Source organism: Microcoleus sp. LAD1_D5, from assembly GCF_036702115.1.
GTDB lineage: Bacteria > Cyanobacteriota > Cyanobacteriia > Cyanobacteriales > Microcoleaceae > Microcoleus.
This window is the reverse complement of sequence record NZ_JAUBSA010000012.1, coordinates 1-57,671: the sequence shown is the minus strand read 5'-3', so window position 1 is coordinate 57,671 and position 57,671 is coordinate 1. Positions and strand designations below refer to the sequence as shown.

45 protein-coding genes are annotated in these 57,671 nt (G+C 46.0%); 24 read left to right on the top strand and 21 right to left on the bottom strand.

Features of this window, described 5'->3' with window-relative positions:
* The first annotated feature begins 250 nt into the window (after window positions 1-250).
* Window positions 251-673, top strand: coding sequence for an adenosylmethionine decarboxylase (speD, locus tag QUA70_RS08240; protein ID WP_006633984.1), 423 nt, complete (start codon window positions 251-253; stop codon window positions 671-673).
* An 84-nt stretch (window positions 674-757) separates the two neighbouring features.
* Here speD and QUA70_RS08235 read toward each other — a convergent pair whose 3' ends face one another.
* Window positions 758-1,354, bottom strand: coding sequence for a hypothetical protein (locus tag QUA70_RS08235; protein ID WP_333331701.1), 597 nt, complete (start codon window positions 1,352-1,354; stop codon window positions 758-760).
* Window positions 1,355-1,499: 145 nt separating this feature from the next.
* Between QUA70_RS08235 and queF the strand changes: the two genes are divergently transcribed.
* Window positions 1,500-1,919 (top strand): preQ(1) synthase, encoded by a 420-nt coding sequence (queF, locus tag QUA70_RS08230; RefSeq protein WP_333331698.1) that lies wholly within the window; start codon window positions 1,500-1,502, stop codon window positions 1,917-1,919.
* Between the two features lie 116 nt (window positions 1,920-2,035).
* Here queF and QUA70_RS08225 read toward each other — a convergent pair whose 3' ends face one another.
* The 4 genes from QUA70_RS08225 to QUA70_RS08210 form a co-directional block, all read right to left on the bottom strand.
* Window positions 2,036-2,176 (bottom strand): hypothetical protein, encoded by a 141-nt coding sequence (locus QUA70_RS08225; protein WP_333331695.1) that lies wholly within the window; start codon window positions 2,174-2,176, stop codon window positions 2,036-2,038.
* A gap of 313 nt (window positions 2,177-2,489) precedes the next feature.
* Entirely contained in the window at window positions 2,490-3,902 is a 1,413-nt protein-coding gene (locus tag QUA70_RS08220) for a cytochrome c biogenesis protein (RefSeq protein ID WP_333331693.1), read from the bottom strand.
* Window positions 3,903-4,227: 325 nt separating this feature from the next.
* The gene (locus QUA70_RS08215; protein WP_445251649.1) at window positions 4,228-4,959 is read right to left on the bottom strand and encodes a cytochrome c biogenesis protein CcdA; all 732 of its coding nucleotides are present in this window, start codon (window positions 4,957-4,959) and stop codon (window positions 4,228-4,230) included.
* Between the two features lie 545 nt (window positions 4,960-5,504).
* Window positions 5,505-6,221 (bottom strand): pentapeptide repeat-containing protein, encoded by a 717-nt coding sequence (locus QUA70_RS08210; RefSeq protein WP_333331690.1) that lies wholly within the window; start codon window positions 6,219-6,221, stop codon window positions 5,505-5,507.
* 593 nt (window positions 6,222-6,814) lie between these two features.
* Here QUA70_RS08210 and QUA70_RS08205 point away from each other — a divergent pair.
* The gene (locus QUA70_RS08205; protein WP_333331687.1) at window positions 6,815-7,525 is read left to right on the top strand and encodes a tetratricopeptide repeat protein; all 711 of its coding nucleotides are present in this window, start codon (window positions 6,815-6,817) and stop codon (window positions 7,523-7,525) included.
* A gap of 106 nt (window positions 7,526-7,631) precedes the next feature.
* On the opposite strand, the gene QUA70_RS08200 is transcribed toward QUA70_RS08205, so the two are convergent.
* The gene (locus QUA70_RS08200; RefSeq protein WP_333331684.1) at window positions 7,632-8,981 is read right to left on the bottom strand and encodes a peptidylprolyl isomerase; all 1,350 of its coding nucleotides are present in this window, start codon (window positions 8,979-8,981) and stop codon (window positions 7,632-7,634) included.
* Window positions 8,982-9,100: 119 nt separating this feature from the next.
* On the opposite strand from QUA70_RS08200, the gene QUA70_RS08195 reads away from it, so the two are divergent.
* Window positions 9,101-9,652: a peroxiredoxin gene (locus QUA70_RS08195; protein ID WP_333331681.1), complete on the top strand. Its 552-nt coding sequence runs from the start codon at window positions 9,101-9,103 to the stop codon at window positions 9,650-9,652.
* 238 nt (window positions 9,653-9,890) lie between these two features.
* On the top strand, window positions 9,891-10,052 hold the full coding sequence (locus QUA70_RS08190; protein ID WP_333331678.1) for a hypothetical protein: 162 nt from the start codon (window positions 9,891-9,893) through the stop codon (window positions 10,050-10,052).
* Here QUA70_RS08190 and QUA70_RS08185 read toward each other — a convergent pair.
* A complete protein-coding gene (locus QUA70_RS08185; RefSeq protein ID WP_333331675.1) occupies window positions 10,049-10,405 on the bottom strand; it encodes a phosphate-starvation-inducible PsiE family protein in 357 nt (118 codons plus the stop codon). The genes QUA70_RS08190 and QUA70_RS08185 overlap by 4 nt on opposite strands.
* Window positions 10,406-10,937: 532 nt before the next feature.
* On the opposite strand from QUA70_RS08185, the gene QUA70_RS08180 reads away from it, so the two are divergent.
* Window positions 10,938-11,540, top strand: coding sequence for a superoxide dismutase (locus QUA70_RS08180; RefSeq protein ID WP_333063623.1), 603 nt, complete (start codon window positions 10,938-10,940; stop codon window positions 11,538-11,540).
* Window positions 11,541-11,793: 253 nt separating this feature from the next.
* Window positions 11,794-12,087, top strand: a complete 294-nt coding sequence (clpS, locus tag QUA70_RS08175) for an ATP-dependent Clp protease adapter ClpS (RefSeq protein ID WP_172185659.1) — start codon at window positions 11,794-11,796, stop codon at window positions 12,085-12,087.
* Window positions 12,088-12,199: 112 nt separating this feature from the next.
* Here clpS and QUA70_RS08170 read toward each other — a convergent pair whose 3' ends face one another.
* On the bottom strand, window positions 12,200-13,318 hold the full coding sequence (locus QUA70_RS08170) for a tocopherol cyclase family protein (protein ID WP_333348772.1): 1,119 nt from the start codon (window positions 13,316-13,318) through the stop codon (window positions 12,200-12,202).
* Between the two features lie 156 nt (window positions 13,319-13,474).
* Between QUA70_RS08170 and QUA70_RS08165 the strand changes: the two genes are divergently transcribed.
* Entirely contained in the window at window positions 13,475-14,056 is a 582-nt protein-coding gene (locus QUA70_RS08165) for an Npun_F5749 family FMN-dependent PPOX-type flavoprotein (protein WP_333348771.1), read from the top strand.
* A 134-nt stretch (window positions 14,057-14,190) separates the two neighbouring features.
* On the opposite strand, the gene cysE is transcribed toward QUA70_RS08165, so the two are convergent.
* Both cysE and QUA70_RS08155 read right to left on the bottom strand, forming a co-directional pair.
* Complete coding sequence (cysE, locus tag QUA70_RS08160; RefSeq protein WP_333348769.1) at window positions 14,191-14,994, bottom strand: serine O-acetyltransferase; 804 nt, start codon at window positions 14,992-14,994, stop codon at window positions 14,191-14,193.
* A gap of 179 nt (window positions 14,995-15,173) precedes the next feature.
* Window positions 15,174-15,656 carry a hypothetical protein gene (locus tag QUA70_RS08155; protein WP_333348767.1) on the bottom strand — a complete coding sequence of 161 codons (483 nt, stop codon included), beginning with the start codon at window positions 15,654-15,656 and terminating at the stop codon, window positions 15,174-15,176.
* A 126-nt stretch (window positions 15,657-15,782) separates the two neighbouring features.
* On the opposite strand from QUA70_RS08155, the gene QUA70_RS08150 reads away from it, so the two are divergent.
* Both QUA70_RS08150 and mrdA read left to right on the top strand, forming a co-directional pair.
* The gene (locus QUA70_RS08150; RefSeq protein WP_333348765.1) at window positions 15,783-16,043 is read left to right on the top strand and encodes a hypothetical protein; all 261 of its coding nucleotides are present in this window, start codon (window positions 15,783-15,785) and stop codon (window positions 16,041-16,043) included.
* Between the two features lie 158 nt (window positions 16,044-16,201).
* A complete protein-coding gene (gene mrdA / locus QUA70_RS08145) occupies window positions 16,202-18,028 on the top strand; it encodes a penicillin-binding protein 2 (protein ID WP_333348774.1) in 1,827 nt (608 codons plus the stop codon).
* Window positions 18,029-18,158: 130 nt separating this feature from the next.
* Here mrdA and QUA70_RS08140 read toward each other — a convergent pair whose 3' ends face one another.
* The 3 genes from QUA70_RS08140 to QUA70_RS08130 form a co-directional block, all read right to left on the bottom strand.
* Entirely contained in the window at window positions 18,159-19,913 is a 1,755-nt protein-coding gene (locus QUA70_RS08140) for a DUF3352 domain-containing protein (RefSeq protein ID WP_333348764.1), read from the bottom strand.
* 62 nt (window positions 19,914-19,975) lie between these two features.
* Entirely contained in the window at window positions 19,976-21,157 is a 1,182-nt protein-coding gene (locus QUA70_RS08135; protein ID WP_333348762.1) for a flagellar assembly protein H, read from the bottom strand.
* A gap of 49 nt (window positions 21,158-21,206) precedes the next feature.
* A complete protein-coding gene (locus QUA70_RS08130; protein WP_333348760.1) occupies window positions 21,207-21,812 on the bottom strand; it encodes a pentapeptide repeat-containing protein in 606 nt (201 codons plus the stop codon).
* Between the two features lie 135 nt (window positions 21,813-21,947).
* Between QUA70_RS08130 and purL the strand changes: the two genes are divergently transcribed.
* From purL to QUA70_RS08100, 6 genes are all read left to right on the top strand, one after another.
* Window positions 21,948-24,611 carry a phosphoribosylformylglycinamidine synthase subunit PurL gene (gene purL, locus QUA70_RS08125; protein WP_333348758.1) on the top strand — a complete coding sequence of 888 codons (2,664 nt, stop codon included), beginning with the start codon at window positions 21,948-21,950 and terminating at the stop codon, window positions 24,609-24,611.
* 228 nt (window positions 24,612-24,839) lie between these two features.
* Complete coding sequence (locus QUA70_RS08120; protein WP_333348756.1) at window positions 24,840-26,588, top strand: bifunctional serine/threonine-protein kinase/formylglycine-generating enzyme family protein; 1,749 nt, start codon at window positions 24,840-24,842, stop codon at window positions 26,586-26,588.
* A gap of 225 nt (window positions 26,589-26,813) precedes the next feature.
* A complete protein-coding gene (locus tag QUA70_RS08115; protein ID WP_333331638.1) occupies window positions 26,814-27,062 on the top strand; it encodes a type II toxin-antitoxin system ParD family antitoxin in 249 nt (82 codons plus the stop codon).
* The gene (locus tag QUA70_RS08110; protein WP_333331635.1) at window positions 27,059-27,385 is read left to right on the top strand and encodes a type II toxin-antitoxin system RelE/ParE family toxin; all 327 of its coding nucleotides are present in this window, start codon (window positions 27,059-27,061) and stop codon (window positions 27,383-27,385) included. Before QUA70_RS08115 ends, QUA70_RS08110 begins: the two co-directional genes overlap by 4 nt.
* A 523-nt stretch (window positions 27,386-27,908) precedes the next feature.
* On the top strand, window positions 27,909-29,375 hold the full coding sequence (gene purF / locus QUA70_RS08105; protein ID WP_333348754.1) for an amidophosphoribosyltransferase: 1,467 nt from the start codon (window positions 27,909-27,911) through the stop codon (window positions 29,373-29,375).
* A 730-nt stretch (window positions 29,376-30,105) separates the two neighbouring features.
* Window positions 30,106-31,191: a DUF3474 domain-containing protein gene (locus tag QUA70_RS08100; protein ID WP_333331629.1), complete on the top strand. Its 1,086-nt coding sequence runs from the start codon at window positions 30,106-30,108 to the stop codon at window positions 31,189-31,191.
* Between the two features lie 529 nt (window positions 31,192-31,720).
* Here QUA70_RS08100 and QUA70_RS08095 read toward each other — a convergent pair.
* Together QUA70_RS08095 and QUA70_RS08090 are read right to left on the bottom strand one after the other, a co-directional pair.
* Complete coding sequence (locus QUA70_RS08095) at window positions 31,721-32,311, bottom strand: hypothetical protein (protein WP_333348752.1); 591 nt, start codon at window positions 32,309-32,311, stop codon at window positions 31,721-31,723.
* 237 nt (window positions 32,312-32,548) lie between these two features.
* The gene (locus QUA70_RS08090) at window positions 32,549-32,938 is read right to left on the bottom strand and encodes a DUF1830 domain-containing protein (protein ID WP_333331624.1); all 390 of its coding nucleotides are present in this window, start codon (window positions 32,936-32,938) and stop codon (window positions 32,549-32,551) included.
* Window positions 32,939-33,312: 374 nt separating this feature from the next.
* Here QUA70_RS08090 and QUA70_RS08085 point away from each other — a divergent pair, with 374 nt between their 5' ends.
* Together QUA70_RS08085 and QUA70_RS08080 are read left to right on the top strand one after the other, a co-directional pair.
* Window positions 33,313-34,893 (top strand): photosystem II high light acclimation radical SAM protein, encoded by a 1,581-nt coding sequence (locus tag QUA70_RS08085; protein WP_333348750.1) that lies wholly within the window; start codon window positions 33,313-33,315, stop codon window positions 34,891-34,893.
* A gap of 454 nt (window positions 34,894-35,347) precedes the next feature.
* On the top strand, window positions 35,348-35,818 hold the full coding sequence (locus QUA70_RS08080; RefSeq protein WP_333348748.1) for a hypothetical protein: 471 nt from the start codon (window positions 35,348-35,350) through the stop codon (window positions 35,816-35,818).
* Between the two features lie 133 nt (window positions 35,819-35,951).
* On the opposite strand, the gene QUA70_RS08075 is transcribed toward QUA70_RS08080, so the two are convergent.
* The 3 genes from QUA70_RS08075 to ntcA all read right to left on the bottom strand — a co-directional run bounded on the left by QUA70_RS08075 (window position 35,952) and on the right by ntcA (window position 38,812).
* A complete protein-coding gene (locus tag QUA70_RS08075) occupies window positions 35,952-36,347 on the bottom strand; it encodes a pre-16S rRNA-processing nuclease YqgF (protein WP_333331615.1) in 396 nt (131 codons plus the stop codon).
* 36 nt (window positions 36,348-36,383) lie between these two features.
* Window positions 36,384-38,066 carry a DUF3084 domain-containing protein gene (locus QUA70_RS08070; RefSeq protein WP_333348746.1) on the bottom strand — a complete coding sequence of 561 codons (1,683 nt, stop codon included), beginning with the start codon at window positions 38,064-38,066 and terminating at the stop codon, window positions 36,384-36,386.
* A gap of 80 nt (window positions 38,067-38,146) precedes the next feature.
* Window positions 38,147-38,812 (bottom strand): global nitrogen regulator NtcA, encoded by a 666-nt coding sequence (ntcA, locus tag QUA70_RS08065; protein ID WP_006634020.1) that lies wholly within the window; start codon window positions 38,810-38,812, stop codon window positions 38,147-38,149.
* Between the two features lie 329 nt (window positions 38,813-39,141).
* Between ntcA and fabI the strand changes: the two genes are divergently transcribed.
* Together fabI and hisB are read left to right on the top strand one after the other, a co-directional pair.
* A complete protein-coding gene (fabI, locus tag QUA70_RS08060) occupies window positions 39,142-39,918 on the top strand; it encodes an enoyl-ACP reductase FabI (protein ID WP_006634022.1) in 777 nt (258 codons plus the stop codon).
* A gap of 207 nt (window positions 39,919-40,125) precedes the next feature.
* Window positions 40,126-40,767, top strand: a complete 642-nt coding sequence (gene hisB / locus QUA70_RS08055) for an imidazoleglycerol-phosphate dehydratase HisB (RefSeq protein WP_445251650.1) — start codon at window positions 40,126-40,128, stop codon at window positions 40,765-40,767.
* 289 nt (window positions 40,768-41,056) lie between these two features.
* Here the strand turns inward: hisB and QUA70_RS08050 are convergent, their stop codons facing one another.
* Complete coding sequence (locus QUA70_RS08050) at window positions 41,057-44,266, bottom strand: glycoside hydrolase family 15 protein (RefSeq protein ID WP_333348742.1); 3,210 nt, start codon at window positions 44,264-44,266, stop codon at window positions 41,057-41,059.
* 111 nt (window positions 44,267-44,377) lie between these two features.
* Here QUA70_RS08050 and QUA70_RS08045 point away from each other — a divergent pair, with 111 nt between their 5' ends.
* From QUA70_RS08045 to QUA70_RS08030, 4 genes are all read left to right on the top strand, one after another.
* Window positions 44,378-44,515: a hypothetical protein gene (locus tag QUA70_RS08045; protein WP_333242846.1), complete on the top strand. Its 138-nt coding sequence runs from the start codon at window positions 44,378-44,380 to the stop codon at window positions 44,513-44,515.
* A 202-nt stretch (window positions 44,516-44,717) separates the two neighbouring features.
* Entirely contained in the window at window positions 44,718-45,449 is a 732-nt protein-coding gene (locus QUA70_RS08040) for a WecB/TagA/CpsF family glycosyltransferase (protein ID WP_333348740.1), read from the top strand.
* A gap of 292 nt (window positions 45,450-45,741) precedes the next feature.
* Window positions 45,742-47,466, top strand: coding sequence for an AAA-like domain-containing protein (locus tag QUA70_RS08035; RefSeq protein WP_333348738.1), 1,725 nt, complete (start codon window positions 45,742-45,744; stop codon window positions 47,464-47,466).
* A complete protein-coding gene (locus QUA70_RS08030; protein WP_333410369.1) occupies window positions 47,466-51,014 on the top strand; it encodes a WD40 domain-containing protein in 3,549 nt (1,182 codons plus the stop codon). Before QUA70_RS08035 ends, QUA70_RS08030 begins: the two co-directional genes overlap by 1 nt.
* Window positions 51,015-51,056: 42 nt before the next feature.
* Here QUA70_RS08030 and QUA70_RS08025 read toward each other — a convergent pair whose 3' ends face one another.
* Both QUA70_RS08025 and QUA70_RS08020 read right to left on the bottom strand, forming a co-directional pair.
* Window positions 51,057-53,099: a caspase family protein gene (locus tag QUA70_RS08025; protein ID WP_333348732.1), complete on the bottom strand. Its 2,043-nt coding sequence runs from the start codon at window positions 53,097-53,099 to the stop codon at window positions 51,057-51,059.
* A gap of 89 nt (window positions 53,100-53,188) precedes the next feature.
* The gene (locus QUA70_RS08020) at window positions 53,189-57,277 is read right to left on the bottom strand and encodes an nSTAND1 domain-containing NTPase (RefSeq protein WP_333410367.1); all 4,089 of its coding nucleotides are present in this window, start codon (window positions 57,275-57,277) and stop codon (window positions 53,189-53,191) included.
* Window positions 57,278-57,671 lie beyond the last annotated feature (394 nt).

Sequence of the window (57,671 nt, the reverse complement as noted above, 5' to 3'; positions counted from 1 at the left end):
CCCCATCGGCAACTTCTTCAACCGGATTCGCGGTATCAACCCTACTCTCAACCGCAATTCTGTCGCCGTGCAGTTCCACAAGTTGACGCGCGCGCGCCAGCCCCAATCCCAAACTCCCAAATCTACGACTTAGGGCTCCATCCTCCTAATCTTCATCTTTCTTTGTGAAAGATACTTGCAAAATTTTTGACACCGTGCTATGGTTAAAAGGTTTGAGACTTAGAAATCAATAGAGGTAAAACCCCGCAGAATGAAACAATTGGGAACCCATCTGGTCGCTGATGCTTGGCAGTCTCCTGGAGACCTGCTCAACGATCCTGAACGTATCCGCCGCGCTATTCTCGATGCGATCGAAGCCGGAGGAGCTACTCTCATCGATTTGTGCGTACACCAGTTTAGTCCTCACGGAGTGACAGCTACTGCTACTTTGGCAGAGTCTCATATAGCAATCCATACTTGGCCTGAACACGGTTATTTTGCTGCAGACTTATTTTTCTGCGGAGCCGGCGACCCTCACCGAGCCATGAAGGTGCTACAGACAGCTTTGGAAGCTAAACAGGTAAAACTCACTGAGTTCACGCGCGGTTTCGAGCCAGGGGTGGGAATTGTAGGCTCTGCTTGTGAAGAGCAGTATGCCCCTCGTTCAGTAGAAACGAGTGCCGCCAGAGGATGATGGCCAATTAGCGTAACTTTGAACAATTTATGCTAGGTTTTGTTTAAAATCCCACGGATCGAACCGTGGGATTCTTGTTGGAATTTACTTTTTCATTAATAAAGGGCGGACAACTAAATAACCTGCACCGAAAGCTGCAATCACAATCAGAAAAATTGCGATCGCCAACCACAATCCGCTTAAGTCTGAGGTTTTTTTGAGTTGAGATCGCACACGGTAAGGAGTTTCCGGCACCTCTGTAAATAATTTTTCGGGAAGTGGCTGCGGCATTGAGGTGGCTGTTGGCTGCGTTTCCGGTAGTGGGAAGGGGAAAGCCACTGTCTGAGGTGGTTGAGGTATGGCAGAGTTAGTCTGGGAGGTTACAGGTGGTGGGGGCGGAGGTTGAACGCTGAAATTAAATTTGACTGACGGCATTTGAGGCATCCCTGTCTGGGTGACACTCTGAGCCGAGTTGACTACTTGCTGTAACTGTTGGGATACTTGAACTACTGTTTCTACTTCTCGCCGCAGTTGTTGATTTTGTTGGACTAATTGCTGATTGTGGGTTTTGAGGGAATCGAGCATCGCTTGGGCTGCTTGCAGCTCTGCCGTGACTTCTCGATAGAGGGAAATCGGTACCGATGGAGAGTAACTATTGGAGTTTTCAGGGGAAGTATTGTCAGATAAGGTAGTATTTTGCATAATTGTAGATGGCGAGGGTGAACTTGTTTTAGTTTAGCCTGAGAGTATTTGCAATTAGATCGATCGCAACACAATTCGTCAAGATATTTGTTACAGATATTGAACGTAAATTAAATTTAATGTTACAAGTTATTAGTCAATCGCTATGAACAACTACGCAGCCGAACAAAGTATGTCGCAAAAGTCAAGCACCGAGGAAATGAAATACGGCGAACGCCAGATTTTGGAAGGGGAGTTAATTACTTTCCCCAATCCGCGAGTCGGGCGGCGCTACTCAATTAACATTACGTTGCCGGAGTTTACTTGCAAGTGCCCATTTTCTGGCTATCCCGATTTTGCGACAATTCACGTTACTTACGTGCCAGACGAGCGGGTGGTAGAGTTAAAGGCGCTGAAACTCTACGTTAACAGTTATCGCGATCGCTACATTTCTCACGAAGAATCGATCAATCAAATTTTAGACGATTTTGTGGCGGCTTGCGCGCCGCTGGAAGCGACGATTAAGGGCGATTTTTCGCCGCGCGGGAACGTCCACACCGTGATTGAGGTGCGGCACGAGAAGTAGGTGAAGTCCCTGTGAGTTGTCCGCCCGCTTCAAGTGTTTTAGCGGGCAGGTATCTCATCGGAGAGAGATTCCAATGACATAAATTGTTTGACATCTAATATTTCAATCAACACCAGTTATCCGCTGCTAGAATAGTGCAGAATCATGTTTCCTTCATCTTCGGCATAGGCGATCGGGCGATGGCGTTCCGCCCCGCAAGCTACGGAAATTTCGATCAGCATCGCATCTACATCAGGGCTATATCTAATCTTTTTCATATCTTGACCTCTTACCAGGATAAGCAGTAATTACTAAAATTTTCTCATGATATTCTTGGTAAACTACTCTTAGGACAAGCCCATTCAATCTCTGTTGACAAATAAACTTTCATTCACCACTTGCTTCTAACTTAGTAGGGCTTCTAATAGTTTCACAAATCAAATCTGTTGATATTGTAAGCCCGCGACTTTCTAAAACCTCTATTTTTAGTAATGCGTGTTGACTGAATTCAATCCTTTTTGTCACATTTATTTCCTCTTTAATTATCCTTTTTATCCATCGGTGTAAGGTGGGGCAATGCCCACCCTACAATTAATTTTGACTGGCTAGAGAAGTCTCGGCGATCGCACTTTTTTCCTCGGCTGTTTTCGATTCGGCCAACTTGTCCAAAATCTCCACAACTTCTCTTTCAAAAGTCACCTGAGCGCGATTTGTGCGCCCGCCGACGTATAGTTTGCCGTCCTTTTCCAAAGCCCAAATCTGCGAGTGAGACAGATAGCTCATCAGCACGCTGAGCATTAGCAACCCGAAGCCAGTATAAACGATCGGAATGCCCGGATCAGCTTTAATTTGCAATCCCGTACTGCCTACAACTTCGTCAATTGCCAGCATCACTCCGTTAACTTCCACCGCTGTGCCGGCGCGAACTGTAGTTAACAATTTGCCATCCGTACCGTACACTAACATCGTTCCTTGCAAGTCTTTTGCTAGCAGAGAAACTCCCGCACTCAAATCGGGTTTTGTGGGAATCCAAGCACCCCAAATTCGACCTTTACCTTGGGTGTCTAGCTGAGCCATTGGCAATTGTAAAACCGGGCTTTTGTTGAGGCGAACTCGCACGGCGGCTATTGCCCAATCTGCTTGATAAAATGTGACTCCCCGGTATCTGAGGGGCTCGTTAACGTGAATGGTTTTGCGATCGACTTCTTGGCCTGTTTTGTCCAAAACTGACAAGTCAGAGTAAAATTGGTCGATCGCACCGCTCGGACTATAATCGATCCAGAACCGATTAACTCGCATCGACCAATCCTTCGGTATTTGCGGCCCCGCCCAAGGCCCCGCATCCAGGATATTCTTCACCTGAAATGTTTCGCCGCTGGGAACCATTTCTTGACCGAGAAATCCCGTCATCGCGCCCCACATCGACCCAGCTAAAATAATTAGCATACTGGCGTGAACAATAATCGGGCCGATTTTACCAATTATTCCCTTGCGAGCATAAACTTTTTCGCCTTCTCGAAAGATGCGGTAGTTTTTTTGCTGCAAAAGGTATTCTAGCGAAGTTAAAGCAACTGTTTCTAATTCCGCACTGAGAGCTAATTTTTCAAACTGCTTTGGTTCTTCATAAAATTTCCAGCGGCGCGCGGCTTTTAATGCGGGAAATTGTCGGGTAAATGTACAAGCTGTTAAGCTGCTGCCGAACAAAATTAGGATGGACAAAAACCACCAAGTGCGGTATACGTGGTCTAGTCCTGCAATTAGCACAACTTTCCAAGTTAGGAAGCCGAACAAAGCCGGGTGTTCTGGATAGTTAGATTGGTAAAACGGTACTGATTGACCTTGTTCGATGACAGTGCCGGAAATGCTGAAAAATGCGATCGCCAGCAGTAAGATAATTGCCAGCCGCAAATCTGCTAGCACCGGCAAGATTTCTCGCTTGAAAAACCTTTGAGGGGCAGTCGCCCAGTTTGATAGTTTAGAGAGAAATACTTCTTTTGATGTCATTGGTAATTATGAAGGAAGTTCGGCAACGGATTTTGTAACGGATGTAACGGATGTCAGGAAGTTCGGCAACGGATTTTGTAACGGATGTAACGGATGTAACGGATGGAAGAAGGGAGAAGGAAGAAAAAGGAGCTAAAAACAAAAAATGAATAAAATATTATTATTTTTATCGAGGAAGTCTCAATCAATTTTGAATTCTTTCTCTTTTCTTTCTTTCTTCCTTCGTGTTCTTCGCGTCTTCGCGGTTCGTTAAAAAAACTTAATTCACGCATTCCGTAGTGACTGCTATATCTTTAAATAAGGACTGAAGTCCTTACTACTAAACTTAAGCGGGAAGGATGCGGGAAAGCAGAGAGAAAACGCCAAATCCTACTAGCAAAACGCCACTAACAGGCGTAATCCAACTCGACCACCGACGTAATTCTAACAACTTTTTAATGCTGGCCGTGAAAGTACCTGCTATAATCAGCGGAGCGACGTAGCCAGCAGCGTAAAACAGCAGCAACACACCACCTAAAACTGTATCTCCCGTTTTGGAAACCCAAGCTAAGAGTGTAGCTAAAACCGGCGTGCTGCAGGGAGACGCTACTAAACCAAAAGTTAAGCCCAATAAGTACGATCGCACCCCCGCCGGCAAATCTTTTGGAACCCACCCCACAGCGTCGAAAGACGGCATTTGTAAGGGTAAAGCTTCGAGTAAATTCAGCCCCATTAGAATAGCAATAATGCTGACAAGAATCGGCAAACCCAGGCCAATTTTGCCGTAAACTTGTCCCGCGAGTGATGCTACAATACCTAAACCCGCAAGGGTGGTGGCCAATCCCAGGGAAAACCATGCAGACTGGGCTGCAGCTTGCAGGCGACTTTTTGCTTCGTATCCGCCGATGTAGCCGATCGTGATTGGCAACATAGAAAGCATACAGGGCGTTAAGCTCGTTAGCAACCCTGCCAGAAAGATGACTCCGATGCTGACTAAACTGAGGTTTGTCAGTTGAGTATTTACTAAATTATTAGCAAATTGTGCGAGTTCGTAAAGTTGAGTTTGCAGGGTTTCCATCAGTCGATTTTAGATTTTAGATTTTAGATATTAGATTGACTCCACAGCCGATCGATTTTAGATTTTAGATATTAGATTGACTCCACAGCCGATCGATTTTAGATTTTAGAGATGCTCTACAGATGAATCTGGGAGTTTAAACTAAATATCTAATATTTTTGCTCTTCACGACTCCTGTCGGGGGCTTGTATCCCTAGGCAGGTGACTTCCGGTTCGGGGCTGTTCTGGCTTTGTTGAAAATTGTAACAGATGCGCGCTGGTTCGGTTTGAGATTTAAGATTTTAGCGATATTTACTGGTTGGGAGTTAAAAGGTCGATCGCACCCTGGTTTAAATTAATATCTTGACAGCATCCTCAACAAGCTGTTGGCAACGGGCGCAGCTTGGGAGTTAAAAGGTCGATCGCACCCTGGTTTAAATTGATATCGTGACAGCATCCTCAACAAGCTGTTGGCAACGGGCGCAGGTACAGCAGATAATTCATTGACTGCGAAATCGGCCCGAAAGCCTGTTGTTGAAATTCTCCAAGCAGACTTTAATTTAACTCTACTTTAAATTAAAGCCACTTTCTTCATTAATAGAGCCGTCTGGCATTATTGCCCCTGCCAGCACCGCACCTCTGAGATTTGCTCCCGTTAAAATAGCGCCTTCTAAATTAGCATTGCTCAAATTTGTGACTTGTTTGGAACCTCGGAAAAAGAAGCTGTGCAAGTCAGCACCTGTTAAATTAGTGTCTGCCAAATTAGCATATTGCAAGTCAGCACCGTGCAGCGTCGCATCCGTTAAATTAGCTTGGGTAAGATTGCTTCCCCAAAGTCGAGAATCTAAGACATTAGCATCCTGTAAATTGGCGTGGCTCAGATTTGCCAAAGTCAGATTCGCATCCCACAACTTCGTGCAGTTGAAATTAGCTTCGGTTAAATTGGCTCGACTGAGGTCCGTGCCTAAAATATCAGCATTTGCTAAATTAGCGCTGCTGAGGTCTGCGTCAGAAAGATCCGCATTTTTTAAGTTAGCACCGGACAAATTAGCACCGGACAAATTAGCCCCGGACAAATTAGCTTCTTGGAGATTAGCTCCCCGCAAATCGACAGCGCTCAAATCGCACTGTTTCCACAGAAAGCTGACGCACCAATTATCTTTTAATAGCTGACTCAAATCCTCCGAATTCGCGGCCATCACAGGAGGAGTTAAGTAGAGAGTGAACAGGACAATCGCCAACACCGCAGCGAAGAAAGTTTTCAACCTCATAACTCTTTTCATTGACACTAATTTGGGTCATAAATTATTGATGTCTAATCAAAGCATAGCAAATAATCTGCAACTTTCCTCAGCAAGATTACTCAAAAATATTAGTGTAATGAAAGGTTAATCAGGGTTGGCGCAGGCACAAACTTAACTCAGCCAGTCTTAGACGCGCTTTGAGCTAGAAACCCGGTTGCTTCACAGATGCCTCGCTGCCAAACTAATATTTTTCCTAAAAACCTGGTATAAGATAACCGCAAGTTCGATCAAGATTTGCCAGTGCAATATCGCTACAAAGTAATACTTGCAGCAGGCAGTTGCGATCGCTTCCCCAGGGGCATACCTGCAAACAATCCTGGTATAAACTGCTCAATATGGGAATCAAGAAACCGCTTCTCTAGCCTACAAGCCTTATATTTAAAGGGTTCTAGACGCAATTTTTGTTAATTGCGATCGGCATCACTAACTAAGCCCAACTTTCATCACACAACTCAAGCCCCAGTATCACCCAATCGCATCAAACTTATCACGTTCATGAGAGTATGGATATCACTGCCAATAGCTCAAGTATGGAGGAAAATAAGAGCATACAGTTGAAAAACACTTCTCCCATGCCTACTATTCCCCTTCTCCCAACCCAATTAGTTGTTACAACTATTGTCAATTCGATCGAATCTTTGGGATTTACTAATATTGCAGGCGTATTTTCGGGGGAGCAAGCTGAATCCCGACAAGAGGCCAATATAAAAGTTAGTACCAAAAAGTTTTACACTCAGGGTTTAAAAAATCTCAAAAAACAAGACTTTCACGGTGCGATTAAAAATTTTACTGCCACAATTAACATTAATCCGCAATTCGCGTCAGCTTACAACGATCGCGGTGTGGCCCGCTACAAATTAGGCTACAAGCAATCGGCGATCGAAGATTTAACTACAGCCATCGAACTCAATCCTTACCGAGCTAAGTATTACAGCAATCGGGGGTTTATTCTGACTCGTTTAAAAGATTATACTGCTGCGATCGCAGATTACAACTCGGCACTGCTGCTCAACCCCAATTTCACCCAAGCTTACTTTAACCGAGGTGCAATCCGCCTGCAAATGGAGAATTCCCTGGCAGCACTAGCTGATTTTGAGTCAGCAATTCACCTTGATCGCGATTTTGCTAAAGCTTACTTCAACCGAGGAGTGACTAGATATAAATTGAGAGAGGTTCAGGGAGCATTTGAGGATTTCCAGAAAGCAGCAGGGCTTTTTAAGCTGCAGGGGAGAATGGATTATTATCAAGAGGCAGTTTCTCAAATTACAAAGCTATGGTGTTAGTTGAATTTGGCAATTGGGAATAGGGAATAGGGAATTGGGGAATTGGGAATGGAGAATTGGGGACTTTGTAAGGTGCCGCATAAGCACCCTACACCTATAGTTAAAGTTAGCCAATTCTCAAGGCTGCATCGCCAGTTGGTAGATCGTTAGGACGAGCAATCGTAGATAAAGGAATTGCAAAGGCTGCATTTTGAACAGAGGCGACAGTAGAATTTTGTACCACCGTAGAAGCCCCTGCCAAGTTAATGACAGTATTGCTTCCAGATTGAGTGAATGTAGTATCGGATAATTTTCCTGTCAAAGCAATACGATCGCCTTCCTGTGGTCTAAAATCAACTATTGTATGACTTGTCGGGGGTAGGGTAATAAAAGGAAGAGAAGCAGGATCTACTCCGAGCAAAACAAAAGTATCTGCACCACTACCTCCTGTGAGAGTATTGTTGCCGGTATCTCCAATCAAAATATCATTGCCATCACCACCAATTAAGATATCATTCCCTTGACCGCCTCGCAAAAAGTCGTTACCAGCATCACCATTGAGAGTATCGTCAGCGAAATTGCCAATCAGAATATCGTTGCCAACACCGCCGCTAATCGAGTCGTTGCCTTTGCCACCTCGCAAAAAGTCGTCACCCGCTTCGCCCGTGAGGGTATCGTTGCCTTGGCTGCCATTAATTGCATCATCAGTGGGTGAACCGAGGATGCGATCGTTTGCGCTACCTCCCAGTACACCGCTGGGATTTTGCTGAGAGTCTTGGGAAGTGACTTGATAGTTGTTGGGGGTATTTGGCAGTCTGAGCGCTCCCAAAGATAGATTTACGAAATTGGTACTATTAATTAAATCGTTGAGCACATTAACATCGCTAATTATGCTAGAAACCCGACTGGGAACGATTCCTTGAACGACTTTTGCAGTTGAAATGCGATCGCCCTGCTGCACCGCATTCACCGTTTCAAAACCTTGAATAACGTTGCCAAAAACAGCATAATTACCATCCAAAAATGGCAAATCATCCAAAGCAAAATAAAACTGCGAAGAAGCCGAATCCAAAGCATTAGAACGAGCCATTGCCACGGCCCCGCGAGTGTGCTGCAACTGCGGCGTCTGGGTTACAACTTGGTTGTAAACAGGTTGCGCGGCCCCTTGCGGCTTAATTTCCAAAGGAATAAAACGCGCCTGATTGGTATCCGGGTCAATAAAACTACCCGTTCCCAATTGACTGGCTGGAATTGTAGGATCTTTGCTGCGCGGATCGCCTCCTTGCACCACAAAAGGATCTGGCTGGCGCACAACGCGGTGAAACATCACCCCGTCGTAAATGTCGCGTTCAACTAAGTCAACAAAATTCCCCCCAGTAATCGGGGCATTAGTGCCGTCTACTTCGATCGTAACGGGTTGACCGTTAATTACCTGGACTACTATAACTTTGCCTGTTAACGGGAGTGCAGCGCTCATGGGTAAATTGCTATTTGAGTGAGTGATATTGGGGTTTTAGAAGCAATCCGCGAATTGCCCCTACCCATTTAATCAGAAAACTGTAAACTTGTGTTAAGTACAGTTCTACTTCTAAATTTATGATGTCTCGCCGCAACTTTTTTAGCACTTTATTGGCAATTTGTCTAGTTTTTCTAAGTTTCAATTTTGCCACACCTGCATTTGCCCTCGGCGGCAAGCTTCCTCCGGTAAATCAACCAGCGCCGGAGTTTTCTTTGCCAACCAACAGTGGCGACGGACAAGTCTCCCTCTCCGATTATCGCGGTAAGTGGCTGGTAGTCTATTTCTATCCGAAAGACTTTACTTCGGGTTGTACGATCGAAGCACGGAGATTTCAGGAAGACTTGCCGAAATACTTGGCAAAGAATACTCAAATTATCGGCATTAGCGCTGATGATGTCAACTCTCACGCGGAATTTTGCGATTCCGAAGGTTTGAAATTTCCGCTGTTAGCGGATACCGACGGTAAAGTGAGTAAAGCTTACGGTTCTTGGATGAGTTTTATCTCCGCGCGACACAGTTTTATTATTGACCCTGAAGGCATTTTGCGGGAAACTTTTGTGAAGATTAATCCGGCGATTCATTCTAAAGAAGTCTTGGCTCGTTTGGGGGAATTACAGGCAAACGGGTAATACCATTTTAGATTTTAGATTTTAGATTTTAATAATTAGGAATGGCCGATGAAGCTTGTATTTGTAGTGAGGACTAACGTCCTCTGTATTTTCAGAGGATTTTAGTCTTAAGTAAAAACGTTATCAGGTTGATTTTACGGGAAATGATGGCTGGTAACGTGACAAGCAATATCAGAGTAAATCTAAAATCTAAAATCGCCTGTGCCGCCCTACTCAATGAGAATTAAACTGGCGATTGATGGCAACAGAATCGGAAGAAGATTCCGGCTCGGAAATTTTTCTATTTCTGTTAGCAAGGCGGCGTTCCGGGTCAATTCCCTCGAAGGTTGGTGGCAACCAAACTCGGACTACCAACAACACTCCCAAAACTAGCAAAAAAGCGCCTGTTGATAATATTTAACCCCAGGGAGTTTCCAGCACTCCCCGCACGATAACTTCTCGTAAAACAGATACTATACAAACTTCCACAGCCACCCCTATCGAAACGCGCTTCTCTTGCAAGTAAATAATTAGCAGCCGAAATAATTCCACCAAAACTAATAAAAATAGAATGTCTGCCGTCACTTGCTGAAAATTCAAAGGAGGCAGCAGCGAGAAAAACATTTCTCGCAGTTCGATTACCATGAAACAGAACAAACCAATACACAAAGAAATTACAATTAAATCTTGAACTGTTTCGAGAGCGCTGACTATTAATTTTAGATTCAACCATTGCGGGGGGTGATTAATCTGGTTATTTGAACGGTTTTGCATAGACGGCTCCTCCAATCTGTTTGACTTGTTTACAGCTTAAGTTAAAGTGAGCTTATCTTTGACAAAAAATCCTTTTAATTTATTTATAACCATTATAAAAATTCCCTCTGTTGACAATTTCCCACAAACTTTTATTTACCGCGCAGGCGGGTTGACATTTTGCAAAATTTTGTGCTATTCACGACCTGCTATTAGTAGATTTGACTGGTGGAAAGCAGAAGCCAATCGATTTTAGATTTTAGATTTTAGATTGAAGAATGGGATTTTTGAAAAAAGCGACCTCACGGATGAATCCGGGGGCTAGTTATCGGATACTATATTTTTTATTTCTGCACGGATGAATCCGGGGGCTTGTACCCTGGCTGATGAAGGTCAAAATCCTAAAATGCTGCAACTGCTATAAAATAGGAAAATTGTAAAGAATTATTTACCACAGCTTGATAAACTCAAGCTAGTGACTCTCGGCTTTAATCATACAAAAGCCACCAAGTCAACCGAAAAACCAAAAGTAATCCAGAGAGGATTGAACACAATGGCATTTGAACTCGCACCATTACCTTTCGCCGCTGACGCGCTAGAACCAGCTCATATGTCGGCCAACACGTTTTCGTTCCACCACGACAAGCACCACGCTGCTTACGTCACCAATCTGAATAAACTGATTGAAGGGACTGAAATGGCGAGCAAATCCCTTGAAGAAATTGTCAAGGAATCTGCTAAAGACCCATCCAAAGCAGGCATTTTCAACAATGCAGGTCAAGTTTGGAACCACAATTTTTTCTGGAATTCGCTCAAACCGGGCGGCGGCGGTACTCCCACAGGAGCTTTAGCTGACAAAATCAACGCCGACTTCGGCAGCTTCGACAAATTCAAAGAAGAATTCAAGACTGCTGCGACAACTCAGTTCGGTAGCGGCTGGGCTTGGCTGGTTGTGGACAACGGTACTTTGAAAGTTACCAAAACTGCTAACGCTGACACCCCGGTAGCACACGGGCAAACTCCGTTGCTGACTTTGGATGTGTGGGAACACGCTTATTATTTGGATTTCCAAAACCGCCGTCCCGACTACATTACTAATTTCTTGGATAATTTGGCTAACTGGGATTTCGCAGCAGCAAATTTGGCTGCGGCTTAGTAGCATCTGAGTTTGAGGACTAAAGTCCTTACTACACAACTTGATAGGTTGGTAGTGAGGACTTTAGTCTTTGTTGAGATGAGTATTAATTAACTTGAGTTTGACGGGCGGGGTGCAACCCAGGGTGCAGCGGTGAAAATAAACCTCGAAGCCGCTCGAACTGCCAAATAGCGGTTAAAAATTTCATAAATTGGGTTATACTGTAATCGGTAACTCTTTTACGAATTTTGTAGTTTCAGTGGCTGTTCGCGCGATGACCTCTTCACCAACCATAGCACCCGTTCGATCGAGTCAAGTTACCCGCAAACCTTATCCCAACTATCGGGTAATAGTCCTCAACGACGATTTCAACACATTTCAGCACGTTGTGGAATGTTTGACCAAATACATTCCAGGGATGACGAGCGATCGAGCTTGGAAACTCGCCAACCAAATCCACCACGAAGGCCAGGCCACCGTCTGGGTTGGCCCGCAAGAGCAAGCAGAACTTTATCATATGCAATTGAGCCGTGCGGGACTGACAATGGCTCCGCTAGAGTCTACTTGAAAAGTGTGTAGAAGGCCCGAAAGTTCCATTGTTTGTCCGTACTTAATCTCCAAGTGTTCTGACTCAACTTAACAGTTAACTGTTAACTGTTAACTGACTAATGACTAATGACTTAATTCGATCGCCAAACTTCATCCCAAGGCCCGCCCCCAACTTCCAAACCCGATAAAGAACTTTGAGCCTCTAAGATAATTCTAGAACGCTGCTTGCCATTTTTTTCGACATTTCCCCCCAACAACTCTCGCAGTTGCAAGCGCAATTCGCCGTGCGTCGTATCCCGGCAGCAAAAAGCCATGCCTTTTTCAGTAGGAGTTCGCACATAAGTGCCAGAACTGTTTGTAGTGCCAATCAACTCAACTTCAAATTGGCTGTTTCTAGCCTGCATTTTCCAGCTTCCCCAAGGTTCAATATCCCAACTAACTTGCGAATTCCAAGGCACAAATTCGTAAAATTTGCCTCGGTAATGCAGACAAATCATTGCTACCGATTCCATCCACCACAGCACGCCCCGCTTGCCGCCGCCAGCAGTTAAAGCTAAATCGCTTTCTCCTTGAAAACAATTGCAATTAATCCAAAACCACTTTTGCGGAAAAGCACCGCCCCAGTTTTTTTCGTTGTAAGCGGGAGCATCTTTAAATTCATAGCGTTCGCCATTCCAATCAATCCAGCCTGTGGCTAAACCGTGAGCCATTAAAATTTGCCATCCCGGTTCAAATACGGGCAAAAAAGATAGCATTCCCGCCGTGGATTTCTGGAGATCATCAGAGTTTCCCCAGCCGTAAATAGGTTTAATTTCGTACTGCCAAAAACAGTGACTGCTGCTTCCCGGATCGTGCAGATAACCTTGATTCAAAGTAGCAGTAGCTTGATAGCCTTCTTCGACGCGGCTGTCGAATACTTGCGGCTCTAAATATTCCGGTTTAATTTGTAAATCTGTTTTGCCCCAATGTCCGAAACCCAAGCTGTCTCGGTGGGCCCAAAACTTATTTACATCGGGGAATGTACGGCACAAATAGCTATCTTTCGGGCCTAGAATTTGAGCTGCACCGCCACTATAAGGTTGACCGCCTCTGGGGTCTTCGATGGAATACATGAAGGCAAAGGATTGTCCGTGAATGGGTAATGTTATTCTATAGTACCAGCCTTCAAAAAAGCGGCGGGAACTGCCGTCCCAGTGGTAGCCGCTGTGGGGAGTTTCAATAGTTTTGAGTTTTGAGAGTGAATTTGACATAAAATTACCAATAGCAGAAAGAAGAGTCAGTAGTCAGTAGTCAGTAGTCAGTAGTCATTAGTTAACGGTTAACAGTCAACAGTCAACAGTCAACGGTTAACAATGCCCAATGCCCAATGCCCAATTCCTAATGACTAATATGATAGGTTATTAATTATGTCTTTAGCACTTTGGCGATCGCCCTTAGCTCGCGCGCTCCACCGCAACCGCAGTCTTGCTTTTGCTCGCTACTTGCAACTAGCAACTGTTCGCGCCACCGGGCGTCCGGCCAACCGCACTGTGGTGTTTCGAGGCTTTTTAGGAGATACTAATCAGTTAAAGTTTATTACAGATATTCGCAGTCAAAAGGCAGAGGAAATTAACCTCTATCCTTGGGGGGAAATTTGCTGGTATTTCCCTAAAACTCGCGAACAATTTCGGATGGCTGGAAAGCTAGTTTTGGTAGGGGCAGATGATCAAGAGGCAGAGTTGTGCTTATCGCGCCACACAACTTGGCAGGAGCTTTCTGAGGCGGCTAGAGCACAGTTTGCTTGGCCGCAGCCGGGGGATGACAAAGCCGAGGCTAGTGCTTTTGATTCTGCTTCCCCAAATGCGATCGAGCCGCTGCCTAATTTTTGCTTGCTGTTGTTGGAACCGGAAACGGTGGATTTTTTGGAGTTGCGGGGGGAACCGCAAAACCGATCGCTTTATTGGCGCGACGGGGAGGGAAATTGGTCTGTGCGATCGGTCAATCCTTGAAAAAGAAGTCAGTAGTCCGTAGTCCGTAGTCATTAGTCATTAGTTATTAGTTATTGGTTATTGGTTGTCAGTTCCAATGCCCAATTCCCAATTCCCAATGCCCAATTCCCAATGCCCAATTCCCAATTCAAATTTTAGATGCCGGTGCCGTCAAAAAACTCTTGAATTGCTTTATCTTTTAACTGACAAGTGGTGGCAACAGCTAATTGGGTTTTTTCAGCTACAGCTACAGCTACATTGCTGGTTTGATTTAAAGTTGGGAATGCTGAAGGCGAATTGGGAACAGAATTTAAGGAGACAGATGCTTGAGGAAGCAAACTTTTTACTTGCTTTTCGAGGGATTCGATACGATCGAGCAAAGAGCGAATTACCACAGCTTCCGAATCCGGCAAACTGCCGTGTTCTAGGGGATTGACGCGCACTCCCGATCGATAGACGATGCGGCCGGGAATCCCTACAACCGTACAGTCAGATGGTACGTCGCGGAGCACGACGGAACCGGCGCCGATGCGAACGTTGTTGCCAATTTGCAGATTGCCGAGTACCTTGGCGCCGGCACCTACAACTACGTTTTCGCCGACGGTAGGGTGACGCTTGCCGCTTTGTTTGCCAGTACCGCCAAGGGTGACACCTTGGTAAATGAGGGCAAAATCGCCGATAATCGCTGTTTCGCCGATCACAACCCCCATACCGTGGTCGATGAATACGCTTTTGCCGATGGTTGCCCCTGGGTGGATTTCAATTCCGGTCAAAAAGCGAGCAATGTGGGAAATCAAGCGGGGGATGAAGGGAAGTCCCAACACATAAAGCCAGTGTGCGAGGCGGTGCAGCACTAGGGCTTGAAGACCGGGGTAGCAAAACAAAACTTCCAGCCAGTTGCGAGCGGCAGGGTCGCGATCGAAAATTATACTGAAGTCAGCTCTAAGAGTCTTTAGCACTTTCGGAGTTACCTATTTTGGTTAAACACGCCACTTTCGATTTTACATTTTACTGGATGGGGAAGTGAGCGGTCGATCGGGAGATTGGGAGAGGGGGAGAGTGGGGGAGTGGGAGAGTGGGAGATTGGGGGAGAATTTGATGATATTTTATTGTCTCCATCCAACAGCGCCGCTGCGTTTTATTCCTGTACTGAGATTGTATAGTTAGATTTGACTCCGGGTTCGACACTACCTACCCAAATCCTGTAAGAGCCTGCTTGCCAGTCTGAATCAAGTATGCCAGCATCTTTATTCTGACCTATATCGTCTCCGCAGCGCACCGCATTACCGGGGCCTTGTACGAGTAAGGTTGTGTCCTTGCCTCCGCTGTTGACTTGGAGTGTGAGTTTTGAAAAGTTTTCCTGCAAGACTATGATGTGGTCGGGAGTTGGGGTCGCAAAACCCAAACATTTGTTTTTGTGGCGATCGGCGTTTGCTACGGCAGATAGAGAGTACGATCCGCCTGTGGAACCTCTCAAAACTGCTGTTGGGGCTGCAAAACCTCGCGATAAAGTTAAAGTGCCGAAATTGGCTGTTTCTGCTAAAACTGGTAGGGCGACGATCCCGGCGATCGCAGCCAAGAGCGCACCGTTTTTGAAATTGGCTCGCTGATTAAACAACATGGCAATACTCCTCGGTCACAACTTAAAATCACAACTCTGAATTTACCCATCGCAGCCCCTATCATCCTAACTCTGGAGGAAGAATAATTTTTAAATTAGTTCAAAACTTCCTGGCTTCTCTTCCTTATGTCTATCAGGACAATCCCTGTACGATCGCGCTCGCTTGTGCCACTCGGATTTCTGCCACAGGCGATCGACTCATATCCGAAATTGTACGGTGTCAAGATGATAAATTTGATACTCCTAGCCTTGCTGTTGGCGATCGGTTCCCTATTGACACAGGCCTTGGTATTGTTACCTATAGGCCTATCTGGCTGGCTCCACCTCCCTAATTGGCTGAGCCTGACCGTGATTTTTCTGGCTATTTCTTGGTGTTTGGGGGATTAGTCAGCAGTCATGAGTTATTAATGATTAGTCAAAAGTTAACGATCAATCCTTCCGCTTCCCCCAAGAGTCAATGCCCGATCGTCCCCGGTTTGATGATGTATACTTCACAATTGACAATTCAAGAATCTAAAATCTAGGATTTGACATCTACCTATAGAATGATGCAACGACAAGTTTATTCGATCTCAGCATTTCACTCTTCTGACAAAACCCTGGCGGAAACTCCTAAGAAACAGGAGCGTCCGATACACCGGGCGATCGTGTTAATGCTGGTGGCAACAGGTTTGCTAGGCCTGCACGCTAGTCGGCTGGTGGAATTGCAACTGATACAAGGGAAGCAAAACCGGGAAAGAGCCGAAAACAATCGCGTTCGCCTAGTGCCAATGCCGGCGAATCGCGGACACATTATCGATCGCAAAGGCAAGTTGCTAGCGGCAAACAATTTAGCTCGATCGGTATATTTGTGGCCGAAAGAACAAACGCCGGAAGAGTGGAAAGCGACAGCAGAAAAGTTGAGTCCGCTGGTTAAAATCCCGGTCAAAGAAATTTTACAAAAATTAAAAGAGGTCGATCCTCTATCCTACAGACCCGTGAGGCTCAAGCAAGCAATGCCGCCAGAGGTATTTGTGCCACTAGCAGAACAGGTGGGACAAATACGGGGAGTGGAAGTGCGGCCAGAAGCGAACCGCTACTACCCCGAAGGCAGTTTGGCGGCTCACGTTATCGGATATATTGGCGAAGCTACCGCAGCCGACTTGGAAGCTCATCCGGAATATCCGATGGGGATGATTGTCGGTCAAATGGGTATAGAAGCGAGTTCTAACCAGAAGATTGCGGGAGTTTGGGGCGATCGGCTGATCGAGGTAAATGCCCAAAATCAAGAATTGCGACTGATGGGACAGACACCGCCCAAACCCGGTGAGGCGGTGCAGCTAACCATAGACTTGTCCATGCAAAAAGCAGCCGAAAAAGCCCTGGGGCAACGCCGGGGAGCAGTAGTGGCGCTGGATGTCAAAACCGGGGCGGTATTAGTTATGGCCAGCCACCCGACTTTTGATCCCAATCTGTTTACGCGAAAAATCACTAAGGATGAGTGGAAAACTCTTCAAGACCCGGAAAATCCATTTTTGAATCGGGCCATGCAAGGCTATCCCCCCGGCAGCACCTTTAAAATTGTGACTTCCGTCGCGGGCCTGGAGTCGGGCAAATTTTCGCCGGACTCAATTCTGGGTACTTCGTCTTACATTACTGTGGGGGGAATTGATTTTAACGAACACAGCGGCGGTTACGGCGACATCGGCTTTCGGGATGCTTTGGCTTTCAGTAGCAATACATTTTTTTATCAAGTGGGGATTAGTACCGGGCCGGAGCAAATTTCTAAGTGGGGACACCGCCTGGGAATTGGCAAGGATACGGATTTGAATCTTTTGGGGCTAGGCGGTGGCGCTTACGGTCAAATCCCGACGCCAGAGGAGAAGGAGAAACTTTATAAAGAACCTTGGTATGCAGGTGATACGGTAACGATGTCGATCGGTCAGGGGTTGGTGTTGGTGACTCCTTTGGAGGCGGCGGTGATGGTGAGTTCGATCGCGAATGGGGGCTATCGGGTGAAGCCTCATCTTTTGACTTCTATGACCGGCACACCGGAGACTCAACGGGTACAGACGGGGATGAAACCTTCAACTATTCAGGTAGTTAAGGAAGGACTGATCGCGGTAGTTGCCGAGGGTACGGGACAGGGGATGAATGACGGTACGATTCCGCTGACGGCGGGCAAAACAGGGACTTCGGAGGTGATCGGACAGAACGATCACTCACTGTATGTGGCGTTCGGGCCCGCTGAGAAGCCGGAAATTGCGATCGCCGTGGTTGTTGAAAATGGCGGTTATGGTTCTGTTGCCGCGGCCCCGATCGCCAAAGAGGTGTTTCAAGCTTATTTTGGGCAACAGAAAAAGGTGAAGCAGTCAGTAGTTATTCGTCCTTAGTCATTAGTCATTAGTCCTTAGTTCTTGGGAATGGGGAATGGGGAATGGGGAATTGGGAATTGGGCATAGTTTCTTGTTTTTCTTCTTCCTTCTTCCTTCTGACTACTGACCAATGACTAATGACTAATGACTAATTCAGCCGCATAAATATAGTAGCTTTGCGAATTCCTGTTATTTCTCCCGTACTGGTGACAGTGAGCGATCGCAAGTGGTCGAACAATGGTCTTGCGGAAAGTTCAATTAACCTCAACAGCGGGATTTGTTTTTCCCAAATTGCCCTGCTGGAGGGCCAGTCTAAATAAAAATAGCCGTCGTTAGATGGCGGTAGCGGTTCAATGCTGGTTTGAAAATCTTGATTGGCAACTAAAGAGCCTGTTTCTGCTGCTTCTAGTGCTGCGTCCATTGCTTCTACTGAAGTGGTGAAAATTTCGTATTTGCCGACGGTGGCTCGAACTCCTTTTGCCTCGGTTTCGATCGCACTCTTTCTATTATTTTCTCTACCATAATTCTGGCTCGTTGTCAACTGCGTCCAAGCGGTAATTTTCTGGTTTCTGAGAGTGAAGCTGCCGATGCTGTATTCTTTGCTGCGGGCAATTTCATCTAGTTTGTCGATCGCCTTTTGGGAATCAGCAGATTGTTCGGCTGCAAAAATCCAATCGGCACTATTTGACGAATTCGGAAGCACTGCTAAAGCGTATTCTCCTTGTACCCAGTCAAATATATCCTGCTGCAGGTTGACGCCCCAAACTTGTTGAATATCTGCGAGAGTGCGATCGACTAAATTTGAGACTTCTGGATTAGTGGAAACCGCCGATGACAAATCAGCCCAAAAATTCCTTAAATCAGTGCTGGCGACCGCGAAAGGACTTGCTGAGGGAATGTATTGCAAGGCTTGCACCGGTTCAGAGAGTGTTGGAGAAGCTGTGTTTTCTCGCGATGTCACTAAAGCGGTTTGAGCCAGCAATCCCCGTCGGTTGACTCCGACAGCAACTGCGAGAGAATTAAGAGAAACTTGGGGATTTTGCTCGGTTGCTGACTGCGGGAGATTGACAAATGCTAAAGCGATTCTGCCTTGAGTTAGCTGCTGCAAAGCTTTTTGATATTCCGGGGTATTGTTGAGATTTAGGTTGGCTGATTCAACGTTATTAATTGCATCTCGAATCACAATCGGGCTATTGGAAAATAAAACAAAATTTTGGTTCTCCCCAGAATTAAAATTACCGCCGATGGCTGCTGTTGCGAAGCTGGATGGCAACTTGGAAGTCGGCAGAGAAAACGGGTTAAAAGGCGAAAGCGAAGCAGATTTTTTCTGGGATATTGGTGCTTGTTTATAATTAATTTTCACGCCTTTATATATTTCCGACTGCACTGTTTTATCGCCACGAGATTGTTGGCGCCAGTAGGAGTCGAGAAATTGTTGGCTGCGATCGACCTTTTGGGAGGAAACCGCCAGCAAAAACCCGGCTTGTTGGCCGTTGCTGCTGTCGCCATCGAAATCTGGGTTTGTGACGGCGAGGGTAATTTCGTCACCTATCCAAGGTTGGATATCTCTACTGTAATCGAGGCCTGTATTGCCGAGGAGACTTTTTTTGATTTGCTCAAATTCTGCGTGCGATCGACTTCTTTCTTCGGGAGTGGCAAAAACTTGCCGCAATGCTTCGAGGCGATCGGGATTTACCAGCATTGATGCTAACAAAGGTGCTTGTTTCGAGACAAACACAGCCGCAGCCGGAGTAGTTGTCGGCCCGCCAGCGAGCAAATTCAGGGGAGTTTGAGTTGTCAGCCAGTAAAAACCACCGGCACTCAAGCCTAAGAGTGCCAAGACGCCAGCAATGAGGAAAGAAAAGAACGATCGCAATTTCATCGGCAAATGACAAATTACCACAGTCTCTGATTATACACCCAGAACCCGGACTTGTTTAAGAAGTCGGGGTTCTCGCCACATTGTTAGTTTTCAAGTGTATCGGGTAATCTAGCTATCAGATTTTCCAGCGATAATTGAGGCAATTCTGACAGCAGTAATGATAAATTTTCTGGGGATAAGCCGAGCAAATGGGGGATGAGATTAACGGGGCGTTCTTCTTGTCCTAATTGGCTGAAGCGGTTGTTCAAAACACTTTCCGCTAGCAAATTTTGGACTTGTTGGCGATCGATTTGTGCGATCGGCAGCATAGACAATTGCACTAACAACATCGTAAAATCGGCAGTAGGTAGAGCCGATACCGGGCGCAAAAAGGTGACAGTTAGCGGGTCTAACTCCCCAAATCTGACCTGCAAGAAACTCTCTAAAATCAACCGCTGTCCTTGTTCTCTTCCTTGCTCAAGACCTTGTTCTCTTCCTTGTTCAATTCCTTGTTCTCTTCCTTGCTCAAGACCTTGTACAATACCTTGTACAAGACCTTGTTCTCGTGCTTCTTGTAACTTTTGTTGAAAAAGGGGTACGATCGCCATAACTAACTCCTGATCTTCATCATCCATTGTGGGATTAGTTGGTGTATTCGCTTGCAAATTTTCCTGCAAGATGTAAAGTAATTGTAGCGCATTAGCTCGAATTGAAGCATCAATGGGAAATGCAGTTAATTCCGCGATCGCCCCTTGCTGCACCCGGCCCCTACCCAACATCCGCAACCACATAGTCTCTGGAGTCTTCGGTAGCTGGTGAATGGCGATTAACCCAACTCTCCAAACCTCCGATAAAAAATAAACTCCTCTCCCCCAGCCCTCAGACTCTTCAGGAGTCCGAAAACCAAAACTATTTAATAAAACTTCCGAAGCAGTAGGAGTGAGAATCCACAACATCGGTAATTGTCTTTCCTCAAAACGTTGATTTTCTCGATTAGCCCGCCGCCCCAGTTCTGCCCTACTATTTAATAACTTAACAACACAGCTAAAAATTCCCTCAGCAGTCACAGGATTGCGAAACGGTTCAATTATCGCCGCCGTTGCAGCCATTTTACCTAACAAACCCAAACTTTGGACATATTCGCCCTCAAAAGAAGTTGGTTGAAACCAAACATCAATTTCTCTAACTTCAGCAGTGACATTTTTGCTCGTTTCTACTTCTCCCAGAGGCGACAATAACTCTTGCAGGTATTCTTTGGCAAACTGATCGTGGGGAAACTTAGTCATCGGATTTTAGATTTTAGATTTTAGATTTTAGATTTTAGAAGCAGGTTGTCTACCACGGCACTCCTCGCGCATCGGAAAAATCGGCATCTAGAACCGCCCCCGCATCGAATACAGCATCAGTTAAATCAGCTTTTCTAAACGACGTTATCGACAATTTTTCTATTTGTTCAACAGCGATAAAAAATCCGATCGCAGTTAACCCAAGAATTACCCCAGAAACCAAAAATAAGACAATTCCCCTGATAGTATCTCCGCCCAAAAATGTCACAATACCGCTAGCGCCGATCGCAGCAGCAGCCCCAGCCACAGCCCCCGCCACAATCCCAGCCTCGCACCGAGTCGCAGCAATCGCCGTCGCAGCGGTTCCAGCCACAGCCACAGCCCCCGCATCCGCCCCGGCTATCAGTCCAGTCAAAGCCCCAGCCGTCGTCACTGTCACCGCTGTCACCCCAGCCCTAGCAATCAAATTTCTCACCCGCCTGCGGCTTTGTCCGGTTCTGACACCCTGAAAATTTGCCCCCCTCAAAATCGCCCCGGTGAAATTGCAGCCTCGAATGTCGGAACCGCTGAAATTCGCCCCTGACAAGTCAAGCCCTTTAAAAGAACGGTTCCGCAAGTTTTGGTTAGCAAAATTGAGATTTCGAGGTAAAGTCATTCGATTTTAGATTTTAGATTTTAGATTTTAGATTAACCAACCAAAGGCCTGGGATTGTAGATTTTAGATTATAGATTGTAGATTAACCAAGCACAGGGCATTTAGAATAAAGCCTGTGGTTTATAACGAGTTTCCATGTCTCCCATCTCCGAATCCCCATTTTCCCCCGAACAAATTGCTGCTGAAAGACTCAAACCAGAAGAATATGAAGAAATCGTTCAGCGTCTTGGCCGCCATCCTAATAAAGCTGAATTGGGAATGTTCGGCGTTATGTGGAGCGAACACTGCTGTTACAAAAATTCGCGGCCACTATTAAAACAGTTTCCCACAGAGGGCGATCGAATTCTCGTCGGACCCGGAGAAAATGCCGGCGTCGTAGACTTGGGATACGGCTTGCAACTCGCCTTCAAAATTGAATCGCACAACCACCCGTCAGCAGTCGAACCTTTCCAAGGTGCAGCAACCGGTGTCGGGGGGATTCTCCGCGATATCTTCACAATGGGGGCTCGCCCGATCGCACTTTTAAATTCCCTGCGTTTCGGCAACTTAGACGATGCTAAAACTCAGAGATTGTTCAAAGGCGTAGTATCGGGAATTTCCCATTATGGAAATTGCATCGGCGTGCCCACAGTTGGCGGCGAAGTTTACTTCGATCCTGCTTATTCCGATAACCCATTAGTTAACGTTATGGCTTTGGGTTTAATGGAAACTCAAGAAATCGTTAAATCTGGGGCATCCGGCCTCGGAAATCCAGTGCTTTACGTGGGTTCAACTACCGGGCGAGATGGCATGGGAGGAGCAAGTTTTGCCAGTGCAGAATTGACAGACAAATCAATGGACGATCGCCCCGCCGTCCAAGTAGGAGATCCATTTTTAGAAAAATCCTTAATTGAAGCTTGTTTAGAAGCCTTCAAAACCGGTGCAGTCGTCGCCGCCCAAGATATGGGTGCGGCGGGAATCACCTGTTCGACATCAGAAATGGCAGCCAAAGGCGGCGTCGGCATTGAATTCGATTTAGACAAAGTTCCCGTTCGAGAAAGCGGCATGATTCCCTACGAATACCTGCTTTCGGAATCCCAAGAACGGATGTTGTTTGTTGCCCAAAAAGGACGCGAACAGGAATTAATCGATATTTTCCACCGCTGGGGATTGCACGCGGTAGTAGCGGGGACAGTCATCGAAGAGCCGATCGTCCGAATTCTATTTAAAGGCGAAATCGCTGCCGAAATTACCGCGACTGCTTTGGCAGATAACACGCCAATTTATCACCGAGAACTGTTGACAGAGCCGCCCGAATATGCTAAAAAAGCATGGGAATGGACGGCGGATTCGCTGCCACAATCCACAGTTAAAGGTATCGAAATTAACGGCAATTTCCAAACGTGGACTCAGATTTTGCTGACGCTTTTAGATACTCCCACCATCGCTTCTAAACGCTGGGTTTATCGCCAATACGACCATCAAGTGCAAAACAATACTGTTGTTTTACCGGGAGGCGCCGATGCTGCGGTTGTCAGATTGCGTCCGCTAGAACCTTGCCAATCTTCCCTTGCTGAAGGGATAGAAGTACACCCCCTTGCTAAGGGGGATCTACAGAGAGAAAATGCTGTTTCTCTAGCTTCCGAAAGCAAACAGGAAGAAGAGGTAATTCCTCTATTTACAAAGGCACAAGGTAGGGAAACTCCCAAACTTTCTCCCCCCCTTAGCAAGAAGGAAGCGCCCCTGGGGGTTATTCCCGGAGTTGCTGCAACGGTTGATTGCAATTCTCGTTATGTTTATCTCGATCCTTATGAGGGTGCAAAAGCAGTCGTAGCGGAAGCAGCGAGAAACTTAAGCTGTGTGGGTGCTGAACCTCTCGCAGTTACTGATAATTTGAATTTTGGCAGTCCTGAAAAGCCTATCGGATATTGGCAGTTAGCGTCAGCTTGTCGCGGCATTGCTGATGCTTGTCGGGAGTTGGGAACGCCTGTTACTGGGGGGAATGTTTCTCTTTACAATGAAACTGTTGATGCTGAGGGGAATCCTCAACCCATTTATCCGACTCCGGTAATCGGAATGGTGGGGTTAATTCCCGATTTGAGCAAGCTTGCTGGTCAAGCTTGGCTAAAGAAAGGTGATTTAATTTATGTGCTGGGAATGGGGCGGCACGAGACGGATGATGACACGGATACACGGATGGATTTGGGTGAATCTTCGCTATCTGAAAATTCCCAAGTGCACGACACGGATGATGACTCTGATACACGGATTAATTTGGGGGAATCTTTGTTATCTGAAAGCTCAAAAATCGAAACTTCTCCTACTTTGGGAGGTTCGGAATATTTAGCAGCAATTCACGGGATTGTCGCTGGGAAACCGCCAAGGATAGATTTTGAGTTAGAAAGAAAAGTGCAATCAGTTTGTCGCGATGGAATTCGGCAAGGTTGGGTATGTTCTGCCCATGATTGTGCGGAAGGTGGAATTGCGATCGCCCTCGCGGAATCCTGTATTTCTGCTAAAATGGGTGCGGAAATTCATCTCAGTTTCAATGCGGCAAATGTCCGCCGCTGGGATGAAATTTTGTTTGGTGAAATGGGCAATTGCATTGTTGTTTCAGTCGCACCGAAAAATCAAGGAATTTGGGAAGCTTACCTGCAAGAACATTTGACCAAAATGTGGCACAAAATTGGTTTAGTTTGCTGTGCTGAATCACCTTTGCGGGTTGTGAGTGCTGACAATCAAGTGTTAATTGAGGTGGCGATGGGTGAGATGGGCGATCGATTCTATAATGCGATCGAGCGTCGGATTGCATCTGTCTGATAATGTGAAGTTTCGATCCCCCTAAATCCCCCTTAAAAAGGGGAGTAGGGGTTGACTTTGAATACTCTTGTCCCCCCCTTCTTAAGGGGGGCTAGGGGGGATCTCCGGGTTTAAAACACACCCTAGATCCCCGACTTCTTACAAAATTCACGATTCTTGCAAAAACATATTACATAAATCGGGGTTCTTAGACACTATACAATATAAACAATATCATTCCTAAAATAAATGATTTGCTGTATCAATCCCGACTGCCCCAATCCTGAAAATTCTGATGGGCAAACATATTGCATCAGTTGTGGTCTTGAACTCATACCCATCCTGCGAAATCGTTTCCGCATGATCAAATTCCTCGGTAAAGGTGGCTTCGGCAGAACTTATTTAGCAGAAGATATTGATAAACTAAATCAACGCTGTGTCGTTAAACAATTAGCACCAAATGTCCAGGGGACTTGGGCGATTAGCAAAGCGGGAGAATTATTTCAGCAAGAAGCCAGACAACTGCAACAGCTAGGACAACATCCCCAAATTCCCTCCCTTGATGCCTACTTTGAAGACAACAAATATTTGTATCTCGTACAGCAGTTTGTCGATGGTGATAATTTGTTAAACCTTTTGCAAAAGCAGGGACTTTGGCAAGAAAGCCAAGTTAAGCAACTATTACTCGAACTTCTACCTGTTCTCAAGTTTATTCACGAACAAAAAATTATTCACCGAGATATCAAGCCTGAGAATATTATGCGCCGTCGCTGCGACGGTTTGTTAATGTTGATTGATTTCGGAGTTTCCAAACAGTTGTCGGGAACAGTGATGTCGAGACTGGGAACGCGAATTGGTTCGGATGGTTATGTACCCATTGAACAAATGAAAGGGGGTGAAGCTTATCCAGCCAGCGATTTGTTTAGCTTGGGGGCGACTGCTTTTCATCTACTGACAGGGCTATATCCTTTTGATTTGTGGGTGGATCAAGGTTATAGTTGGACAGCCAATTGGCAGCAACATTTGAAAAGCCCCATAGAAAAGGGATTGGAAGTGATTTTATCTAAGTTGTTGGCAAAAGATATTCAGCAGCGCTATCAATCAGCCGAGGAAGTTTTAAGAGATTTTCAACGTCAGTCAAGACAAACTCCCGCACCGACACCAACTCCGGCGCCGACTTTACAAAGGTTTGACTTTGAAGTGGTGACAGTTGATGTGCGGGGTAATATAACTAGCCGTCCACGCCGTCAAGCACAATTTATTAGTGAAAATTTAGGTAGCGGTGCAATCTTAGACATGGTAGCAATTCCTGGCGGCCGTTTCGTGATGGGTTCCCCCAGTACAGAAGCAGGGCGAAGTAACAATGAAGGGCCGCAGCGTACTGTTAATATCTCTCCTTTTTTTATGGGTAAATATCCCATTACTCAAGAACAGTGGGAAGTAGTGATGGGGAATAACCCTTCTGATATCAAAGGTTTGAAACGTCCTGTAGAACAAGTAAGCTGGAATAATGCTCTGGAATTCTGCCAGAAAATTTCTCAAAAAACCGGCAAGATTTATCGCTTACCTTCGGAAGCCGAATGGGAATATGCTTCTCGCGCCGGAACTACAACGCCTTTCTATTTTGGTGACACGATTACCCCGGATTTAGTTAATTATGATGGCAATTATCCCTACGGTGCTGCGCCGAAGGGATTTTACCGCAAACAAACAACGGATGTGGGGAGTTTTCCGCCGAATCCGTTTGGTTTGTATGATATGCACGGGAATGTTTGGGAATGGTGCAGCGATAAATGGCATGGTAATTATAACGGCGCACCGACTGATGGAAGTTCTTGGGAAACTGGAACAGATAATAACCGAGTGCTGCGTGCTGGTGCCTGGAACTGCAATACGGTCTATTGCCGTAGTGCCTATCGTGGCAGGAATTGGGCGGTCCATCGCAGCAGGCACCTCGGTTTTCGCGTTGCGGTAGCTTCGGTTTCTTCCTCGTCCTAGTTTCCGCGTAGTAGTGGTAGGGTGCGTCGCCTTGAACAATCTACAAATCAAATCGACAATCTCGCAGCGACGCACCGCGAGAGTCAGTCAGGTGCGTCGCCATCTCAAATCTGCAAATTTCATCAAAAATCTCACAGCGACGCACCCTACAAAAACGGAAATTGATCGAACCTGATTTATAATAATTTAAATATCCAAGGTCACACATCAGGAAGGATAAAAAATATGGCCCTCAATCTTCCTCTTCCCGATTCAATTCAAAATTTTATTAACGAACAAGTGGCAATCGGAGGCTACAGTAATGCAGCGGAATACATCTTGCACCTAATTCGCCAAGAACAAGCAAGAGCCGCGCGGGTTGAGTCGTTATTGTTGGCTGGTTTGGATAGTGGCAATTCTATAGAGATTACCGAGGATTGGTGGGAGCAAAAACGCGCTCATTTGGTACAGGAACTTGACCGACAGCAGCAATGACTAAACGGATTGTCATTACACCAAGAGCAAGTCAAGATTTAGACGAAAATTTTGCTTATATTGCTCAAAATAATCTTGATGCTGCATTGCGTTTTTTTGATGCAGCACGTCAGACATTTGCGAAATTGGCTCAAATGTCGGGAATGGGTCGCCTGTATCCGGTTCAAAATCCACGGTTGGAGGGTTTGCGAAGATTGTCAGTTAGGGGTTTTGAGAATTATCTGATTTTCTATCTGTCTTTTGATAACTATATGGAGGTAGTGAGAATTCTGCACGCAGCGAGAGATTTAGAGGAAGTTTGGTCAGGAGATGAAGCTGATTGACTTTGTAGAGTAGGAAAATTTTTCAGGCTGCGAAATCTCCATCCCACGGTTCACTCCTGTGGACATTACTTAATACTCGATCGCGCCCAAAATGACTTTATATGGCGGCACAGATTCCCATGATGATATACTAGGTCAATTCCCTGAAAAAGTCAAGATCGATCGCCCTTAAATCCTCATATTTGAAAAAGCCCCTCAAGCAAGTTTCTAATTTGTTTTCCATTGCACAATCGCCGATCTCTTCAGTCTCGCGTTGCGCCGACTTCGTTTGACAATCGCCGAATCCCTCGACAAATCCCTCGCCCGCCCTTAATCAACGTTAATATATGATCTGGGGGCGATCGATACTACAATGCCATTAAACGCCGCATCGCTTCTGTCTGAAATGCTACACGACTTGGAAATAATGACAGATCCGTGGCAAGATTAAGGGAATGTTAAGTTATGCGACGCTTTCGCAAACCAGATTTCCCGCTGAAATTGTCCCCCTAACCCACCTTCCCCATTAGGAACCCATCCATCTATGATTCCCAACCATTCCTTCGCGGCTGACGAGCATTCTAGCAAACCCGACAAGCCCGAGGAAGCTTGTGGCGTTTTCGGTATCTACGCACCGGGTGAAGATGTCGCCAAGTTGACCTACTTCGGTTTGTATGCTTTGCAGCACCGCGGTCAGGAATCAGCAGGAATTGCCACTTTTGAAGGTGAAAAAGTCCACCTGCACAAAGATATGGGACTGGTTTCCCAAGTCTTTAACGAATCGAGTTTAGGTCACTTGCCCGGTAACTTAGCCGTAGGCCACACTCGCTACTCTACTACCGGCTCGTCGCGGGTTGTCAACGCTCAACCTGTTGTCGTCCAAACCCGTTTGGGAAGTCTCGCGTTAGCACATAACGGGAATCTTGTCAATACAAAAGAATTGCGGGAAGAGTTGATGTCTCGCAACTGCGACTTTGTGAGCACGACGGATTCAGAGGCGATCGCGGTGGCGATCGGCTCCGAGGTAGACAAGGGCAAAGACTGGCTGGAAGCAGCGATCAGTGCCTTTGCTATGTGCCAAGGAGCCTTTAGTTTGACGATCGCCACCCCCCAAGGCGTGATGGGAGTCCGGGACCCGCAGGGCGTCCGACCATTGGTAATTGGCACTCTCCCCACAACTCCGGTACGATACGTTTTAGCATCGGAAACTTGCGGCTTGGATATAATCGGTGCTGAATTTTTGCGGGACGTAGAACCCGGGGAATTAGTTTGGATTACAGAAGAAGGTATGGCTTCCTTCCACTGGAGCCAGCAGCAGAAACGCAAACTTTGCATCTTTGAAATGATCTATTTTGCTCGCCCGGACAGCCAAATGGAAGGTGAAAGTTTGTACAGTTACCGCCTGCGGATCGGGCGTTTGTTGGCAGCAGAATCTCCGGCTGATGCTGATATAGTCATCGGCGTTCCCGATTCTGGAATCCCCGCCGCGATCGGCTTTTCTCAAGCTTCCGGCATTCCTTACGCCGAAGGATTGATTAAAAACCGCTACGTCGGGCGCACTTTTATTCAACCGACTCAGACAATGCGCGAGTCAGGAATCCGCATGAAACTCAACCCTCTCAAAGATGTGTTGGAAGGAAAGCGGGTAATTATTATCGACGATTCGATCGTGCGCGGCACTACCAGTCGCAAAATCGTCAAAGCCTTGCGCGATGCGGGCGCAACCGCAGTTCACATGAGAATTTCCTCACCGCCGGTGACTCATCCTTGTTTCTACGGGATCGACACCGACAATCAAGATCAGTTGATTGCTGCTACTAAGTCAGTCGCAGAAATCGGCGCCCAAATAGGGGTTGATTCTTTGGCTTTCTTGAGTTGGGATGGAATGCTGAGGGCGACTAACGAAGACCCGATGAGTTTTTGTTCGGCGTGTTTCACCGGTGATTATCCGATCGACGTTCCAGAAGTGGTAAAACGGTCTAAGCTCATATTAGAAAAAGCTGCAACCTAGAAAATCACAAAGCGAGAAAGCGATCGCCCGTAACTTTCCGCAATTTATGGATTTTCAAGTTTTTCTGGTAAGTCATTGCCAGAATGTGTGTAGAAATGTTACATTAGCTTAGCTTTAGCAATTCTTGCAGAATTTGTGAACTGTAGTGAACAGTCGCTTGGGTAGAACTTGTGTGAAACCCAACCCTCGGCTTGGAGATTGGAGATTTGAGATTTGAGATTTGTGCTTGAATCTAAAATCGCCAATCTAAAATGGATGGTTTTTCCCTACACTCTCGTTCACAATTCCTGCTCGAAACGCTGTATGCTACCTGCAGACTGGAGGTACTTCCTCCAGATGTCCACTCTCAGATTGAAATCGCATTTCGCACCAACAACGGGCACATGAGATTTTTTCAGATAACAGGGTCGATCGCACTAATTTTTCCCAGACAAGTATTCCACAAGCCAACTTGCTTGAGAATCGCGGACGGGCTGTTCATGCGAACTAAAGAACTTTAGAAACCCTTGCAGACTAAAAAATATGGCTCCTTGCAGGTTGACAGTGACCTCACCTGCATAGGGATACAACTCCCCGACTCATGTTGGGGAGAGCCAAAAAATTTAGATCTTAGTTAAGCCCCCAGATTCATCTGTGGAGTGAATCTAAAATCTAAAATCTAAAATCTAAAATCGATTGACTGTTACAAGGCGGAATGCGGTTTCTCAAGTCAGCTTAAATCGGAAACTTCGTGCAATCAAATACTGTTCTCAATCCCCCGAGCAATCAAGACTCGTCCTCTCGTACAACAGAGTTACCTTTTACTCTTCAAGATATCAAGGCAGCCATTCCAGCCCACTGTTTTGAACCCTCGGCATGGAAATCTCTGGCTTATTTCTTTTTAGATATTGGCATCATCGCAGGTTTGTATGCGATCGCCTACACCGTCGATTCCTGGCTCTTTTACCCAATCTTTTGGTTGATGCAGGGAACCATGTTTTGGGCATTGTTTGTAGTCGGCCACGACTGCGGACACGGTTCATTTTCTAAGAGCAAATGGCTCAACAACCTGATAGGACACCTCTCCCACGCTCCAATTCTGGTGCCCTTCCACGGTTGGCGGATCAGCCACAGAACCCACCACGCAAATACAGGCAGCTTAGATAACGATGAAAGCTGGTATCCGGTGTCAGAGAGCAAATATAATCAAATGCCTTGGTACGAAAAGCTGGGACGCTTTTATTTGATGTTATTTGCCTACCCAATTTATCTATTTCGCCGATCGCCCGATCGGGCAGGTTCTCACTTCATGCCCGGTAGCCCGATTTTCCGTCCCTCCGAAAAATGGGATGTGTTGACGAGTTCCGCATCCTTGGTACTGATGGTAGGCTTTTTAGGAGCGCTAACCTATCAGTTTGGTTGGCTGTTTTTACTCAAGTTCTACTTGGTTCCCTATGTAGTGTTCGTGATGTGGCTGGATTTGGTAACATTCCTGCACCACACAGAAGCCGACATTCCTTGGTATCGCGGTAAAGATTGGTCTTTCTTGAAAGGTGCATTGTCTACGATCGATCGCGACTACGGAATCATTAATTCCATCCATCACGATATCGGCACCCACGTAGCGCACCACATTTTCTCGACTATGCCGCACTATCACTTGAAGGAAGCAACGGAAGCCATCAAGCCAGTGTTGGGCGATTATTATCGCAAGTCAACCGAGCCAATTTGGAAGAGTTTTATTCGCTCTTACTGGGATTGTCATTTTGTCTCGGATACAGGTTCTGGAGTTTACTACGAATCACCTAACAGTCGGCGATCGGCTGGAGTTAAGTAGCTTAAATAAACAATAGAATACGCAAAAACCCGGCTTCTTAAAGAAACCGGGTTTTTCTTTTTTGCGCGTGTTGGATAATAAGATGTTCCACATTTAACCTGCATATTTGGGGCGGGCAAGATGCCCAACCCCTACTCCCCACAAAAATTTTAAGAGTTTTAAAAATGCAAACTAGCTAAATGTTTTTTAGCTAATCTTAGCCACATAAACTATCACAATCAAAGAGGTTTGTAAGTAATCGCGCGTTTAATCTATATACTTATTTTGATGGACAATCTTGTGGGCAGTTGCTTCTAAGCTGTTCTGCCTTTAAATTGTACGTCAAAAAACAATCAAACTTTTGTGGGGAGTAGGGGTTGGGCGTCCCGCCCGCCTCTAACGTGCAATTTAAATGCGCGACAGCTTAGCCCGCCCCAAAGATAAAAACTAAATGCAGTACCGCTTATTCAGGACTTCAGTCCGAGCAAGTTTTATGAGGACTAAATTCCTCAGTACCAACTTTATAACAGTTATTGTACCGGACATAATATTACAGATTACCTTTAAGCCCGATCGCCGTGACAATCGTCCACGCATCCACCAACAGCAGCAGCAGCGTACAGAAGAGCAAAATAAGATACATCCAAGGCTGCGACAAAGGGCGGACATCTCTAGTATCAATACCTGTTTTTGCTTCCACCAAACCGACTAATTTACCAAACCCAGCCACTCGCATTGGCAGCAAATAACCTTCACCCGAATGACTCAAAAAATAGTAAACTAAACCTCCTTGACCTGTCGATCGAGGTTTGAGAGCTTTCACCTCACTCCAAGGTAGCGACCAACCCTTGCGAAAAAAACGCGGAAACCAGTTGGGATATGTGACTTCAATCCCTTCCTCGCTCAAAATTACCCTTTCACTGAGCACGCCGTACAGGCCCACAGCCCCGACAACTATTGCCGCCCAGAGTGCGGCCGGGGGCACCGGTGCTTTCGTTACTTCCGACAAAAACGGCAATGGAATTGTCAGGGCTGCGTACAAGCTCAACAACGTGATTCTAATCAGGGGAGAAAGCCGGAATACCGCCGGCTTAAATACTGGGGCCGAAGATGGGGGAAATGCGATCGGTTGTGCTGACATGGCTGAAATTCGACAAGCTGTTTAAGGATATTTTTGCACAGTTGTCGATCCCGCCAACAAAACTCAGGGAAATACGAAAAACCGGACAATATTTGCAGTTGTGAGTTTTGATATAAAATTCATTTCAGAAACTTTGATTCTTAAGTGCTGAGTTTTTACCACTTTGCAGAAGTTGGAATTTTGAGCGCAGAGTTATCAATTAACTGACAATGTATAACTCAAAACTCACAACTTCGATTAATCGACGGCGGTTAGTGCCGGTACAGTCAAAGGTTCTGAGAGTTCTCGGGATTTGGGGCGGCCGGCCATTACTGCTCGATCGCTCTGAACTGCCTCTGGGGATCTGCTAGGATTGACGTTTGAATAGGGGCCTTCGTTAATCTGCAAGCGATCGCAAGGAATTTTATCCGACAAAATTGCACTAGCCATCATCCCGGTGTGAATTTCCAATGCTGCGGCCCGTATTGCTTCAAACACTAAGCGCTGTCCGGGAAACACTACTCGTTCAAAGTACCAGTTAGGAATGTTGGCGATGCGAGCAATCTGAATTTGACTGGTGGCGTTGACGTAGCAGCACAGAATCTTGCTGTCAATGTCTGAGGGTACGGGGTCAAGAATTTGAGCCATAACTGCTGAGGGAGCCTTGCCTAAAAGTTTTAGTTATCTTCTCAGGCTAACACTAGGCGATCCCGGCTACTGTAAAGCCGACTACCAACTCCCCAATACATGAGAGACCGATCGTACCTAAATTTAAATTTAACCGGATAAATATCTGGTTTTTAACTCCCCGCTGGGATTTTCTGTCAAAATACGCTGTATTTACTTAAAAATTAGCTTTTTTCTGCTGCTCTCGCCGATCGACACCAACAAGCTCGGCCTTAAGCCCAATAGAAAAATTTAAGAATATTTAATGTCAAATTGCGAAAATTAGATAGATTGTAAAGTTATATTAAAAGAATATTAACATAGCTGAAAAAGTTCCACTTTAGGATATGGCAATCATGGAAAGCCGAGAAAACCGAGTCCTGTACGTTCGCCTCCCTTGCAATCCTATTTTCCCGATCGGAGTTGTGTATCTTTCGGATCACGTACACAAGCTGTTTCCCGATGTCGAACAGCGCATTTTCGATTTAGGTGCGGTGCCACCCCTGGATTTCGCTAAAGCTTTGGATGCCAGCATAGACGAGTTTAAGCCGACTCTGCTGGTTTTCTCTTGGCGGGACATTCAAATTTACGCGCCCGTGGGCGGTAGAGGCGGCAATCCGCTGCAAAATGCCTTCGAGTTTTACTACGCCAAAAATCTGCTAATCAAGTTCCGGGGAGCACTCGGAGGACTGCGTTTAGCCGCGTCTTACTACACCGAACTCTGGCGCAATTTGGGACTGATTAAGCGCGGATTGAAGCGGGCCCGGAAATACCGCCCCGAAGCTCGTGCAGTGGTCGGTGGCGGTGCTGTGAGCGTGTTTTACGAGCAGTTGGGACGCAGTTTGCCGGCGGGAACTGTGGTTTCGGTGGGGGAAGGCGAAGCTTTGCTGGAGAAGTTGATTAAGGGCGAAGATTTGGCCGAGGAAAGGTGTTATGTGGTGGGAGAAACCGTGCCGCGGGCGAGGCTAATTCACGAAAAGCCAGCCAACATCGAGAAAACTGCTTGCGATTATAACTACATCGAAACCATTTGGCCGGAATTTTCCTATTATCTACAGGATATGGACTTCTACGTCGGAGTCCAAACCAAGCGCGGCTGTCCTCATAATTGCTGTTACTGCATTTATACGGTGATTGAAGGGAAACAAGTGCGGATCAATCCAGCGGATGAGGTGGTAGCGGAGATTCGGCAATTGTACGATCGAGGTATCCGCAATTTCTGGTTTACCGACGCTCAATTTATCCCGGCACGCAAATTCATCGACGATGCAGTTGAATTATTGCAAAAAATCATCGCCGCCGGCATGACTGACATCCACTGGGCTGCTTACATCCGTGCGGATAATCTCACACCAGAGTTGTGTGATTTGATGGTAAAAACGGGGATGAATTACTTTGAGATCGGCATCACCAGCGGTTCCCAGGAACTGGTTAGGAAAATGCGGATGGGCTACAACTTGCGAGTAGTTTTGGAAAATTGTCGCGATTTAAAAGCAGCAGGTTACAATGATCTGGTTTCCGTTAATTACTCGTTTAACGTCATTGACGAAACCTTTGAAACTATCCGGCAAACTATTGCTTATCACCGAGAATTAGAGCGAATTTTCGGAGCCGATAAAGTGGAACCCGCGATTTTCTTTATCGGGTTGCAGCCGCACACAATTTTGGAAGAATACGCCTTTAAACAGGAGATTCTGCAACCGGGTTACGATCCGATGAGTTTGATGCCTTGGACAGCGCGCAAATTGCTGTGGAATCCCGAGCCTTTGGGTTCGTTTTTCGGACAAATTTGTTTAGAAGCTTGGCAGCGGAATTCCAATGATTTCGGCCGCGAAGTGATGGCTATTTTGGAGGAAAAACTCGGCTGTGCGGATTTGGAAGAGGCATTAACGGCGCCTGTGGAAATCAAAGGCAAACAATTGGCAGCAGTTAATTAATTACAAGGTTCGCAGTCAGGAATTGTGCCTTAAAAAAGGGGGGATGGGAAGGAAAATGTATCTTTTCTTTCCCTTTTTATTATTTAATAAATGGGTAAGCGCAAATAAACATTACCGTGTAACTGAGTCAGTTCGAGATGGGGGGCTAGAAAGCCGGTTTCTACGAAAATAACAGCTTGAGTAATGAGAAATGCCTGAAGGAACAGGGTTTCTTAGATCAGCCTGCACAAGTCATACGATCGTACAATTGTCATCAATGCAAGAGATTGCTTTCCTTCGAGCGCATTGACATACTTATGTATTTTCACTGGTGTAGGGCGCGCAGTTCGCACCTTACTTAAACCGAGGGTTTAGGTTGTTGGTGCACCCACCTCACCTCTGATATTAAATATTATTAATATCCAGCAAAGATCGCTTAAGATGTAATTATATAGTTAAAACCAGGAGTGACAAGATGTTTTATAAAGATAGAGTTAAGGGCATTAAAGGAGTAGTTCTAGTTATGGTGGGGATTAGTGCGATTCCCTTCGGGATAGCTTCGCTTCACGGCTTTTTGACAGCCTCAGCAAAAGCAACAGCACTAAATCAACCGATTGCCAAAGTCCCGGCGATCGCACCCAACACTTTGGGCAATAATCAACCGCTGCAAATTGCTCAAGTTGAGGGATGTCCGAGGGCCGAAATGGTGCAATTTTTCGCAACGCCCAACTTTTCTATATACATTTGCAAAACCCAGGAAGGCGATATTTTTTACCGCGGCCTCAGCAAAATAAATGGCACCCAAATCAATGTCATGCAAGTAACGACAGGTGACGACGGAACTTATGAAGCGACTAACGGCAATATTATCTATTCGATTAACCCGGAACGCCTACAAGTCCGCCAGAATGGTAAGGTAATTTTGACGGAAGCTGTCATCAAGTAACACTAACTGTTATTTAATGATAAATTCACTAAATTCAGGGTGTATTTTATTTAAGTGAAAAATTCAAGAGCCGCCCAAACATATTGATTCCTTAATTATCAAAGCTCATCAGTGGTAACGCTTATAAAATTGACTAACTTTTGTTTAAATACCTCTGAATTAGGACGATCGCCACAATATCGTCCACTGGTCTCGGTGGCGTTCGCATCCCCTTCGGAATTAAGCGCTGAACTCCTGTCGGAGGGTACATTTGCCAGTAGCGTTCCCTCGCTTCTAAACTGCTGTATCTCTCATCAACCTGAACAATTTTGAGCGCAGGCGACAAACTTTGCGTCAGTTTGTGTTTCCAACTCTTAGAAGTTGTTTGATCTCCCATCACCAATAACTCAATAGAAAACTGTTCGCACAGAGATTGAATAGTAGATATCGCTGCTTCCGACAGCACAACTTGATGGTAGCAGACGTTCTTATCTATACCCATTACAGCGATGCCGCACTTGTCTTTACCCGGATCGAAACCTAAAATCATAGTCAGTTACCAAATACCCATTACCCATGACCAAATTTAATTTTTAATCTTCAAATCTCCTGGGCCTTGTTTTTGTTGTCCCGTGCGGAAAACAACGACTCCCTTTTCAAGAGCAACTAAATCTATTTTAAGCGGGCCGGCGATGTAAGTGACATCTGCGGCGATCGCCTGAACGTCCAGCGGTTTCTCGTACTGCTGCAATCGCTCGATAAAACCAGCTAAAGTTTCAATCTGACTGTCGGCCACTTGAACTCTACCGCCGACAACACCGATCAGGCGAGCGCGAAATTGACAAGCTTCTATCAATTGCAGCAACTGCTGTCGCACCTGTTCGTCGGTCAAAGTCACCGGATCGACAGCAACCCCTGCAATCACATCTCCAGCGCGGAACACAACTCGATTGATTTCTGCTTCTGCAAATACCTTAATTACCTTTTCTTCCCGCAGGTAATTAGCGCCGGCGACAATTCGCACCACGTAGTCTTGACCGTCTTTAATCTGACTAATTAGTTGATCGATTTCTGCTTTAGTAATTTGAATAATCTGGTCTCTAACCTTCTTATTTTCCGGCTGCATCAGTCCGACGGTGGTTTTATTTGCTTCTTGCAAGAGTCGATCGATCGCGCGACTTGCCATACCGGGTTCGACAATGCGAACGACGCCAGCAGCTAAAATTTGACCGCGCCTGATGGCAACTGTACCCTCGCGGATTGCCTGAAAATCGCGTTCCAAAACTTGCACTTGCTGCTGCAATAAAGTTTGTTGCTGTTCGAGTTGAGATTGTTGCTGTGCCAAGGTTTCTAGGAGTGCTTCCCTCTCGGCAATTACTTTGTCGCGCTCGACAATAGTTCGATCGCGATCGGCGAGATTTTGCACCCGCTGAGCAATTTCCTTGTCTCGCTGGGCAATTAGTTCGTTGCGAGCGACAATTTCCTTGTCCCGCTGGGCAATTTCTGCCTCTCGCTTGGCAATTTCTGCGTCTCGCTGGGCAATTTGAGTTTTTACCTGCTCGATTAACTGTTGGCGTTCCTCTTGCAGTTGGGCGATTTCCGATCCTAAAGTCGTTTTTTGAGCGGAAACCGTTTTCAATTGGTTCTCGGTGCGATCGAGCTGAGCTTTTGTAGTCGATCGGGCCGTTTCAACCAGTTTCAATTGTTCTTCGGTGCGGGATTTAGCTGCTTCCACGCTGCTGAGCTGTTCTTCTGTCTTAGATTTAGCCGCTTCTACCTGACTTAACTGCTGTTCAGTTTTAGACTTGGCTGCTTGCACGCTGTTGAGCTGGGCCCGCAGCGAGTTTAATTTTGTTTGCGTCCGAGCTTGCTCGGCATTAGCGGTTTGGAGGGATTGATTAATTTGCTCTAAATTGGCTCTAGCTTGCGCTTGAGCGGCTCTGGCTTGACTTAATTCAGTTTCAACTCGATTTTTTTCTTGAGTGGCCTGGTTGATTTCTCGGCGGGCGTTGTTGAGCCTTTTTTGAATTTCGTCTATTCTAAAAACTCCCGTTCGCAGTGGCTTGCTAGTCGCAAACAAAATGCCCAGAGTCAGTGCGGACAAGATGCTGCCAGCCATAACTGTCACAACAACAGCAGTATCGCGGGGGCGAAGTTTGAACAAGCTCAATCTTGCCTTGCCGACTTTCGTCCCAAGGCGATCGCTGACAGTGGCGATCACACCCCCCAACACTAAAATTACAAATACCAGGATGTATCCAGCAGTCATTCCGATTTTAAATTTTGGATTTTGGATTTTGGATTGAATCTAAAATCCAAAATCCAAAATCCTATACTTTCTTCTCGGCATCAAGTGAATTGCTGGCTTAAAGCCACCGGGTTGTGGACTGTGATCTTTTTCTTGTGGATCGAGATCATTGTTTCTTGTCTGAGATCCCCCAGCAAACGAGTTACAGTTACCCGCGTCGAGCCGATCGCTTCGGCGATCGCCTGGTGGGACAGCTTCAAATCTATCGTAATTCCCTCTGTACCGGGTACGCCAAAATCCCGGCACAGAATCAGCAAAAAGCTGACGAGTCTCGAACCCATATCTCGGTGCGCCAGCGTTTCGATCATCATCTCGGTTTGCAAAATCCGAGACGACAGCCCCCGCAGCATCACCATCGACAGTTCCGGGTCTTCCTTGAGCGCTTTCTCGACTTGTTCGATCGGCAGCGAGATCAACTCTACCGGCGTAAAGGCTACCGCGTGGTAAAACCTGTCCGATCGGTGTCCCGTAATCAGAGACAGCACCCCAAATACGCTATTTTCGCGCAGGAGGGCGACTGTAATTTCTTCCCCTGCTTCGTACACCCTGGAGAGCTTCACAGCACCTCTAATGAGAACGTAGACGCGCTCAGCCGGGTCTCCAGGGAAAAAAATTGTCTTGCCCCGTTCAAAGGTTTCCACAATGGGTGGAAACGCCCCGCCGCTGATTTGGCGGAACACGGCTGCTAGCGGTCTATCATGCGTCACGACTAGATCCTTTGTACTAATCAATACTTTATAACTTGTCAATTAACCTTATTGAGTAAATATACTGCCCAACCTCCAATATCCAAGGATTCTGTTACTTCCATCTAATGTTAAGGTAAACACGCACTGTATGATTAAATCTAGCCCTTCTCTTAACTTTTTCAATTCCGCCCCCATGTAGCTCCACAGCAAAATTAATATCAATTGTGTCTCAATTGTGTCTCAATTGTGTCTGAATCAGTTAAAGCTGAATCAGTTGTGTCTAAACTGGCGGGGTTGTCAGATATAGCCAATGAGAACGGTGCAAGTTGCTTTTAGATAAACTACAGATGATAGATTTGACCGGAAAAAATGCTCTTGTTACGGGCATTGCCAACAATCGCTCGATCGCCTGGGGCATCGCTCAGCAGCTCCACAAAGCTGGGGCCAACCTCGGCATAACTTATTTGAAGGACGAGAAAGGCAAGCACGAGCGCAAAGTCGCTGAACTGGTGGAACCGCTCAATCCCAGTCTGTATTTGCCATGCAATGTCCAAGACGAGAGCGAAATTGAGTCTACTTTTCAAACCATCGCCGACAAGTGGGGCAAGTTAGATGTCCTGATCCACTGTCTGGCTTTTGCCGGCAAGGACGAACTTTCGGGAGATTTCACCAACACCTCGCGCCAAGGTTTCTCCAATGCTTTGGATATTAGCGCTTACTCGCTGGTGCGGCTTTGTGCTGCTGCTAAACCCCTGATGGCCGAGGGCGGCAGTATTGTGACCCTGACTTATTTGGGCGGCGTCCGGGTAGTTCCTAATTATAATGTGATGGGAATTGCTAAGGCGGCTTTGGAAATGAATGTTCGCTATCTAGCTGCTGAACTGGGCCCGTTAAATATTCGGGTAAATGCGATTTCTTCTGGCCCGATTCGGACTCTGGCTTCGTCAGCAGTTGGCGGTATTCTGGACATGATCCACCACGTTGAGGAAGTGGCGCCGCTGCGGCGGACGGTGACTCAGCAGGAAGTGGGAAATGCTGCGGCTTTTCTGTGCAGCAATCTCGCTAGCGGGATTACGGGTCAAGTTTTGTATGTCGATGCCGGTTACGAAATCATGGGAATGTAACCGTAGTCGATAATTGTGAGTTATGTAGGGGTGGGTTTAGACAATAAACTTTAACTTTAACAAGTAAGTTTTATGCAAAAGCCTCCCCTTTCGAGAGTTTTGAGTTTTGCATAATTCTCTTAACTAAAAACTTGAGACTCAACACTTATCAACCTGTAAGGTTCAATTACTAATTATCAATAACTAATGAATGACCCATTGCGAATTATGGAGATAATCGATCGCCCTTCTCTTCCTCCTCCGAGTTCAGTTAACGCGATCGCCCGGGCAGCCTTGGTGAAACGCACGACACTAGAAACGGATGTTACTGTCAGCCTGAATCTCGACGGTGTGGGAACTTGCAAGGCGTCTACGGGCATTCCGTTTTTAGACCATATGTTGCACCAGATTGCTTCTCACGGATTGATCGATTTGGACGTGCAGGCGATCGGGGATTTGGAGATTGACGACCACCACACGAACGAAGATGTGGGAATTACCTTAGGCCAAGCCCTGGCAAAAGCTGTCGGGGATCGATCGGGCATTTCTCGCTTCGGGCATTTCATCGCACCTTTGGATGAAGCTTTAATTGAAGTAGTGCTAGATTTTTCGGGACGGCCTCACTTAAGTTACAGCTTGGAAATTCCCAACCAGCGGATCGGCACTTACGATACTGAATTAGTGAGAGAGTTTTTTTCGGCGGTGGTGAACCACACTCAAATGACGCTGCATATTCGACAGTTGCAGGGGGGAAATTCTCATCACATTGTGGAAGCGGCATTTAAAGCATTTGCGCGGGCAATGCGGATGGCGGTGGAAATCGACCCGCGGCGCGCTACTCGGATTCCGAGTTCTAAAGGAGTTTTGTAGTTTGGGGTTTGCAGTTGCGTTTGGGCGCTGCTGCAAACCTGTCATACCATGTCCAGTTAAATAGTTATAATACTTTGCTGATGAGTTGGCAAAGAAAAAACTGAAGTCTGTACTACACAAAGGTTGATCCACACTTTTACTAACCAGCCGCACTCAATCTATCACGACTTACGCAACTGGCACAGTTAGTAAGGTGCGTCAGACCTGAAAACCTCGATAATTGTTAGAAAAATTCATCTGACGCACCCTACAATTCGATTTGATTGTGACACGCTTGCTTGATTTCTGTCTATCCAAACTTCGTCAAGAATCGGAAAGCATCGAGTACATGACTCGCGCAAACGTAAGGCGAAGTGTTGTAAAAAGCTTGCCAAGCCGCCGCTTTATCTTCGTCGTATTTATCGGATCTTTCCGGGTATTTTCCTTGCCAATTCAGACGCACTGCGTGACCCACTAATACATCTAAAACGATATATTCTTCTACTTGCAATTCGGGGTTGCGCTGGGCGATCGCCGCCAACTCCATCAACGCCTCAATATTGACTTGTCGGTATTCCGGGGCGACAATTTTATTCAGTAAATGCTCGATTTGTAGCGCAAAATTCTTTTCGCCTGGGGTCATTTCCGATAAAATGATATGGCTATCTAAGCGATTGCGCCGTTCTAATTTGTCGCCAATTATCAAGCCTTTGCAGTGCCGCAGGAGTCCCCAAACACTCGGATAAAAATCCTTGGGTACGCGATTGACAGTACCTTCCATCTGCCGCTTCCGCCGCCATCCTCCCGCAGGCATTTGGGGTTCTTCGGAAACAGGCGCTACTACCCATTCAATATCTTTTTCCGCCTGTTTGACGCGCAGGGATTCTTGCTGTTTAAGGATTTGATTCATTTCCTCGTATTCTGTCAACACTTGGCGCAGGCGATTTTTGATTTCAAAGGGACTTAGCTGCATTAAATGTTCGTAAGCTTCATTTTGCGTAACTCCCAATTCGCGCGCCAACTCGCTTGTTAACAGCAGAATAAAGTAGCTAACTCTCAGTGTCAGCAAACCTTTAAATAAATGCGGTTCGGCTTTAATTAACAGGCCGAGGTAGATGAGAACTTCTTGAGTTAGAACTCGATCGCGAATATCTTCTCCGCAGAATTGGCGAATTTTGTCCATCACTTCGGTGTAGGAACCGGGGCGCGAAATCACTGAATCTTCGCTGTAGGCTTTACCCACAGCAATCTGCTTTTGTCGCACCAAAATGTCTGTCACCGCATCAGACAAGCTGATATCAACTTTGTCCAGCAAACCTGCGGCATGGCGGATGACGGCCCATTGAATTTTTGATTGCGAACTTTCTCCAGCTTTTGTATAAACTTCGTTGAGCAAATCCACAACTTGTACAGTGGCTTCCGCACCTCCAAATCCTGTATCAAAATTTAATCCTTTGAGTCTAACTAAGGTGTGCAACAACTCAATTTGTTCGTACAAATTTTCTGAATCTCGTAGGCTAGTTAGCAAGAATTGAGTATTAGTTTCGCACTCTAATTTAAATTCTTGCGTGTGACCCAAAGGCCAAGTTTTTTCAGGATTGTAAGTTAGATATAAGCGCGTTTCTACTGCACCTGTCACCGGAGATTCGGTAAATTCAAAGTCGTGCATGAAATCAATTCTTTCGGTGCCAGCAGTCAGCATTAACTGCTTAAGATTTCCGAGTTTAACTGGCGTGTTATTACAGTGTCCATCCCGGAATTCCTTCATTAATTCTAACAACGCCTCCCGGCCAGTTTCCAGCATAGTGTGAGTCAGCATCAGCGTTACCGTAGGGCGTCCCAACTGATACCAGTGGCGGTGAATGTGAGCTATTTCGCTCTTGATTTGAGCTACTAAAAAATGGTAATCTAAAGTTAAGTAAAACTCTTGTCTGTTCAAAAATGAGGGGAGAAATACGATCGCCTCTTCGCGAATTTTGAACACCCGAGAAGTTGTTAAACTCCGCAGACGCCGCACGGGGCGGCCAGTTAAGCCTAATGGGTCGTTACGTCCAATTTGCGTGTAAATAGCTGATAATTCTTTAGTCTGGCGGACTTGAATAGGCTCGACCTGTTTTGGGGTTTGCGCCGCAATGCCGTTAGCAGCTAATTCTGCTTGCAAATCTTCGTCTTCAGCTAACAGTGCAATTTGCACTAAAGGTTCTCTGTGCTGGCCGACTGAAAGGTGCCTTCCCAGCGGGTCGATGTCGCCAACTGCGATTAATCCTTCGTTCAGCAATTGACCGAGAAAATACAAACTTTGCGCCCAAACTAGGGGAATATTTTCATTCGGTAAGCGCTGCTGGCTGCTGGGATTTAGCTTTTCTGCTTCTATATTTTCGGCGGGCACGTAATACAATTCGGGTAGCAGCGGCAAACCCGATCGATCGACTGCTAGAGATTCCAAACGCTGTTGGTACTCTTGCACTTGGGCTTGATTTCCCTGAAATATGCCGTCCAAGAGCAAATAAGTGAAAAATAGCGGCCACTCGCATTCAATGTGCTCGAACTGCCTTAATTCTGTGGGTTCGTAGTGCAGGCGATCGGCATCTTCCAAAACTGTTTGGTGTCCGTCCCGCAGAAACCGCTTGCAGCCGTAATTTCCTTGCAATTTGTCAATAATCTTATTTCGAGTCCGTTCTATTAATTCTCGGTCTTCCACAGCAAAAGCCGGAAAACTAATCACGCTCAATAAAGCCGCATCTACTTCTTTTGAACTAGATTCGCGAGGCAAAAGCGATTCCAAAGTTATACGACTTCGGGCAATTTCGTCTGGCAAAACGTGAATAACAGATGCTTGAGAGCCTTTAATTCCAAACAAATCCAACCCATTTATTGCTTCCAGCGCTGCTTTTGCCATGCCAACTGAACTGGCGTTCAATTCTGCATTGCCGCGATTGATTTTATGGCCTCTTTCCCAAATTCCGTAATCGGGCGTGCGGTACGCTCTACCGATGTAGTAAACTAAATTTTGCACGAAATTGACTTCATCAATTGTAAAAATTACGTGCAGCCCGGAAGCCGTCATTTGAGCAAGAATTAATAAAAATATAGATGTAGCGTCTAACTGTAAATGGCCCCACTCGTCATCACCGACAACAATACTTCCAGTTTGAGTATTGTATTTAGCGTGCAGGGCATCTAGGGGCGACTGAGTATTTTTAAAATGTTCTACTTTGCTCGATTGCTGCATCATCGCAAACAGCAATCCGCGCATCAGTTTGACTGTGCTGTGTTCGAGTTCAAATGTCCGGCCCTGATCGCCATCAACTTTGCGGTAAGCTAAACCCAAACCCCAAACTGCGAGAATGCTGTACACGTTGTCGCGCACCCAGGCATCAGTGTAGTCGCCGTGGGCGTTAACGGCGGTACTCGCCGGCAGCAAACCGGTAATTGGGTTCTGGCGCTTGAGGATGACGGTTTTGATTTGCTGGTAGTAATAATCTAACCTGGTTTGCCGCTGAGTTGTTGCGATCGCCATTTCGTTTTCCTTGTTGTTCCTGATGCGAGCCGAATTGCGGTGAATAGACTTTTAAATATATCAGAGTTTAGATTATTTCTCAAGTTTTGCAAATACAACAAGGTAATTGCCATGTCTAGCCGCAACAACAATAACAACAGCGTTCCTTTCGTAAAAATTGTCTACTCTACAGTCAAAATTAATGGTAAAATTGAGCTAGTACCGATGGAATGGTACGCAGACGGCTCTGTCAAAAAAATCGAACACTAATGCTCGATCGCACTTTGCAGCCTAACTCTAATGAACTGGCGCGCCGCGTACAAAAAACCCGGTTTCTGGGCCACGGAATGATGACTTAACAGAATCTTTGTGGCACAAACCGGGTTTTTTGCGTCCAAAAGTGGTCTAGCATCGATCGCCAATCTCAGCTAATTTAAATAACTAGGTGTGTAGGAATCTCAAAGAAAAAAATATGGATCGATCGCAGCCGCAATTTTCAGTGCTGGGACTACCAGTTCACATATTAGATGATTATGCAGGTTGGCTGATGCAGCGCCTGCATCAAGGGTTAGGAAGTCACGTCGTGACGCTGAATGCTGAAATGGCGATGCAAGCCGAGCAAAATCAGGCTTTAGCAGATGTAATCCGCAAAGCGGAACTGGTGATTCCCGACGGTTCGGGAGTGGTGCTGTACTTGCGGCTGCGTGGCAAACCGGCACAGCGCTATCCGGGGATTGAATTAGCAGAATCGCTGCTGCAACAAGCCGGAAAATTGCCTGATTCGGAACCACTATTTTTCTTTGGAGGTTCCCCCGGAGTAGCGGCTGCTGCGGCCCAAACTTGGCAGCAAAAGGTTAACGGATTGTCGATTGCTTCTCAACACGGTTATCTTTCCGCAGATGAAGAGAAAGACTTCCGTGAAAGCCTCAAAAAAATGCAGCCCAAACTGATTTTTGTCGGCTTGGGAGTGCCGCGCCAAGAGTTTTGGATTGCCGAACACCGACACCTTTGTCCTCAGTCAATTTGGGTGGGAGTTGGCGGCAGTTTCGATATTTGGGCGGGAACAAAAACCCGCGCGCCGGCTTGGTTTTGCGACAATCATTTAGAATGGCTGTATCGGCTTTATCAAGAACCTTGGCGGTGGCGCAGGATGTTGGCTTTGCCACAATTTGCATTGAAGGCTTTGGGAGATTTTCGAGGGTAAAAGTTCCCACTAGAATCGGGTTTACGGGAGTTATGGCTGATATTGCCGATCGCGCGTGAACCCGCCGCTACAATAATTGTGGTTAATTTACGTGACATGATACAGTATATTCCCGTAGAGCTGCTAAACTTAATCTAGTAAGTAGATCGGCATGAAAAAACAATAATATCTTGTACGGGCGATCGCGAGCCAATATCTATAAAAGCCCGCAGCAAAGCCTTGTCCTCTTCACTAGATATTCTTGGGGCCCAAAGGGAGTAATAGCGAATCACCTTTAGTCAAAGTCCCATTTATGAGTAGTTCCCCAAGAAAGAAAAAAACTATCTTGTTTTTGGCAGCTAACCCCAAAAACTCCACGCCCCTGCGCTTAGGTAAAGAGGTTCAAGAAATTGCCGATGGGTTGCAACGTTCTAAAAAGCGTGACAAATTTCAACTGGAGCAACAGTGGGCGGTGACACCCAGAGAAATGCAACGAGCAGTCTTAGATTTTAATCCAGAAATTGTCCATTTTTCCGGACATGGGGCAGGAGAAGGCGGGTTAGCCCTTGAAGATGACACAGGACAAATTAAGCTGGTGAATGCAAAAGCATTAGCCGGCCTCTTTAAACTGTTTCAGGATCAAGTAGAGTGTGTGGTACTAAACGCTTGTTATTCAGAAGTGCAAGCCAAAGCCATCGCTGCCCATATTCCTTATGTGATTGGCATGAACCAAGCCGTCGGTGATAATGCTGCCAGAGAATTCGCAGTAGGATTTTATGACGCATTGGGTGCCGGTAGAACTGTCGAATTCGCCTATGAATGGGGTTGTACCAGTATTAGTATGGCCGGCATTCCTGAAGAACTGACGCCGGTATTGAGGACAAAGCCTGAGTCTCCTGTAGAGACAACAGTGGAAGGGAGAGAGGCTTTAGATGCAGCAGTGAGCGAGAATGTGGAAGATCCACCTGTTGCGGTTGAAAATACCCGATCCATCACCTCACCGGCCATTTCAATTTCCAACTTAGATAACCCAGAAGGTTCTGTTAGCTTAGATTGTCAGCTATATATCGATCGTCCTCCCATCGAATCCGACTGCTACCAAACCATTCTCAAACCAGGAGCTTTGATCCGAGTAAAAGCACCTCGTCAAATGGGAAAAACCTCTTTATTACAGCGCATTCTGCACCAGGCAAGAGAACAAGGACATAACACTGCGTATTTAAACTTTCAATCTGCTGATGCAAGTTTTCTTACCAATCTTGATGAGCTGTTGCAGTGGTTCTGTGGCGACATCACCAATGAATTGAACTTAGAATATCGAGTAGCAGACTACTGGAAACAAGGCATGGGGAGCAAGCAAAAATGCGGCAACTATTTTCAGCGCTATCTGTTGGCTACCATTACTTCCCCCTTAACTTTGGGATTGGATGAAGTCGATCAAGTTTTTCAGTATCCCGAAATTGCCCAAGAATTCTTTGGTTTGCTGCGGGCGTGGCATGAAAAAGGGAAGAATGAACAAGCTTGGAAAAAACTACGTTTAGTTATTTCCCATTCCAAAGAAGTTTATATTCCCCTCAATATTAACCAGTCGCCGTTTAACGTGGGTTTACCGATTGAGTTGCCAGAATTTAATCATACACAAATTTTTGAATTAGTACAAAACCACAAACTAAATTGGTCAAGTTCTGACATAGAAAAGCTGATAGGAATGGTAGATGGGCATCCTTACCTTTTAAGAAAAGGTCTCTATGAAATTGCTCGCGGTTCCTTAGATTTAGAACAGTTTTTACAGATTGCACCGACTGAAGAAGGCATTTTCGGGGATCACTTACGCCGGCATCTACTTAACCTTACCGCTGATGCAAATTTAGAAGCAGCGATGAAACAAGTGATCGCAAGTTCCAATCCGGTACGATTAGAACCCAATCAAGCCTTTAAACTTCGCAGTATGGGTTTAGTGAAACTGCGGGGAAATGATGTCATTCCTCTGTGCAATCTCTACCGGCTTTATTTTAAAGATCGCTTGGGAGTTCGTTAATGAATGATAAACCCGATCTAGATTATGAATATCAAGTGGGTGGAAGTCTGCCGGTTGATGCACCCACCTATGTCAAAAGAAAAGCGGATCGAGATTTTTATCAAGGATTAAAAGCCGGAGAATTTTGTTACGTCCTTAACTCGCGGCAGATGGGAAAATCGAGCTTGCGGGTGCAGACAATGGCAAAATTGCAGCAAGAAGGATTTGCCTGTGCTGCGGTTGATATTACGTCAATTGGCACGTCAGATATTACGGCAGAAGAGTGGTATTTTGGCATCATTGACTCGCTGGTGAATAGCTTTGAGCTTTACAATCATTTTGATTCTTACGATTGGTGGACAAATCACGATTTAGTCTCTCCTGTTCAACGGTTCAGCAAGTTTATCGGAGAAGTCTTGCTGAAATTTATTGATGAATCTATTGTAATATTTGTTGATGAAATTGATAGTGTATTGGCTTTGCCATTTAATATAGACGACTTTTTTGCGCTAATTCGAGACTGTTTCAACCAACGCGCAGATAAACCAGACTATAAGCGGTTAATCTTTGCTTTGATTGGGGTCGCAGCGCCTTCTGATTTGATCAGTAATCACATTCGCACTCCGTTTAATATCGGGCGGGCGATTGAGTTAACCGGCTTTCAATTAACAGAAGCGCAACCTTTGGCAGTGGGGCTAGAAACTCAAGCAGAAAATTCGCGAGCATTGTTAGAAGCAGTTTTATATTGGACGGGTGGGCAGCCATTCTTAACGCAAAAAGTTTGTAAAATACTGCTCAATCAGGCCAAATCTGCCTCAATTCAAAATCCTGAGGAGTGGGTTAAAAACTTAGTTCAAGAAAAGGTAATTAAGAATTGGGAAGGACAGGATGAACCAGAGCATTTAAAGACCATTCGAGATCGGATTTTACGCAGCGAACAACGGGCAAGTCGGCTGTTGGGGCTATATCAGCAAATTTTACAGCACAATGAGATAGAGGCTGATGATACGGCTGAACAAATGGAACTGCGTCTCACAGGTTTAGTCGTTAAGCAAGCAGCTAAAATTAAAGTTTACAACCCTATTTATCAAGCAGTTTTTAACCGGGATTGGGTAGAAAAACAATTAGCAAATCTCAGACCCTATAGCGAAAGCTTTAAAGTTTGGATTGAGTCTGAGTGCCAAGATGAATCGCGGCTGTTGCGGGGTCAGGCATTGCAAGAGGCTCAAACCTGGGCAGCCGGCAAAAGTTTGAGTGATTTAGATTATCAGTTTTTAAATGCCGGCAGGGAACTCCAACGACAGGAAGTTGAACGAGATCTAGAAGCACAGAGACAAGCCAATCAACTTTTGACTAAGGCGAATCAGACACTCACTCAAGCCCAGCAAAAAGCACGAAAAATTACAGTTGTGACTTCTGGTTTTGCTGGGGTTGCTGTGTTAGTGGCAGTAGTAGCTTTTATGTTTGCTAGGAACAAAGTCGGACAAATTGAAAAGGTAGCAGATGTAATACTAACAAGTGCCTCTTCAAAAGACTATTTAGCTTCTGGACAAACTTTTCAAGCCCTGTTGGAAGCAGTGCAGGCGGGGCAAGCATTTAAACAACTCGATGCTTCAGTCGAAACTACAAGAAATATTAATAGACAAGTGATGGCTGCACTGCAACCAGCAGTTTACCAAGTCAAAGAGCGCAATAGTTTGGAAGAACATCGCAGTTTTGTCTATAGCGTCGCCTTTAGTCCCGATCGCAAAACCTTAGCTTCTGCAAGCTGGGACAACACCATCAAACTGTGGAATCTGCAAAGCCAAAAACCCATCGCCACCCTCACCGGCCATAGCGATTCGGTCAGGAGTGTCGCCTTTAGCCCAGATGGCAAAACCTTGGCGACCGCAAGCGATGACAAGACGATTAAACTGTGGGATCTGCAAAGCCAAAAAGAACTCGCCACCCTCAAGGGCCATAGCGATTCGGTCAATAGTGTTGCCTTTAGCCCAGATGGCAAAACCTTGGCGACCGCAAGCGATGACAAGACGATTAAACTGTGGGATCTGCAAAACCAAAAAGAACTCGCCACCCTCACCGGCCATAGCAATTCGGTCAATAGTGTCGCCTTTAGCCCAGATGGCAAAACCTTGGCGACCGCCAGCGATGACAAGACGATTAAACTGTGGAACCGGCAAAGCCAAAAACCCATTGCCACCCTGGCCGGCTATCAGGATTCGGTCAATAGTGTCGCCTTTAGCCCAGATGGCAAAACCTTAGCTTCCGCTAGCAGTGACAAGACTCTCAAACTGTGGAGCCTGCAAACCCAAAAACTCATCGCCACGCTCATCGGCCATAGCAATTGGGTCAATAGTGTCGTCTTTAGCCCAGATGGCAAAACCTTGGCTTCTGCTGGCCGTGACAAGACGATTAAACTGTGGAACCGGCAAAGCGCAGAACTCACCGCCACCCTCACCGGCCATAGCAATTGGGTCAATAGTGTCGCCTTTAGCCCAGATGGCAAAACCTTGGCTTCTGCCAGCAGTGACAACACCATCAAACTGTGGAACCGGCAAAGCCCAGAACCCATCCCCACCCTCACCGGCCATCGCAATGAGGTCTGGAGTGTCGCCTTTAGTCCAGATGGCAAAACCTTGGCGACCGCAAGCCGTGACAACACCATCAAACTGTGGGATTTGCAAACCCAAAAACCGATTGCCACCCTCACCGGCCATAGCGATTGGGTCAGTAGCGTCGCCATCAGTCCGGATGGCAAAACTTTGGCGTCTGCAAGCAGAGACAAGACCATCAAACTGTGGGATCTGCAAAGCCAAAAAGAACTCGCCACCCTCAAGGGCCATAGCGATTGGGTCTATAGTGTCGCCTTTAGCTCAGATAGCAAAACCTTGGCAACTGCTAGCGGTGACAAGACGCTCAAACTGTGGAACAGGCAAAGCCAAAAACTCATCGCCACTTTCATCGGCCCTCGCCAAGAGGTCATGAGTGTCGCCTTTAGTCCAGATGGTAAAACCTTAGCTTCTGCTAGCAGAGACGACACCATCAAACTGTGGAACCTGCAAAGCCAAAAATCCATCGCCACTCTTTTCGGCCATAGCAATTCAGTCTATAGTGTCGCCTTTAGCCCAGATGGCAAAACCTTGGCAACTGCTAGCGGTGACAACACCATCAAACTGTGGGATCTGCAAGCCCAAAAAGAGATGGCCAGCCTCACTGGCCATAGCAATTTGGTCTATAGTGTCGCCTTTAGCCCAGATGGCAAAACCTTGGCAACTGCTAGCGGTGACAACACCATCAAACTGTGGGATCTGCAAAGCCAAAAGGAGATCGCCACGCTCACCGGCCATCGCAAATCGGTCATTAGGGTCGCCTTTAGCCCAGATGGCAAAACCTTGGCTTCTGCAAGCGCCGACAGCACCATCAGACTATGGACTTGGGATTTTGATCAACTGATGGCATTAGGCTGCGAGTCAATAAGTGATTATCTCAAAAACAACCCGAAAGTGACAGCAGAGGATAAACAGATGTGTTCTGATTACCTCAACCAAAAGTCAATCAAAAAGGACTAGGCAAGAACAGCCCGCCAGCAAAATGCGCGCACGACTTTTTTGTCACCTCAGCACATATTCCACCTTTTCCGTCGTCCATTCATTACTCGCTTTAGTTACAACCTCCCCCTTTCGCCTTTGTAACTCTTGGTCTAAAGCTGGCAATTCCCACAAGTGATAATTCGTTGCATTCACAGTCGCAAATACCTTTATTACATTTACTGCCTCCCCATAATTTTCTTGCAATGACAGTTTGAGTGTTTCTGTTATTCTTTGTCCGGGTTTTACAACTTCATAATCCGCACCTTTGGGATAGATTTGTGAAATACTAAAATCTTCATTAAAGATCAAGGCAGTGATATTTAATGTTCGATTGGTAGATTCATTGTGAATTAGTAATGTGACATCTTCTGCACCATTTTCTAATACAGGAACGTTACCATCAGCATTCAAAACCACAATTTGCCGTTTGACTGATTTAACCAATTCAACCTTAAGTTTGCCATTTAAGGGAGAAAAAGCATCTTCATTATCCAACTCCAAACAATTTTGGTATATGGTAATATGGATTAAGCGATTAATTAGCTTTTTAGCTGCTTCAGGTGCATCAACTTTGATCGGAAAAAGAACATTTTTGATATGTTCTTTATTCGCGTCTAAAATTAAATATTCTCCTTGAGAATTCACGGAAACAAAATAATTCACATTCTCATCTTTTTCGGTTTCTGGACAGAATTCTATCCAGCTATGATTTTCAACTTCCTCTTTTGTAGTTTCGAGTACACCAGGAAGTGATGACACATCTACACCAGGAATTTGCGGTATTGGTGAAGGCAGAAGAATCCGAACTTTGCGAATTTGTTCCAACGGTGGCCCTACATAGACAGCAGGTGAACCTATTTCAATTATTCCTTCTCTTAATTTAGGATGGAGTTCTCGGGTTCTAAATTCGTTGTGTAGCATCGTTACTTCTGCCCAACAGTCGGATGCTCCCACCTCTACAACTTTAACGGTAGCAATTCGCTGTTCGCTGTCCTCAAAATTCCGCGCCCCGAATCGAAAAATATCGAATTCTGCCCCTTTTTTAAGGCCGCTAGCTTCACCCATTTGCAATTGGACTCGGTTTTTGGTAATATCTACTTTCATCACCGGAGCGTTACGGCTAGCAACGACAGATTGACCGCCCAAAAAAGAGCGATTTGTCTCGCCTATCAACATCGGTGTTTGTCGTTCAAAGTCATTGTGAACTAGATTAGAAATGCGATCGTATAAGTTGTTGACAGGAATCTCTGTCCCGTATTCTCGCAAAGTTTTTAGTAAATAATAAGTTAAAGCGCCGTTGCGTTCCGTCCCTTCAAAAACCTTTTCATAAGCTAATTCCTGATCCCGACAAGCGGCTATTAAGGTATAACCTTTCGGTTCGGGTAACAAACCATTGACAACGGTAATATTGCGGCTATTTTCTGTTGAAGTTTGCCAATTTTGTGCTAATTCCTGAAGAGGTGCGACTAAACTATCTGTAGGTCGAAGAGTCATATCAATAAAACCTTCACCGCGAATCCGGTCATCTCCGCTCATTTCTCTAGTTGCGCCACCGGAATGACAGCTATCGAGTACGAGGGTTACAACTAACTCTTTTGCCACCATTTCTTCCAGGAGTTTGGCAAATTCCAAATCTCGCAAATAGCGTGAGTGTGGTTGACCGATATCGCAGGGAACTAAGGCTTCATCTAAACCCATAGAACCCTTGACATCTTCAAAAATTGTTTTCGCCCGTCCGCCGTGACCGGAGTAGTGAATATATACTCGGTCTTGAGGTTGGGCTTTGGCGGTTAGTTCTTTGAATTTGGCGACGATATTTTCATAAGTTGGTAGGATTTCCGGGGGTTCTTGGGGTTGGTTGGGATTGTCGGAAGCAGTCGCAGTGAGTTTAATAATTTGGTCGGGTGTGAGGGTGAAGGTGTCTTTTAAATAGGTTTCGACGTGGTTGATATCTTGAACGCATCCTCGCAAGTTTTTGTAGTAGTTACCTTCAGGTAAGCGATGGGGGAAGTAGAAATTGATGCCGATGAGGAGGGCGTAGAAGTTGGGGGTTTGGTTTGTCATGGTTGTTGGTGGGTAAGGAGTTTGGGAAAAGTTTGATTTTTATATGGGAGTGAGGTTGAGTTTTTTATGCAGTTTTCAATCTAAAAGTCTTAAAGCTTTTTGCATAAATCTTTGTCAATTTCCAGGGCATCTGCATCATTAGGATTAGGTATCAGGTAATTGTCTATGAAATTGCATCCTTCCTTAACTAAATAATCAAAATCCCACCGCCACAGTTTCACTGTCTTGTCATCACTGCCAGTAGCTAGCAGCTTGCCATTGGGGCTGAAACTGACCGCCAAAACCGGGTTTGTATGTCCGCTGAGGGTTTTAATTTCTTTGCCAGTGGTGGTATCCCACAGTTTCACGGTCTTGTCATCACTGCTAGTTGCCAGCAGCTTGCCATCGGGGCTGAAACTGACCGCATAAACCCAGCTTGTATGTCCGCTGAGGGTTTTAATTTCTTTGCCAGTGGTGGTATCCCACAGTTTCACGGTCTTGTCAGCACTGCCAGTGGACAGCAGCTTGCCATCGGGGCTGAAACTGATAGCATTAACCGGGTTTGTATGTCCGGTGAGGGTTTTAATTTCTTTGCCAGTGGTGGTATCCCACAGTTTCACGGTGTTGTCAGCACTGCCAGTGGACAGCAGCTTGCCATCGGGGCCGAAACTGACCGCCACAACCCAGTTTGTATGTCCGGTGAGGGTTTTAATTTGTTTGCCAGTGGCGGTATCCCACAGTTTCACGGTGTTGTCAGCACTGCCAGTGGCCAGCAGCTTGCCATTGGGGCTGAAACTGACAGCTAAAACCTGGTTTGTATGTGCGGTGAGGGTTTTAATTTGTTGGCCAGTGGTGGTATCCCACAGTTTCACGGTGTTGTCAACACTGCCAGTGGCCAGCAGCTTGCCATTGGGGCTGAAACTGACAGCTAAAACCTGGTTTGTATGTGCGGTGAGGGTTTTAATTTGTTGGCCAGTGGTGGTATCCCACAGTTTCACGGTGTTGTCAGCACTGCCAGTGGACAGCAGCTTGCCATCGGGGCTGAAACTGACACCCCAAACCGAATTTGTATGTCCGGTGAGGGTTTTAATTTCTTTGCCAGTGGTGGTATCCCACAGTTTCACGGTCTTGTCATCACTGCTAGTTGCCAGCAGCTTGCCATCGGGGCTGAAACTGACACCCCAAACCGAGTTTGTATGTCCGGTGAGGGTTTTAATTTCTTTGCCAGTGGTGGTATCCCACAGTTTCACGGTCTTGTCATCACTGCTAGTTGCCAGCAGCTTGCCATCGGGGCTGAAACTGACACCCCAAACCGAGTTTGTATGTCCGGTGAGGGTTTTAATTTCTTTGCCAGTGGTGGTATCCCACAGTTTCACGGTCTTGTCATCACTGCTAGTTGCCAGCAGCTTGCCATCGGGGCTGAAACTGACCGCATAAACCCAGCTTGTATGTCCGCTGAGGGTTTTAATTTCTTTGCCAGTGGTGGTATCCCACAGTTTCACGGTTTTGTCAGCACTGCCAGTGGCCAGCAGCTTGCCATCGGGGCTGAAACTGACACCCCAAACCGAGCTTGTATGTCCGGTGAGGGTTTTAATTTCTTTGCCAGTGGTGGTATCCCACAGTTTCACGGTCTCGTCAGCACTGCCAGTGGCCAGCAGCTTGCCATCGGGGCTGAAACTGACAATATTAACCGAGTTTGTATGTCCGCTGAGGGTTTTAATTTCTTTGCCAGTGGAGGTATCCCACAGTTTCACGGTCTTGTCATCACTGCTAGTTGCCAGCAGCTTGCCATCGGGGCTGAAACTGACAATATTAACCGAGTCTGTATGCCCGCTGAGGGTTTTAATTTGTTGGCCGGTGGCGGTATCCCACAGTTTCACTGTCTTGTCACGACTGGCAGTGGCCAGCAGCTTGCCATTGGGACTGAAACTGACACGATTAACCGAGTTCGCGTGTCCGCCCAAAGTATTTGGTGCTGCCACATTAGAAACTGTATTTAATAATGACAATTCTACGTAGGTCTGGGTATTAGCATCTACCCAAGGTGTACGTCGCATTTGCACAACGGCTTTTAAACTTGTTTTGAGAGCTTTAGTCCCATCTAAATTTAAAAGCCCGTCGGAATATTGAGCCAGAGAATTAATTTCATTAATTGCCGCACGCCACCAACCAACACCGGCTATTCCTGCTAAACCCAAAGCTATCACCGAAAAGCTACTTAGCCCAATAATTGTCAGTCGCCTCCTGCGTTCCTGTTGCTGTTTCTCCCTATCCCGTTCTTTAACGCTAACCTGAATAAAATCTCGTTCCTCCTGCGTCATTTCATCGGCACGTTGACGCAACCAATCTTCCGCCACAGTCAACGGCGCACCCCGCAACATTGCCCCAGAGTCATGGTTGTTATTTTTCCACTCGCGTAACGCCACCTTCAGCCGTTCTTGCCAAGTCCGAAACTGACGGTTAGCATTTATCCACTCGCGGAGAGTTCCCCATTGCCGAATTAGGGTTTCATGCACCAATTCTACGGTATCTTCCTGTTCTTGCCGTCCCGTCACTACCAAACGCGCTTGATATCCAGCTAAATAACTGACCAAATTCCAGTTATCTTCCCCCACTTCCGCACGGCTAGCAACGCGCCTGGTATCCTCCGTTCCTTCCCCCGGACGCACTAATTGCACAAATATTCGCTGTGCCTGTTTTTTCTCGGTTTCGCTCAGTTGTTGATAAACCTGTTCGGCATGATTAGCAATTGCTTTTTTCACCCCGCCAATTTCTTCATAAGCTTGGTGAGTTAATTCTCGGTTTATTTGCTTTTCCCATAACCGAGTTAAAGCAAATTCTAATAACGGTAAATTCCCCGGTTCTTCCCCCACATCATCGAGAATGCGTTGGGTTAGTTGCGGTTCTAACTGTACTTCCAATTTTTGAGCGGGTAATTCAATAGCTGCCTGTAATTCTTCCCGCTTCATGGAACTGAGTAACTGCGGTGTACATTCTTGCAACGCATTCCGCAACGGACGATAAGAAAGCACATAGCCGTAAAAATCAGCCCGTAAAGTCAAAACCAATCTAATATTTTCTTGAGCAATCGCCGTTAGTAACCCATCCGCAAACCTTTCCTGTTCTTCCTTCACTTGACAAAGTGTGTACAGTTCCTCAAACTGGTCGGCAACTAACAATAACCGTTTACCTGGGTTACGTGCCAAAATGCGAGATACCACCTGCTGCAAAGTGATCCTACCATTTCGCAAATCACCTGCTAGCCCCATTGTTTCTCGCAGTTTTTGAGTTTCACCTGCTTCTGGTTCTAATTGCCGCACCAAGGCAAAAGCTAACGGCTCAAAGGGTTCTTTTCCCGGACGGAAAGTTTCAATTAACCAGTTTCCCTCTTTTCGCAATTGGGGAATTAATCCCGCATACACCACAGAAGATTTACCGCTGCCACTTGGCCCAACCACTACTACCAACGGTTGTTTGTGCGTTACTTCTACTAAATTACTGACAAATTTCTCCTGTCCGAAAAAGAAGTCGGCATCTTCTTCCCCAAAGGCAGATAATCCTTGGTAAGGATTGGGCGGAATCACATCTTCAACAGCAATTACACCCTGAGCAATCGGAGCATCAATTAAATTCTTTTTCTTGAAAACAGGAGTTTCATGCTCTCGGAAACTCATCATCTGCGAGCAACCTAAGTCGTAGGCTTCTTCTAACGTATATCCAGCAGCGATCGCATCATAAAAGCCCACGGCAAAAGCAACGGCTGCTTTATCTCCCACGGCTCGATTCATGCCAATGACATAATTAACGTATTGACTAATTGCCTCTGCCTGTACTTCGGAATAACAAGCATTGAGAATTACACAATCTACACCTTTTTTGGCAAACAATTTAAACATACTGGCAAGGGCGTTTGTCTGCACCAGCGCCATTTTTCCGGTATCATCTTCTAGGACAATTCCATCTTCTCCAGCACCATGCCCGCAAAAGTGGACAATATGAGGTTGATAATCTAAGATAGCCCGGTAAAAATCACGGGAACGCACTGCCCATTTTTGTTCTAATTTATACAGTTCTCGTTTATTTGCCCTTCGCAATCCTTCGTCAATTTCCCGGATCTCTTGCTCCAATCGCAGGGGAACGGTATTGGTGGGATTGGCTGCCAGAATCAGAATTGTTTTGACTGGGGTGTTGTTAGTCATGGGTTCAGGAATTGCTCTGGTTTTCTGGAGCTTTTACCTTTGTTTGCTTAAGGAGATTTCTTTTACTTAAACGGGTAAAGGTATTTCTATTACTATACAGTTCAGTCTTAGTATCAATAGTCCGGACAGTTTTTATATGGCCCAATGGCTTATTCTCGCTTGACTTTGAGTCACTGCGGATAATTAAATCGATCTCAGCTCCACCCCTGACGCGGCATTTAATTCGACTTTTTTATGATTCTTGCCCTGTAAAGCTTATAGTATCGTTCCAAAAACTGTCCGGAGTATTGTTAGTATACTAAGCGGGCAATAAAATCGGGAGCATCCCGCTTTTTAACTAAGCATACCTACCCATTTTAATCTCATTATTTAAATATGCACATCTGAGTCTTAA

Coding starts and splice junctions, on each gene's coding strand:
- QUA70_RS08225 (WP_333331695.1), bottom strand. CDS start 2,176: ATGAAAAAGATTAGATATAGCCCTGATGTAGATGCGATGCTGATCGAA.
- queF (WP_333331698.1), top strand. CDS start 1,500: ATGAACAACTACGCAGCCGAACAAAGTATGTCGCAAAAGTCAAGCACC.
- QUA70_RS08150 (WP_333348765.1), top strand. CDS start 15,783: ATGTCTATCAGGACAATCCCTGTACGATCGCGCTCGCTTGTGCCACTC.
- hisB (WP_445251650.1), top strand. CDS start 40,126: ATGGAGATAATCGATCGCCCTTCTCTTCCTCCTCCGAGTTCAGTTAAC.
- QUA70_RS08115 (WP_333331638.1), top strand. CDS start 26,814: ATGGCCCTCAATCTTCCTCTTCCCGATTCAATTCAAAATTTTATTAAC.
- QUA70_RS08120 (WP_333348756.1), top strand. CDS start 24,840: ATGATTTGCTGTATCAATCCCGACTGCCCCAATCCTGAAAATTCTGAT.
- QUA70_RS08075 (WP_333331615.1), bottom strand. CDS start 36,347: ATGATTTTAGGTTTCGATCCGGGTAAAGACAAGTGCGGCATCGCTGTA.
- fabI (WP_006634022.1), top strand. CDS start 39,142: ATGATAGATTTGACCGGAAAAAATGCTCTTGTTACGGGCATTGCCAAC.
- mrdA (WP_333348774.1), top strand. CDS start 16,202: ATGATGCAACGACAAGTTTATTCGATCTCAGCATTTCACTCTTCTGAC.
- QUA70_RS08190 (WP_333331678.1), top strand. CDS start 9,891: ATGGCAACAGAATCGGAAGAAGATTCCGGCTCGGAAATTTTTCTATTT.
- QUA70_RS08110 (WP_333331635.1), top strand. CDS start 27,059: ATGACTAAACGGATTGTCATTACACCAAGAGCAAGTCAAGATTTAGAC.
- purF (WP_333348754.1), top strand. CDS start 27,909: ATGATTCCCAACCATTCCTTCGCGGCTGACGAGCATTCTAGCAAACCC.
- QUA70_RS08185 (WP_333331675.1), bottom strand. CDS start 10,405: ATGCAAAACCGTTCAAATAACCAGATTAATCACCCCCCGCAATGGTTG.
- QUA70_RS08165 (WP_333348771.1), top strand. CDS start 13,475: ATGTCTTTAGCACTTTGGCGATCGCCCTTAGCTCGCGCGCTCCACCGC.
- QUA70_RS08170 (WP_333348772.1), bottom strand. CDS start 13,318: ATGTCAAATTCACTCTCAAAACTCAAAACTATTGAAACTCCCCACAGC.
- QUA70_RS08045 (WP_333242846.1), top strand. CDS start 44,378: ATGTCTAGCCGCAACAACAATAACAACAGCGTTCCTTTCGTAAAAATT.
- QUA70_RS08030 (WP_333410369.1), top strand. CDS start 47,466: ATGAATGATAAACCCGATCTAGATTATGAATATCAAGTGGGTGGAAGT.
- QUA70_RS08070 (WP_333348746.1), bottom strand. CDS start 38,066: ATGACTGCTGGATACATCCTGGTATTTGTAATTTTAGTGTTGGGGGGT.
- QUA70_RS08130 (WP_333348760.1), bottom strand. CDS start 21,812: ATGACTTTACCTCGAAATCTCAATTTTGCTAACCAAAACTTGCGGAAC.
- QUA70_RS08025 (WP_333348732.1), bottom strand. CDS start 53,099: ATGACAAACCAAACCCCCAACTTCTACGCCCTCCTCATCGGCATCAAT.
- QUA70_RS08220 (WP_333331693.1), bottom strand. CDS start 3,902: ATGACATCAAAAGAAGTATTTCTCTCTAAACTATCAAACTGGGCGACT.
- QUA70_RS08205 (WP_333331687.1), top strand. CDS start 6,815: ATGCCTACTATTCCCCTTCTCCCAACCCAATTAGTTGTTACAACTATT.
- QUA70_RS08155 (WP_333348767.1), bottom strand. CDS start 15,656: ATGTTGTTTAATCAGCGAGCCAATTTCAAAAACGGTGCGCTCTTGGCT.
- QUA70_RS08235 (WP_333331701.1), bottom strand. CDS start 1,354: ATGCAAAATACTACCTTATCTGACAATACTTCCCCTGAAAACTCCAAT.
- QUA70_RS08135 (WP_333348762.1), bottom strand. CDS start 21,157: ATGACTAAGTTTCCCCACGATCAGTTTGCCAAAGAATACCTGCAAGAG.
- QUA70_RS08200 (WP_333331684.1), bottom strand. CDS start 8,981: ATGAGCGCTGCACTCCCGTTAACAGGCAAAGTTATAGTAGTCCAGGTA.
- QUA70_RS08040 (WP_333348740.1), top strand. CDS start 44,718: ATGGATCGATCGCAGCCGCAATTTTCAGTGCTGGGACTACCAGTTCAC.
- QUA70_RS08085 (WP_333348750.1), top strand. CDS start 33,313: ATGGAAAGCCGAGAAAACCGAGTCCTGTACGTTCGCCTCCCTTGCAAT.
- QUA70_RS08210 (WP_333331690.1), bottom strand. CDS start 6,221: ATGAAAAGAGTTATGAGGTTGAAAACTTTCTTCGCTGCGGTGTTGGCG.
- speD (WP_006633984.1), top strand. CDS start 251: ATGAAACAATTGGGAACCCATCTGGTCGCTGATGCTTGGCAGTCTCCT.
- QUA70_RS08080 (WP_333348748.1), top strand. CDS start 35,348: ATGTTTTATAAAGATAGAGTTAAGGGCATTAAAGGAGTAGTTCTAGTT.
- QUA70_RS08035 (WP_333348738.1), top strand. CDS start 45,742: ATGAGTAGTTCCCCAAGAAAGAAAAAAACTATCTTGTTTTTGGCAGCT.
- QUA70_RS08215 (WP_445251649.1), bottom strand. CDS start 4,959: ATGGAAACCCTGCAAACTCAACTTTACGAACTCGCACAATTTGCTAAT.
- QUA70_RS08050 (WP_333348742.1), bottom strand. CDS start 44,266: ATGGCGATCGCAACAACTCAGCGGCAAACCAGGTTAGATTATTACTAC.
- QUA70_RS08180 (WP_333063623.1), top strand. CDS start 10,938: ATGGCATTTGAACTCGCACCATTACCTTTCGCCGCTGACGCGCTAGAA.
- purL (WP_333348758.1), top strand. CDS start 21,948: ATGTCTCCCATCTCCGAATCCCCATTTTCCCCCGAACAAATTGCTGCT.
- QUA70_RS08195 (WP_333331681.1), top strand. CDS start 9,101: ATGATGTCTCGCCGCAACTTTTTTAGCACTTTATTGGCAATTTGTCTA.
- QUA70_RS08095 (WP_333348752.1), bottom strand. CDS start 32,311: ATGTCAGCACAACCGATCGCATTTCCCCCATCTTCGGCCCCAGTATTT.
- QUA70_RS08090 (WP_333331624.1), bottom strand. CDS start 32,938: ATGGCTCAAATTCTTGACCCCGTACCCTCAGACATTGACAGCAAGATT.
- clpS (WP_172185659.1), top strand. CDS start 11,794: ATGACCTCTTCACCAACCATAGCACCCGTTCGATCGAGTCAAGTTACC.
- QUA70_RS08020 (WP_333410367.1), bottom strand. CDS start 57,277: ATGACTAACAACACCCCAGTCAAAACAATTCTGATTCTGGCAGCCAAT.